General features: G+C 73.1%; 51 protein-coding genes. 24 read left to right on the top strand and 27 right to left on the bottom strand.

Features of this window, described 5'->3' with window-relative positions:
- Positions 1 to 26 precede the first annotated feature (26 nt).
- The gene (locus AC1VWI_RS24915; protein ID WP_499513241.1) at positions 27 to 878 is read left to right on the top strand and encodes a DUF3109 family protein; all 852 of its coding nucleotides are present in this window, start codon (positions 27 to 29) and stop codon (positions 876 to 878) included.
- On the opposite strand, the gene AC1VWI_RS24910 is transcribed toward AC1VWI_RS24915, so the two are convergent.
- On the bottom strand, positions 875 to 2,554 hold the full coding sequence (locus AC1VWI_RS24910) for a BACON domain-containing protein (RefSeq protein WP_499513240.1): 1,680 nt from the start codon (positions 2,552 to 2,554) through the stop codon (positions 875 to 877). The two genes, AC1VWI_RS24915 and AC1VWI_RS24910, sit on opposite strands and share 4 nt — an antisense overlap.
- A gap of 215 nt (positions 2,555 to 2,769) precedes the next feature.
- Here AC1VWI_RS24910 and radA point away from each other — a divergent pair, with 215 nt between their 5' ends.
- Positions 2,770 to 4,158 carry a DNA repair protein RadA gene (gene radA, locus AC1VWI_RS24905; RefSeq protein WP_499513239.1) on the top strand — a complete coding sequence of 463 codons (1,389 nt, stop codon included), beginning with the start codon at positions 2,770 to 2,772 and terminating at the stop codon, positions 4,156 to 4,158.
- A 66-nt stretch (positions 4,159 to 4,224) separates the two neighbouring features.
- Entirely contained in the window at positions 4,225 to 5,355 is a 1,131-nt protein-coding gene (gene disA, locus AC1VWI_RS24900) for a DNA integrity scanning diadenylate cyclase DisA (protein ID WP_499513238.1), read from the top strand.
- Between the two features lie 66 nt (positions 5,356 to 5,421).
- On the opposite strand, the gene AC1VWI_RS24895 is transcribed toward disA, so the two are convergent.
- Complete coding sequence (locus AC1VWI_RS24895) at positions 5,422 to 6,261, bottom strand: hypothetical protein (protein WP_499513237.1); 840 nt, start codon at positions 6,259 to 6,261, stop codon at positions 5,422 to 5,424.
- A 171-nt stretch (positions 6,262 to 6,432) separates the two neighbouring features.
- Here AC1VWI_RS24895 and AC1VWI_RS24890 point away from each other — a divergent pair, with 171 nt between their 5' ends.
- The 5 genes from AC1VWI_RS24890 to AC1VWI_RS24870 all read left to right on the top strand — a co-directional run bounded on the left by AC1VWI_RS24890 (position 6,433) and on the right by AC1VWI_RS24870 (position 10,680).
- Positions 6,433 to 7,320 (top strand): HhH-GPD family protein, encoded by an 888-nt coding sequence (locus AC1VWI_RS24890; RefSeq protein WP_499513236.1) that lies wholly within the window; start codon positions 6,433 to 6,435, stop codon positions 7,318 to 7,320.
- Positions 7,321 to 7,463: 143 nt separating this feature from the next.
- Positions 7,464 to 8,033 (top strand): SigE family RNA polymerase sigma factor, encoded by a 570-nt coding sequence (locus AC1VWI_RS24885; RefSeq protein ID WP_499513235.1) that lies wholly within the window; start codon positions 7,464 to 7,466, stop codon positions 8,031 to 8,033.
- 5 nt (positions 8,034 to 8,038) lie between these two features.
- The gene (locus AC1VWI_RS24880) at positions 8,039 to 8,722 is read left to right on the top strand and encodes a hypothetical protein (protein WP_499513234.1); all 684 of its coding nucleotides are present in this window, start codon (positions 8,039 to 8,041) and stop codon (positions 8,720 to 8,722) included.
- Positions 8,715 to 9,398 carry a two-component system response regulator CseB gene (gene cseB / locus AC1VWI_RS24875; protein WP_499513233.1) on the top strand — a complete coding sequence of 228 codons (684 nt, stop codon included), beginning with the start codon at positions 8,715 to 8,717 and terminating at the stop codon, positions 9,396 to 9,398. The genes AC1VWI_RS24880 and cseB overlap by 8 nt, the downstream gene beginning before the upstream one ends.
- A complete protein-coding gene (locus AC1VWI_RS24870) occupies positions 9,319 to 10,680 on the top strand; it encodes a sensor histidine kinase (protein WP_499513232.1) in 1,362 nt (453 codons plus the stop codon). The genes cseB and AC1VWI_RS24870 overlap by 80 nt, the downstream gene beginning before the upstream one ends.
- 132 nt (positions 10,681 to 10,812) lie before the next feature.
- Here the strand turns inward: AC1VWI_RS24870 and AC1VWI_RS24865 are convergent, their stop codons facing one another.
- The gene (locus AC1VWI_RS24865; protein WP_499513231.1) at positions 10,813 to 12,357 is read right to left on the bottom strand and encodes an MDR family MFS transporter; all 1,545 of its coding nucleotides are present in this window, start codon (positions 12,355 to 12,357) and stop codon (positions 10,813 to 10,815) included.
- 125 nt (positions 12,358 to 12,482) lie between these two features.
- On the opposite strand from AC1VWI_RS24865, the gene AC1VWI_RS24860 reads away from it, so the two are divergent.
- Positions 12,483 to 13,067, top strand: a complete 585-nt coding sequence (locus tag AC1VWI_RS24860; RefSeq protein ID WP_499513230.1) for a TetR/AcrR family transcriptional regulator — start codon at positions 12,483 to 12,485, stop codon at positions 13,065 to 13,067.
- Here the strand turns inward: AC1VWI_RS24860 and AC1VWI_RS24855 are convergent.
- Complete coding sequence (locus tag AC1VWI_RS24855; protein WP_499513229.1) at positions 13,049 to 13,762, bottom strand: M23 family metallopeptidase; 714 nt, start codon at positions 13,760 to 13,762, stop codon at positions 13,049 to 13,051. The genes AC1VWI_RS24860 and AC1VWI_RS24855 overlap by 19 nt on opposite strands.
- A 347-nt stretch (positions 13,763 to 14,109) precedes the next feature.
- Here AC1VWI_RS24855 and AC1VWI_RS24850 point away from each other — a divergent pair, with 347 nt between their 5' ends.
- Positions 14,110 to 16,872, top strand: a complete 2,763-nt coding sequence (locus AC1VWI_RS24850) for an NACHT domain-containing protein (RefSeq protein WP_499513228.1) — start codon at positions 14,110 to 14,112, stop codon at positions 16,870 to 16,872.
- Here AC1VWI_RS24850 and AC1VWI_RS24845 read toward each other — a convergent pair.
- Both AC1VWI_RS24845 and AC1VWI_RS24840 read right to left on the bottom strand, forming a co-directional pair.
- Positions 16,860 to 18,617 carry a ricin-type beta-trefoil lectin domain protein gene (locus AC1VWI_RS24845; RefSeq protein WP_499513227.1) on the bottom strand — a complete coding sequence of 586 codons (1,758 nt, stop codon included), beginning with the start codon at positions 18,615 to 18,617 and terminating at the stop codon, positions 16,860 to 16,862. The genes AC1VWI_RS24850 and AC1VWI_RS24845 overlap by 13 nt on opposite strands.
- Before the next feature lie 333 nt (positions 18,618 to 18,950).
- Positions 18,951 to 21,467 (bottom strand): ATP-dependent Clp protease ATP-binding subunit, encoded by a 2,517-nt coding sequence (locus AC1VWI_RS24840; RefSeq protein ID WP_499513226.1) that lies wholly within the window; start codon positions 21,465 to 21,467, stop codon positions 18,951 to 18,953.
- A gap of 432 nt (positions 21,468 to 21,899) precedes the next feature.
- Between AC1VWI_RS24840 and AC1VWI_RS24835 the strand changes: the two genes are divergently transcribed.
- The gene (locus AC1VWI_RS24835; RefSeq protein ID WP_499513225.1) at positions 21,900 to 22,427 is read left to right on the top strand and encodes an SCO3374 family protein; all 528 of its coding nucleotides are present in this window, start codon (positions 21,900 to 21,902) and stop codon (positions 22,425 to 22,427) included.
- Here AC1VWI_RS24835 and AC1VWI_RS24830 read toward each other — a convergent pair.
- The 11 genes from AC1VWI_RS24830 to AC1VWI_RS24780 form a co-directional block, all read right to left on the bottom strand.
- Positions 22,358 to 22,699 (bottom strand): histone-like nucleoid-structuring protein Lsr2, encoded by a 342-nt coding sequence (locus AC1VWI_RS24830; protein WP_499513224.1) that lies wholly within the window; start codon positions 22,697 to 22,699, stop codon positions 22,358 to 22,360. The two genes, AC1VWI_RS24835 and AC1VWI_RS24830, sit on opposite strands and share 70 nt — an antisense overlap.
- 165 nt (positions 22,700 to 22,864) lie before the next feature.
- Positions 22,865 to 23,383: an amino-acid N-acetyltransferase gene (locus AC1VWI_RS24825; protein WP_431962047.1), complete on the bottom strand. Its 519-nt coding sequence runs from the start codon at positions 23,381 to 23,383 to the stop codon at positions 22,865 to 22,867.
- A gap of 9 nt (positions 23,384 to 23,392) precedes the next feature.
- Positions 23,393 to 23,797 (bottom strand): BlaI/MecI/CopY family transcriptional regulator, encoded by a 405-nt coding sequence (locus AC1VWI_RS24820; RefSeq protein WP_499513223.1) that lies wholly within the window; start codon positions 23,795 to 23,797, stop codon positions 23,393 to 23,395.
- A 55-nt stretch (positions 23,798 to 23,852) separates the two neighbouring features.
- Positions 23,853 to 24,041, bottom strand: coding sequence for a hypothetical protein (locus AC1VWI_RS24815; RefSeq protein ID WP_499513222.1), 189 nt, complete (start codon positions 24,039 to 24,041; stop codon positions 23,853 to 23,855).
- A gap of 137 nt (positions 24,042 to 24,178) precedes the next feature.
- Positions 24,179 to 25,894 (bottom strand): hypothetical protein, encoded by a 1,716-nt coding sequence (locus tag AC1VWI_RS24810; RefSeq protein WP_499513221.1) that lies wholly within the window; start codon positions 25,892 to 25,894, stop codon positions 24,179 to 24,181.
- Positions 25,895 to 26,005: 111 nt separating this feature from the next.
- Entirely contained in the window at positions 26,006 to 26,680 is a 675-nt protein-coding gene (locus AC1VWI_RS24805) for a hypothetical protein (RefSeq protein ID WP_499513220.1), read from the bottom strand.
- A 113-nt stretch (positions 26,681 to 26,793) separates the two neighbouring features.
- Positions 26,794 to 27,591, bottom strand: a complete 798-nt coding sequence (locus AC1VWI_RS24800; RefSeq protein WP_499513219.1) for a type III pantothenate kinase — start codon at positions 27,589 to 27,591, stop codon at positions 26,794 to 26,796.
- Complete coding sequence (nadC, locus tag AC1VWI_RS24795) at positions 27,591 to 28,601, bottom strand: carboxylating nicotinate-nucleotide diphosphorylase (protein WP_499513218.1); 1,011 nt, start codon at positions 28,599 to 28,601, stop codon at positions 27,591 to 27,593. The genes AC1VWI_RS24800 and nadC overlap by 1 nt, the downstream gene beginning before the upstream one ends.
- A complete protein-coding gene (locus AC1VWI_RS24790; RefSeq protein ID WP_499513217.1) occupies positions 28,598 to 30,328 on the bottom strand; it encodes an L-aspartate oxidase in 1,731 nt (576 codons plus the stop codon). The genes nadC and AC1VWI_RS24790 overlap by 4 nt, the downstream gene beginning before the upstream one ends.
- Positions 30,325 to 31,179 carry a pantoate--beta-alanine ligase gene (gene panC, locus AC1VWI_RS24785; protein WP_499513216.1) on the bottom strand — a complete coding sequence of 285 codons (855 nt, stop codon included), beginning with the start codon at positions 31,177 to 31,179 and terminating at the stop codon, positions 30,325 to 30,327. The genes AC1VWI_RS24790 and panC overlap by 4 nt, the downstream gene beginning before the upstream one ends.
- On the bottom strand, positions 31,176 to 32,111 hold the full coding sequence (locus AC1VWI_RS24780; protein ID WP_499513215.1) for a Rossmann-like and DUF2520 domain-containing protein: 936 nt from the start codon (positions 32,109 to 32,111) through the stop codon (positions 31,176 to 31,178). The genes panC and AC1VWI_RS24780 overlap by 4 nt, the downstream gene beginning before the upstream one ends.
- A gap of 102 nt (positions 32,112 to 32,213) precedes the next feature.
- Between AC1VWI_RS24780 and AC1VWI_RS24775 the strand changes: the two genes are divergently transcribed.
- Positions 32,214 to 33,347, top strand: coding sequence for a threonine aldolase family protein (locus AC1VWI_RS24775; RefSeq protein ID WP_499513214.1), 1,134 nt, complete (start codon positions 32,214 to 32,216; stop codon positions 33,345 to 33,347).
- Positions 33,348 to 33,455: 108 nt separating this feature from the next.
- Here AC1VWI_RS24775 and AC1VWI_RS24770 read toward each other — a convergent pair whose 3' ends face one another.
- The 3 genes from AC1VWI_RS24770 to cdgB all read right to left on the bottom strand — a co-directional run bounded on the left by AC1VWI_RS24770 (position 33,456) and on the right by cdgB (position 37,171).
- Entirely contained in the window at positions 33,456 to 34,154 is a 699-nt protein-coding gene (locus AC1VWI_RS24770; RefSeq protein WP_499513213.1) for a response regulator, read from the bottom strand.
- A gap of 42 nt (positions 34,155 to 34,196) precedes the next feature.
- Complete coding sequence (locus tag AC1VWI_RS24765) at positions 34,197 to 35,390, bottom strand: sensor histidine kinase (RefSeq protein WP_499513212.1); 1,194 nt, start codon at positions 35,388 to 35,390, stop codon at positions 34,197 to 34,199.
- Between the two features lie 134 nt (positions 35,391 to 35,524).
- Positions 35,525 to 37,171, bottom strand: coding sequence for a diguanylate cyclase CdgB (gene cdgB, locus AC1VWI_RS24760; RefSeq protein ID WP_499513211.1), 1,647 nt, complete (start codon positions 37,169 to 37,171; stop codon positions 35,525 to 35,527).
- A gap of 436 nt (positions 37,172 to 37,607) precedes the next feature.
- Between cdgB and AC1VWI_RS24755 the strand changes: the two genes are divergently transcribed.
- Positions 37,608 to 38,081 (top strand): flavin reductase family protein, encoded by a 474-nt coding sequence (locus AC1VWI_RS24755; protein ID WP_499516902.1) that lies wholly within the window; start codon positions 37,608 to 37,610, stop codon positions 38,079 to 38,081.
- A gap of 40 nt (positions 38,082 to 38,121) precedes the next feature.
- Here the strand turns inward: AC1VWI_RS24755 and arfB are convergent, their stop codons facing one another.
- On the bottom strand, positions 38,122 to 38,565 hold the full coding sequence (arfB, locus tag AC1VWI_RS24750; protein ID WP_499516901.1) for an alternative ribosome rescue aminoacyl-tRNA hydrolase ArfB: 444 nt from the start codon (positions 38,563 to 38,565) through the stop codon (positions 38,122 to 38,124).
- Between the two features lie 159 nt (positions 38,566 to 38,724).
- On the opposite strand from arfB, the gene AC1VWI_RS24745 reads away from it, so the two are divergent.
- The 6 genes from AC1VWI_RS24745 to AC1VWI_RS24720 all read left to right on the top strand — a co-directional run bounded on the left by AC1VWI_RS24745 (position 38,725) and on the right by AC1VWI_RS24720 (position 43,270).
- On the top strand, positions 38,725 to 39,300 hold the full coding sequence (locus AC1VWI_RS24745; RefSeq protein WP_499513210.1) for a TerD family protein: 576 nt from the start codon (positions 38,725 to 38,727) through the stop codon (positions 39,298 to 39,300).
- A gap of 70 nt (positions 39,301 to 39,370) precedes the next feature.
- Positions 39,371 to 39,919: a GNAT family N-acetyltransferase gene (locus AC1VWI_RS24740; RefSeq protein ID WP_499513209.1), complete on the top strand. Its 549-nt coding sequence runs from the start codon at positions 39,371 to 39,373 to the stop codon at positions 39,917 to 39,919.
- A complete protein-coding gene (locus AC1VWI_RS24735; protein WP_499513208.1) occupies positions 39,916 to 40,410 on the top strand; it encodes a hypothetical protein in 495 nt (164 codons plus the stop codon). The genes AC1VWI_RS24740 and AC1VWI_RS24735 overlap by 4 nt, the downstream gene beginning before the upstream one ends.
- Positions 40,411 to 40,465: 55 nt before the next feature.
- Positions 40,466 to 40,867, top strand: coding sequence for an SHOCT domain-containing protein (locus AC1VWI_RS24730; protein ID WP_499513207.1), 402 nt, complete (start codon positions 40,466 to 40,468; stop codon positions 40,865 to 40,867).
- Between the two features lie 82 nt (positions 40,868 to 40,949).
- On the top strand, positions 40,950 to 41,924 hold the full coding sequence (locus tag AC1VWI_RS24725; protein ID WP_499513206.1) for a zinc-binding dehydrogenase: 975 nt from the start codon (positions 40,950 to 40,952) through the stop codon (positions 41,922 to 41,924).
- A 131-nt stretch (positions 41,925 to 42,055) separates the two neighbouring features.
- Positions 42,056 to 43,270, top strand: a complete 1,215-nt coding sequence (locus AC1VWI_RS24720) for a GDSL-type esterase/lipase family protein (RefSeq protein ID WP_499513205.1) — start codon at positions 42,056 to 42,058, stop codon at positions 43,268 to 43,270.
- On the opposite strand, the gene AC1VWI_RS24715 is transcribed toward AC1VWI_RS24720, so the two are convergent.
- Positions 43,257 to 44,600, bottom strand: coding sequence for an FAD-binding oxidoreductase (locus AC1VWI_RS24715; RefSeq protein ID WP_499513204.1), 1,344 nt, complete (start codon positions 44,598 to 44,600; stop codon positions 43,257 to 43,259). The genes AC1VWI_RS24720 and AC1VWI_RS24715 overlap by 14 nt on opposite strands.
- Positions 44,597 to 45,484, bottom strand: coding sequence for an LLM class flavin-dependent oxidoreductase (locus AC1VWI_RS24710; RefSeq protein WP_499513203.1), 888 nt, complete (start codon positions 45,482 to 45,484; stop codon positions 44,597 to 44,599). Before AC1VWI_RS24710 ends, AC1VWI_RS24715 begins: the two co-directional genes overlap by 4 nt.
- A 64-nt stretch (positions 45,485 to 45,548) precedes the next feature.
- Between AC1VWI_RS24710 and AC1VWI_RS24705 the strand changes: the two genes are divergently transcribed.
- The 4 genes from AC1VWI_RS24705 to AC1VWI_RS24690 all read left to right on the top strand — a co-directional run bounded on the left by AC1VWI_RS24705 (position 45,549) and on the right by AC1VWI_RS24690 (position 52,479).
- Positions 45,549 to 45,917 (top strand): winged helix-turn-helix transcriptional regulator, encoded by a 369-nt coding sequence (locus AC1VWI_RS24705; protein ID WP_499513202.1) that lies wholly within the window; start codon positions 45,549 to 45,551, stop codon positions 45,915 to 45,917.
- Positions 45,918 to 45,999: 82 nt separating this feature from the next.
- A complete protein-coding gene (locus AC1VWI_RS24700) occupies positions 46,000 to 46,470 on the top strand; it encodes a hypothetical protein (protein ID WP_499513201.1) in 471 nt (156 codons plus the stop codon).
- Positions 46,471 to 46,715: 245 nt separating this feature from the next.
- Positions 46,716 to 48,761: a glycosyl hydrolase family 28-related protein gene (locus AC1VWI_RS24695; protein WP_499513200.1), complete on the top strand. Its 2,046-nt coding sequence runs from the start codon at positions 46,716 to 46,718 to the stop codon at positions 48,759 to 48,761.
- 265 nt (positions 48,762 to 49,026) lie between these two features.
- On the top strand, positions 49,027 to 52,479 hold the full coding sequence (locus tag AC1VWI_RS24690) for a phosphodiester glycosidase family protein (protein WP_499513199.1): 3,453 nt from the start codon (positions 49,027 to 49,029) through the stop codon (positions 52,477 to 52,479).
- A gap of 99 nt (positions 52,480 to 52,578) precedes the next feature.
- On the opposite strand, the gene AC1VWI_RS24685 is transcribed toward AC1VWI_RS24690, so the two are convergent.
- Positions 52,579 to 53,316, bottom strand: a complete 738-nt coding sequence (locus AC1VWI_RS24685; RefSeq protein WP_499513198.1) for a MerR family transcriptional regulator — start codon at positions 53,314 to 53,316, stop codon at positions 52,579 to 52,581.
- 54 nt (positions 53,317 to 53,370) lie between these two features.
- Here AC1VWI_RS24685 and AC1VWI_RS24680 point away from each other — a divergent pair, with 54 nt between their 5' ends.
- On the top strand, positions 53,371 to 53,637 hold the full coding sequence (locus AC1VWI_RS24680; RefSeq protein WP_499513197.1) for a hypothetical protein: 267 nt from the start codon (positions 53,371 to 53,373) through the stop codon (positions 53,635 to 53,637).
- Positions 53,638 to 53,686: 49 nt separating this feature from the next.
- Here AC1VWI_RS24680 and AC1VWI_RS24675 read toward each other — a convergent pair whose 3' ends face one another.
- The 3 genes from AC1VWI_RS24675 to AC1VWI_RS24665 all read right to left on the bottom strand — a co-directional run bounded on the left by AC1VWI_RS24675 (position 53,687) and on the right by AC1VWI_RS24665 (position 56,249).
- Positions 53,687 to 54,382 (bottom strand): hypothetical protein, encoded by a 696-nt coding sequence (locus AC1VWI_RS24675; protein WP_499513196.1) that lies wholly within the window; start codon positions 54,380 to 54,382, stop codon positions 53,687 to 53,689.
- 101 nt (positions 54,383 to 54,483) lie between these two features.
- Positions 54,484 to 55,686, bottom strand: coding sequence for a WD40 repeat domain-containing protein (locus AC1VWI_RS24670; RefSeq protein ID WP_499513195.1), 1,203 nt, complete (start codon positions 55,684 to 55,686; stop codon positions 54,484 to 54,486).
- Entirely contained in the window at positions 55,683 to 56,249 is a 567-nt protein-coding gene (locus AC1VWI_RS24665) for a SigE family RNA polymerase sigma factor (protein WP_499513194.1), read from the bottom strand. Before AC1VWI_RS24665 ends, AC1VWI_RS24670 begins: the two co-directional genes overlap by 4 nt.
- Positions 56,250 to 56,285 lie beyond the last annotated feature (36 nt).

The raw sequence follows: 56,285 nt of genomic DNA, 5'->3' as shown, positions 1-56,285 counted from the left end.
GAGCTTCACATGCTTACCCTGACATCGTGGCGAAGGTGAAAAAGGCGACGAAGCGGCAGCATCACCCGGACGTGTCGGACGAGGTCGGGCTCGATTTCCCCCGCGCGTGGGTCGAGTTCCCCGATCCGGCCGACGAGGAACAGGTCTTCCGGTGCGACCTGACGTGGCTCACCTCACGGTGGAACTGCGTCTTCGGCCGCGGCTGCGAGGGCATCCAGGCGGGCCGGGCCGACGACGGCTGCTGCACCCTCGGCGCGCACTTCTCGGACGACGACGACGAGAAGCGCGTCGCGCGGCACGTGGAGCGGCTCACCCCGGAGCTGTGGCAGTTCCACGGGGCCGGCGAGGAGGACGGCTGGGCCGAGGTCAACGAGGACGGCGACCGGCAGACCCGGCGGCACCAGGGCGCCTGCATCTTCCTCAACCGCCCCGGCTTCCCCGCGGGCGCCGGCTGCGCCCTGCACACGCTCGCGCTCAAGGAGGGCCGCGAGCCGCTGGAGACCAAGCCGGACGTGTGCTGGCAGCTGCCGATCCGGCGGACGTACGACTGGGTGGACCGGCCCGACGACACGCGCGTGCTGATGATCTCGATCGGCGAGTACGACCGGCGCGGCTGGGGCCCCGGCGGTCACGACCTGCACTGGTGGTGCACGGGCGCGCGGTCCGCGCACGGCGCGGGCGAACCGGTGTACGTCTCGTACCGGGCGGAGCTCACCGAGCTGATGGGGCCGCGGGGCTACGACCGGCTCGTCGAGCTGTGCGAGCAGCGGCTCGCCTCCCTGCTGCCGATGGCTCCGCACCCCGCGGACCCGGTGCCGGGCTCCCGCGGCGGGGATCAGGGGCAGGACGAGGACGAGGACGCCCAGTCGTCGTCCTAGTCGTCGCCCTGGTCGTCCCTCTGGGCGGAGGACGGGGAGGCCGAGGGGGTCTGGCTCGGCGGGTCGCTCGGTGACGGGTCGGGGGCGGACGGGGTCGGAGAGGGGTCGGGGGAAGGCGACGGCCTCCCCCTTCCCTCGATCGTGACGACCGCGCCCGACGGGTCGAACCAGATCCGTGCCGTCCACGGCCCCACGGGCTCCCGCGAGCGGTCCACGGAGACCGTCAGCGTCATGCTCTCCCCGGGCCGCAGCCTGCCGTGGCTCCGGCTCAGCCGCAGCCACGGCTCGGAGGTGGCCGCCCGCCAGCGGACCGGCGCCGCGCCCTCGGCGGTGAGGGTGACGACGGTGACGTGACCGCGCGAGCGGGCCTCGACGAGCAGCCGGCCCGGGCGGGGCACCGAGCGGTCGTCGCCGTCCGTGGCGTCGCCCGGCGGCGAGGCGGAGCCCCGGGCACCGGCCGAGGCGGAGGCGGCGGCGGACGCCGAGGGGGCGGCGGACACGACGGAGACCGACAGACGGCCCGGGCCCCCGCGCGTGGAACGCCCGCGCGCGTCGGCCGCGCCCGCGACACCGGCCTTCTCGAACTGCACGCCGTCGAGGCCCTCGCCGGCGCTGAAGGAACCTTCCCCCTTGTGCTCGGGCGCCAGCGGCGCCCCGTGGTACGCCGCCCACAGCGCCAGCACCGGTGCCGCGACGACGGCCGCGACCACCGTGGAGGTCACCGCGCGGTGCCGCATCCGGGCCCGCCGCGCCATCCGCTCCTTCAGGTCCATCGGGAAGCCGTGCCGGTCGAAGCGCGGGGTGCCCTGGCGGGCGCGCCCGACGCCGCCCCGCATGGCGTGCAGCAAGGCGGCGTACGCGGCGGAGCGGGGCGCCTCGACCGTCGACAGCACGGCCGTCGCGGCGGTGGTGGCCAGGCCCGGCCAGGGTCCCGTCGCCACGGCGCGCTCGGCCGTGACCCGGCAGTGCGCGCACACGTCGACGTGGGTCACCAGCTCGCGGCGGAGCGCCGAGCCCAGCAGCACCCGGGCGTCACCGGCGAGGCGGGCGACCGCCGCGCAGTTGCCGAGCTCGACCACGGCGAGCGCCGCCCGGGTGCGCTCCACCTCGCAGGCCGCCTGGGCGAGCAGCGCGCGCGTCGCGTCCGGCTCCCGCCCGACGACCAGGGCCACCTCGTGCGGCGCCAGCTGGTGGCGGACGGCGAGCTCCAGCGCCTCGCGCTGCTCGGGGGTGGTGCCGGCCGCCTCGGGCCAGGCCAGCGCCGCCAGTTCGCCGCGTCTGCGGGCGGCCACGTCCGCCGAGGCCTGCACCGATACCGGCCGCCCCTCGGCCAGGGTGCGCAGGCAGGCCCAGCGGGCCAGCGCGTACAGCCAGGGCCTGCGCAGCTCGGGGTCGCGCAGCCGGGCGCGCTGGCGCTCGGCCACGGCCAGCACGTCGCCGAGGGCGGCGGCGGCGGAGTCGTGCTCGCACAGCACGGAGAGGCAGTAGGTGAACAGCCCGTCCAGGTACGGCTCGTAGTGCGCCGGGGGCTGTGCGGGCAGGGTCCCCTGCGGGCGTGGCCGCCGCCGCGCCGGGGACCCCGTGGTCCCCGGCGCGGTGCGGCCACGCTGGACCGGCGCGCGGTGTCGGCGGTGCGCGCCGGTTGTCTGGGAGGGTGTGTCAGACCTGCTGCTCATCACTCCGTGACGGTAGGACCACGACCCGTACACCCTCAGGCATCACGGCGGGCTTTAATCCAAATGGGTGGTGATCCCGCCCGAAAGAGCACACGCCGCTCACCCCGTCGGGTGACCCTCCGGCCACGTGCGCGAGCCTTTTCCGGAGCGGGACGGCAGGGACCCGCGCCGCGGGCGGTGCGGCGTTGTCGGTGGCACCCGATAGCGTGCGGCACATGGCTGCCCGCACCCGCCCCGCTTCCAAGGACCGTCCGTCGTACCGCTGCACGGAGTGCGGCTGGACGACCGTGAAGTGGCTCGGCCGTTGCGGCGAGTGCCAGGCGTGGGGCACGGTCGAGGAGTACGGCGGCGCGTCGCCGGTGCGCACGACCGCGGCCGGCCGGGTGACGACGCCGGCCAAGCCGATCGGGCAGGTGGACGGCCGCCAGGCCACCGCGCGCGGCACGGGCGTGCCGGAGCTGGACCGGGTCCTGGGCGGCGGGCTGGTGCCCGGGGCCGTGGTGCTGCTCGCGGGGGAGCCGGGCGTCGGCAAGTCGACGCTGCTGCTGGACGTCGCCGCGAAGGCGGCCGGGCCCCAGGCGCGCACGCTCTACGTGACCGGTGAGGAGTCCGCGTCGCAGGTACGGCTGCGGGCCGACCGCATCGGCGCCCTGTCCGACCACCTCTACCTCGCCGCCGAGACCGACCTGTCGGCGGTGCTGGGGCATCTGGACGACGTCAAGCCCTCGCTGCTGATCCTGGACTCGGTGCAGACGGTCGCCTCCCCAGAGATCGACGGAGCCCCCGGCGGCATGGCCCAGGTCCGTGAGGTGGCGGGCGCGCTCATCCGCGCCTCGAAGGAGCGCGGCATGTCGACGCTGCTCGTCGGCCACGTCACCAAGGACGGCGCGATCGCGGGCCCCCGGCTGCTGGAGCACCTGGTGGACGTGGTGCTGTCCTTCGAGGGCGACCGCCACGCCCGCCTGCGGCTGATCCGGGGCATCAAGAACCGCTACGGCGCCACCGACGAGGTCGGCTGCTTCGAGCTGCACGACGAGGGCATCACGGGCCTGGCCGACCCGTCCGGCCTCTTCCTGACCCGGCGCGACGAACCGGTCCCCGGCACGTGCCTGACCGTCACCCTGGAGGGCAAGCGCCCGCTGGTCGCCGAGGTGCAGGCGCTGACCGTCGACACCCAGATCCCCTCCCCGCGCCGTACGACCTCCGGCCTGGAGAACTCCCGGGTGTCGATGATGCTGGCGGTGCTGGAGCAGCGCGGCCGGATCAAGTCGATCGGCAAGCAGGACATCTACACGGCGACCGTCGGCGGCGTGAAGCTCGGGGAGCCTGCCGCCGACCTGGCGGTGGCGCTCGCCCTGGCCAGCGCCGCGATCGACACGCCGCTGCCGAAGAACCTGGTCGCGGTGGGTGAGGTGGGCCTGGCGGGCGAGGTCAGGAGGGTCACCGGGGTGCAGCGCAGGCTCGCCGAGGCGGCCCGGCTGGGCTTCACCCACGCCCTTGTGCCGCCGGACCCGGGGAAGATCCCGTCGGGGATGAAGGTGACGGAGGTGGCGGACATAGGGGACGCCTTGCGCGTCCTGCCCAAGAGGGCCCCACGCCCCTGACCCTTCCGACGGTAAACTTTGCCCTGGTCTCGCCCATCCGGGCATCCGTACGACCGGAGGAGAGCAGTGGCAGCCAACGACCGGGCGTCAGCTCCCGGCAAGGCCTGGAGTCGCGAGGGCTCGGGCGGTGAGGGTCTGATGCGCGCCTCCCTGAGCGCCGTGGCCCCCGGCACGGGCCTTCGGGACGGCCTCGAGCGGGTCCTGCGCGGCAACACCGGCGGCCTCATCGTGCTGGGCATGGACAAGACCGTCGAATCACTGTGCACCGGCGGTTTCGTGCTGGACGTCGAGTTCAGCGCCACCAGGCTGCGCGAGCTGTGCAAGCTCGACGGCGCCCTCATCCTCGACCGGGACATCACCAAGATCGTGCGGGCCGGGGTCCAGCTGGTGCCGGACGCGTCGATCCCCACCGAGGAGACCGGCACCCGGCACCGCACCGCCCAGCGGGTCTCCATCCAGACCGGCTTCCCGGTCGTCTCCGTCAGCCAGTCGATGCGGCTGATCGCCCTGTACGTGGCCGGTCAGCGCCGCGTCCTGGAGGACTCGGCGGCCATCCTCTCCCGCGCCAACCAGGCGCTGGCCACCCTGGAGCGCTACAAGCTGCGCCTGGACGAGGTCGCGGGCACCCTCTCCGCCCTGGAGATCGAGGACCTGGTCACCGTCCGGGACGTCACGGCGGTCGCGCAGCGCCTGGAGATGGTGCGCAGGATCGCCACGGAGATCGCGGAGTACGTGGTCGAGCTGGGCACCGACGGCCGGCTGCTCTCCCTGCAGCTGGACGAGCTGATCGCGGGCGTCGAGCCCGAGCGCGAGCTGGTCGTCCGCGACTACGTGCCGGAGCCGACCGCCAAGCGCAGCCGCACGGTCGCCGAGGCGCTCACCGAACTGGACTCGCTGCCCCAGGGCGAGCTGCTCGAACTCCCCACCGTGGCGAGGGCGCTGGGCTATGCCGGCTCCCCCGAGGCGCTGGACTCCGCGGTCTCGCCGCGCGGTTACCGGCTGCTGGCGAAGGTGCCCCGGCTGCCGAACACGATCGTGGAGCGGCTGGTCGAGCACTTCGGCGGGCTGCAGAAGCTGCTCGCCGCGAGCGTGGACGACCTGCAGACAGTCGACGGCGTCGGTGAGGCCCGGGCCCGCTCCGTCCGCGAGGGGCTGTCGCGCCTCGCGGAGTCCTCCATCCTGGAACGCTACGTCTGAGGGCCGGGGGTCCCGGGGGTCCCGCCCCGCGCCGGACGTCCGGGCGTCCTGGCCGCCCCGGACGTCCTAGACGTTCTTCAGGACGAAGGACGTCTGCTTCGCGGAACGGCCCGGGAGCTTCACCTCGAGCAGGTAGGTGCCGTACGGGGCCGCCCCGCCCTTGGGCGTGGCGCACCGCGGGGAGCTCGTCCGGCGGTCCCACTCGACGTCGTACGAGGTCGAGCCGCCCGCCGGGACCTGCAGCAGGTACGGGGCACGGCTCTTGGGGCAGTCGTCGCTGGCCCACACGTGGTGGTCGTTGACGTCGCTGATGGAGAAGACCGCCGAGTCCGGGCCGAAGTCCAGCTTGCAAGCGGTGGCAGAGGGGTTGGTCGCGGTCAGCGTGAACCGGGGCCGCTCGCCGGGCTCGTAGGCGTTGTCGGTGCTGCGCACGCTCAGCGAGACGCCCGGCCCGCAGTCCGGCAGCGAGGAGCCCGCGGGCAACTGCGCACCGCCGCTGCCGCTCCCACCGCCACTGCCGCCGGAACCACCCGCGTCCGCGGCGCCCGAGGCACCGGCGTCCGTGCCTCCGTCGCCGCCACCGGAGTCGGCGCCCTGCGAACTGCCGTCCGTGGCACCGGAGTCGCCGGTGCCGCCGTCCGTGGCGTCACCGCCGTCGTCGCCGCCGGAACCACCGCCGACCGAGCCGCCCGGGCGGGAGCTGTTGAGCGGACCGCTCGCGGACGGGCCGGGAGTGATGGACGGCGCGGGTGAACGGCCGTCCGGCCCGTTGGCGCTGTTCCCCCCGCCGTCACGGGAGTTGACGGCCCATACGACCAGGACGGTGAGCAGCCCGACCAGGAGCAGCACAACCGCCCGTCGCCGCCAGTAGATGGAGGACGGGAGAGGTCCCACGGGATTGCGCATTGAGCCCACGCGCAAACCTTATGCGGTTTCCCTTGAATCGGACCAAGGCACGCGCGGCACGCTGGCAACTTGTGTGATTGATCAGCAGATCTCCCTTCCGTTCCGGGGAGCTCCCCCAGCCGTTCGCGCTGCCCGCCACGGCGGCCCCGGGGACGTAGGATCGGAGGCGCTATGAACGACGACCGCGACCACCAGCAGCTGCACTCCCCCGTGATCGACTGGTTCGACGACAACGCCCGGGACCTGCCGTGGCGCCGTCCCGAAGCGGGCGCCTGGGGCGTCATGGTCAGCGAGTTCATGCTGCAGCAGACCCCGGTCAGCCGGGTCCTGCCGGTGTACGGGACGTGGCTGGAGCGCTGGCCCACGCCGGGCGCCCTCGCGGCGGAGCCCGCCGGCGAGGCGGTCCGCGCCTGGGGCCGGCTCGGCTATCCGCGCCGGGCACTGCGACTGCACGCCGCGGCGACCGCGATCGCCCAGCTGCACGCCGGCGAAGTGCCCACGGAGCACGCCGAGTTGCTGGCCCTCCCGGGGGTCGGCGAGTACACGGCCGCCGCGGTGGCCTCCTTCGCGTACGGGCAGCGGCACGCGGTGCTGGACACCAATGTGCGCCGGGTCTTCGCGCGCGCCGTGACCGGTGTGGAGTACCCGCCGAACGCGACGACCGCCGCCGAGCGCCGGATCGCCCACCGGATGCTCCCCGCCGACGAGGCCACCGCCGCCCGCTGGGCCGCGGCCACGATGGAACTGGGCGCCCTGATCTGCACCGCCCGCGGCCCCGAGTGCGTGCGCTGCCCGATCGCCGGGCAGTGCGCCTGGCGGCTGGCCGGCTCCCCCGCGCACGAGGGACCGCCCCGCCGCGGCCAGACGTACGCCGGTACCGACCGCCAGGTCCGGGGCAGGCTGCTGGCCGTGCTGCGCGAGGCCACGGAGCCGGTGGCGCAGGCCGAGCTGGACGCCGTGTGGCACGAGCCCGTCCAGCGCGCCCGGGCCCTGGACGGCCTGGTCGCCGACGGCCTGGTGGAACCCCTCGCGGACGGTCTGTACCGGCTGCCCGGCTGAGCTCCGCACACCCCGGACGGCCCTGTCGTTACACAACCGATGGGTGGCTGTGGGTCCGCTGTGCGGCGGTGGTCGCGAAAGCCGTACATCCGCTCCGTAGCGTCGACCTGGTCGTAATCAAGCGCGCCGGACGGAGGGACGCCATGGCGGCGAACGCCCAGGGGACAGCCCAGGTCATGGACTTCGAGGAGTACGTGCGGAACCGGCAGGAGGCCCTGCTGCGCAGCGCGCGCCGGCTCGTCCCCGACCCGATCGACGCCCAGGACCTGGTGCAGACGGCGCTGGCCCGCACCTACCCGCGCTGGGGCGACATCGCCGACAAGAACCTGGCCGACGCGTACATGCGCCGGGTGATGATCAACACCCGTACCGAGTGGTGGCGCGCCCGCCGGCTGGAGGAGGTGCCGACCCCCGAGCTGCCGGAGGGTTCCGTGGACGACGGCGCCGACCAGCGGGCCGACCGGGCGATGCTGCTGGACGCGCTCGGCATGCTGGCCCCCAAGCAGCGCCAGGTGGTGCTGCTGCGCCACTACCGGCAGCTCAGCACGGAGGAGACGGCGCACGCGCTGGGCATGTCGGTGGGTACCGTGAAGAGCACGCTGCACCGGGCGCTGGCGCGGCTGCGCGCCGAGCTCGAACGGCAGAGCAACGGATACGGAAGGCCCGTGGAGCCCGCCACGGGCAGGACGGAGGGCGTGTGCGCCGCAGCGTAGTCCCGGTGGGTACCGCTGCCGCCGCCGTCGCGGTGTGCGGGGCACTCGTCGCCGTGACCAGCTGCCGCGACGCCGGCGGGGTGCGCGAGGAGGGCACCGCCGCGGTCGCCTCCCCGGCCCTGCCGTCCCCCTCGGTGTCGGCGCCGGTCCCGGACGCCCGCACGCTGGACGGCGGGCGGTCGGCGGACCCGCGGGCGGTGGACGCCAAGGCCGCCGCGGACGTGGTGCGCCTGGTGAAGCACGACCCGAAGGTGGCCCGGGACATCCGGGACAGCCTGGTGGCCTGCGCCGCGCCGTCCACGGGTGTGGGGACCCGCCCGAAGGCCGCGGAGCAGCCGTACCCGGTGGACCGCCGCTCGGGCCGGCTGACCGGCGGGGACGGCACGGACCTGGTGGTCAACGTCTCGACCTGCGCGGACAGCGTGGGCATCGGGAGCTACGTCTACCGCCGGGTGGACGGCGCGTACGTCAACGTCTTCGCCGACGAGCAGCCCCCCGTCTTCGCCGAGATCGGCGACGGCACCTTGAAGGTGACCCACCAGGTGTACGAGCCGCAGGACGCGGTCTCCAACCCCTCGGGCGAGGACGTGACCACGTACCGGTGGAACGGCTCCCGCTTCGAGGAGGTCTCGTTCTCCCACCGCGACTACGAGACGGACGACGGCACCGGGAGCGGTCCGCATGGCTGACACCCACGTCCTGTTCGTCGAGGACGACGACGTCATCCGCGAGGCGACGACCCTGGCGCTGGAGCGCGACGGCTTCGACGTGACCGCCGTACCGGACGGCCTGGCCGGGCTGGAGGCGTTCCGGGCCCGGCAGCCCGACCTGGCGCTGCTGGACGTGATGGTGCCGGGCCTGGACGGGGTGAGCCTGTGCCGGCGCATCCGGGACGAGTCGACGGTGCCGGTGATCATGCTCTCGGCGCGGGCCGACGCGATCGACGTCGTCCTGGGCCTGGAGGCGGGTGCCGACGACTACGTCACCAAGCCCTTCGACGGGGCCGTGCTGACCGCCCGCATGCGGGCGGTGCTGCGGCGCTTCCGGGTGGCCGCGGCGGACGAGCCCCCGGCCGGGACCGGGGCGCTGACCTTCGGGGACCTGGAGGTGGACCCGGAGGGGATGGAGGTGCGGCGCGCCGGCGACCGCCTGGCGCTGACGCCCACGGAGATGCGGCTGCTGCTGGAGTTCTCGGCGGCGCCGGGGACGGTGCTGTCCCGGGACCGGCTGCTGGAGCGGGTCTGGGACTACGAGTGGGGCGGCGACACCCGGGTGGTGGACGTCCATGTGCAGCGACTGCGGGCGAAGATCGGGCAGGAGCGCATCGAGACGGTGCGCGGCTTCGGCTACAAGCTCAGGGGTTGACGCGGTGACCGCGCGTCCCGGGGGCCCCGTGGCGAGGAGGGCCCGTCCGCTGCCGAAGATCGGGCTGCGCTGGAAGGTCTGCGTGGCGATCGCCGTGGTGTCGGCGCTGGTCGCGCTGGTGCTGAGCCTGGTGGTGCACAACGCGGCCCGGGCCAGCATGATCGACAACTCCCGTGACGTGCAGAACGAGCGGGTGCAGTTCGCCCAGCGGATCTACGAGTCCACCGGCCGGCTCACCTTCGACGCCCGGCTGGACGACCCGGACCTGCCCGCGCCGCTGAAGCGGCTGGCCCGGGAGGGCAAACGGGCCACCTACGTCTCCGACACCGGCGGCGCGCCCGTGGTGTGGGCGGAGACCCCGCTGGCGGACGGCAAGGTCCTGTCCCTCAATTCGGCGTTCACCGACCGCTTCTCGGTCCTGGAGGACCTGGACCAGGCGCTGGTCATCGGCTCGTCGGCGGTCGTCGTGGGCGGCACGGCGCTGGGCGTGCTCATCGGCGGGCAGCTGTCCCGGCGGCTGCGCAAGGCGGCCGAGGCGGCCGGCCGGGTGGCCGACGGGGAGACGAACGTACGGGTGCGCGACGCGATCGGCGGCCGGGTCCGGGACGAGACGGACGAGCTGGCGCGCGCGGTGGACGCCATGGCGGACGTCCTGGCCGGCCGGCTGGAGGCGGAGCGCCGGGTCACCGCGGACATCGCCCACGAGCTGCGCACCCCGGTGACGGGGCTGGTCACCGCGGCCGAGCTGCTGCCGCCGGGCCGCCCCTCCGAGCTGGTCAGGGACCGCTCGCAGGCGCTGCGCACGCTCGTCGAGGACGTCCTGGAGGTCGCCCGGCTGGACGGCGCCGCCGAGCAGGCCGACCTCCAGGACGTGGCGCTCGGCGACTTCGTACGGCGCAGGGTCGCGGCCGCGGCTCCCGAGGCGACCGTGACCGTCCGCGACGACGCAGTGGTCCGCACCGACCCGCGCCGGCTGGAGCGCGTCCTGGGCAACCTGCTGGCGAACGCCGGGCGGCACGGCCGGCCGCCCGTCGAGGTCACCGTCGACGGCCCGTACGTGGAGGTCCGCGACCACGGCCCGGGCTTCCCCCGCGACCTGCTCCGCGACGGCCCGAGCCGCTTCCGCACGGGCAGCAGCGACCGGGCCGGCAGCGGCCACGGTCTGGGGCTCACCATCGCCACCGGTCAGACCCGCGTCCTCGGCGCCCGTCTCACCTTCCGCAACGTGCCCGAGGAGGAGGGCGGCGGCGCGGTCGCCCGCTTGCTGCTGCCCCGCGAGTGACGGCGGATCCGACGCAGCGGTCCCACGCCGCAGGCCGCAGGTTCCCCGCCGAACGGACGATGCTCGCACGTGGGTCGGACGACGACCCCCGTGCGAGCATCGGCAGCGGGTGGGGCGGGGTGGGCCGCAGGCTCAGACGACCTCGACCGCGGCGACCGCTTCCTCGGTGCTGGGCGCGGTCGGCGCCGAGCGCAGCGGGATCTCCTTGACGAAGAAGGCCAGCAGGAAGCCGATGACGCTGACCGCCGCGCCCCACAGGAAGACGTGGTGCGTGCCGCCGGCGACGGCGTGCAGGTAGGCGTCCTTGACGGCCGGGGGCAGCTTGGCCAGGCCCGCCGGGTCCAGCTGGGCGGAGCCGGACGCGGCGCCCTCGGCGGCGCCGCCGAGGCGGTCCGTCATGGTGTTCTGCACCTGGTGGGTGAAGATCGCGCCGAAGAGGGCGACGCCGAAGGAGCCACCGATCGTCCGGAAGAGCGTGGAGGACGAGGAGCCGACGCCCATGTCCTTCATCTCGACGCTGTTCTGCGCTATCAGCATCGTGATCTGCATCAGGAAGCCCATGCCCGCGCCGAGCACGGCCATCCACACGCCGGAGACGAAGCGGGTGGTGCCGGTGTCCATCGTGGACAGCAGGTAGAGGCCGACGGTCATCAGGCCGCCGCCGACGATCGGGAAGATCTTGTACTTGCCGGTCTGGGTGGTGATCCGGCCGGCGATCAGCGAGACGACCATCATCGCCAGCAGCAGCGGCAGCAGCAGGAGGCCGGAGTTGGTCGCGGAGGCGCCCTGCACGGTCTGCTGGTACAGCGGCAGGAAGGTCATCGCGCCGAACATCACGAAGCCGACCAGGAAGCCGATCACCGAGATCAGCGAGAAGTTGCGGCTGTGGAAGATGTGCAGCGGGATGACCGGCTCCGCGACGCGGTTCTCCACGAAGAGGAAGGCGGCCAGCGCGGCCAGGCCGAGCACCAGCAGGCCCAGGATCTGCGGCGAGCCCCACGCGTACTGGTTGCCGCCCCAGGTGGTGAGCAGGACCAGCGAGGTGATGCTGACGGTGAGCAGCACCGTGCCGAGGTAGTCGATGCTGGTCTTGATCTGCTTCTTCGGCAGGTGCAGCACCGCCGAGATCATGAACAGGGCGACCACGCCGAGGGGGAGGTTGATGTAGAAGCTCCAACGCCAGCCCCAGTTGTCGGTGATGCTGCCACCGACGAGCGGTCCGCCGATCATGGCGACCGCCATGACGCCGGCCATCATGCCCTGGTACTTGCCGCGCTCGCGCGGCGGGATCAGGTCACCGATGATCGCCATCACACCGACGATCAGGCCGCCGGCGCCCAGGCCCTGCACGGCGCGGAAGGCGATCAGCTGGCCCATGTCCTGCGCCATGCCGGACAGCGCCGATCCGATCAGGAAGATCACGATCGACGACATGAAGATGCCCTTGCGGCCGTACAGGTCGCCGAGCTTGCCCCAGACGGGCGTCGATGCGGCGGTGGCCAGCGTGTACGCGGTGACCACCCAGGACAGGTGCTCCAGGCCGCCCAGCTCGCCCACGATGGTGGGCATCGCGGTGCCGATGATCATGTTGTCCAGCATCGCGAGCAACATCGCGATCATGAGCCCGAACAACACCACGCGCACGCTGCGCTGCGGGGTGTCGGCGGTGTCCGCCATCACAAGCTCCCCTACTTGTTTCTTGCTTGTCTTCGGTTGCTTACCTGCCGCCCGGCTAGTTGCCTGGGGCACCCTGACAGTATGCGGCTTACTAGCCGGGCGTCAAGTAAGTTAAAGTTCGCCCCATGGCAACGCCCCACGCACGCAGAGGCGATACGCGACGCCGCATCCAGGACGTCGCGCTGGAACTCTTCGCCGAGCAGGGATACGAGAAGACGTCCCTGCGCGAGATCGCCGAGCACCTGGACGTGACCAAAGCGGCGTTGTACTACCACTTCAGGACCAAGGAGGACATCCTCAACAGCATCGTCGAGGACCTCGCCTCACCGGTCGACGAGCTGATCGCCTGGGCCACGGAGCAGCCGCGCACCCTGGAGACCAAGTGCGAGGTGCTGCGCCGCTACGCGGACGCGCTGTGGAGCGCCGGACCGCTGTTCCGCTTCATCCAGGAGAACCAGGCCACCGTCCGCGACCTGAGCATCGGCGAGACCTTCAAGACCAAGCTGCTCGCCGTCCACTCCCTGCTCAAGGACCCGGACGCGCCGCTGACCGACCAGGTGCGCTCGATCACCGCGGTCTTCGCGATGCACGCGGGGATGTTCGCCATGCAGAACCTCGAGGGCGACCCCGAGGAGAAGCGTGCCGCCGTCCTCGAGGTCGCCCAGGAGCTGATCGCCCAGACCTACCGGGGTCAGACCGACACGCCGTGAGCCCGCAGGTAGGGCAGCGGGTTCACCGACGAGCCGTAGTACGGGGTCTTGCGGATCTCGAAGTGCAGGTGGGGGCCGGTGCTGTTGCCGGTGTTGCCGGACAGCGCGATCTGCTGGCCCTGGCCGACGTGCTGGCCGATGCGCACCTGCATCTTCGACAGGTGGCCGTACTGCGAGTACATGCCGTTGGCGTGGCGGATCACGATGTTGTTGCCGTAGGCGCCGCCCCAGCCCGCCTCGACCACGGTGCCGGCGCTCACGGCGTGGACGTTGGTGCCGATCGGCACGGCGAAGTCCTGGCCGGAGTGCTTGTGCGCCCAGCGGGCGCCGTTCTGCATGTAACCGGCGGACAGCGCGTACTTCTTGACCGGGACCGACCAGCCGCTGTTGCTGCGGCTCTGCTGCTGCGGGGCGCTCTTGGCGGACTGCGCCACGTGGTTCTGGTGCTTCCAGTGCAGCTTGGCGTGCGCGTGGCGGTCGGCCTTCACGGCCTGGGCGGCACGCTGCTGCACGTCGGCCTGCGCCCGGGTGACGTCCGCCAGCTTCCCGGCCGCGCCGAGGCCCAGCAGGCTCCCGTCCTGCGTCTCCGCCACGGCCGTCCCTGCCGCACCGAGTGCCAGCGAGGCGCAGACGCCGGCGGTGACGACGGTGCGACGGCCGCGGAAGACGGAGTTCGAGATCTTGGGCATACGCATTCGGAATTACCTCGCGGAAATAGCCGGACAAGTACATTGCGACGTGTTCGCCGCGATCCCTTGGTAACCCGACATTCCGGCCCCACACAAACCCCCCCGATTACTACCGTCTTTCGTAGGTTTCACCGCCCGCGCCCCGCTTCCCCGCCTGCCGCACGGGTGCTGTCCCCTATGGTGTTTCGTACGTGGCCCAGGTCACGTGGGTCACGTCACCGGCCCCGGGACCAAAGGGAATTGCCCTTCGGGACCTAGGTCCCGTGGCCCGGGTCACACGGAATGGGAAATCCGGGAGCACGCGGAGCGCGGAAAGGGAAAACCGCGCGAACCGCGCGACGGGGGGCGGGAACGTGGATCCTTCTGCCGTGGGCGTACGGCTGGCGTCGGCCGTCGCGGGGCCACTGGTCAAGAGGCTCTTCGTGGCCGAGGGCCCCGGCGCGGGGCTCGTGGACCGGCCGGTGCGCATCTCCTCCCGCGTCTCCTTCAGGGGCGAGAAGCGCACCCTCACCGACGCGGACCTGCGCGCCCTGGCCGCCAAGCTGGTGCGCCAGGCCCTGCGCACCGGGGAACGCCCCGTCGGCGCCGACGAGGAGACCGCCGTCGCGGACGCCCTCGCGGCCTCCCTGCGGGCCCTGGGTGACCTCGACCTCACCGACCTGCAGGCCGTGGGCCTCGGGCACACCGCGTTCGCCCGCGCCCTGCGCCGCGCGGCCGGGTCCCCGGAGCGGGAGCTCAGCGCCGACGGGGCGCACTTCCACGAACGGCTGCTCGACACGGCCTGCCTGCACATCCTGCACTTCTTCACCCAGCGCTCGACCTTCGTCGCCGCCACCCTGGTCGAGCAGAGCCGGACGCTGGGCGACCTGACCGCCCGCGTCGACGAGCTCATCGCCCGCACCCCGCTGCCGGGCGGCGAGGACGCGGCCTTCGAGCGGCGCTACCTGGCGTACGTCGCGAAGAAGCACGGGCGGCTCACGATCCACGGCCTCGACCTGGCGGACACCCCGGACCGCTGGCCGCTGGACACCGCCTACCTCAGCCTGGAGGCGGCACCGTCCGCCGGGCCCCCGGCCGGCGGGCCTCCGCACGGGGGGCCTCCGCAGGGTGCGACGGAGGGGCCCGGGGGACCCCGCGCCGCCGACCGCGCGCTCGCCGCGCACGAGCGGGTCCTGCTGCGCGGCGAGGCCGGGTCGGGGAAGACCACGCTCGTGCAGTGGCTGGCGATCGCCTGCGCGCGCCAGGACCCGGACGAGGGCATGGCGTACCTGGAGGACCGGATCCCGTTCGTCCTCCCGCTGCGCACCCTCACCCGCCACGGCGAACGCCTGCCCGCGCCCCCCGGCTTCCTCGCCGCCGCCGGCTGCCCTCTCGCCGGGACGCAGCCCGCGGGCTGGGAAACCCGGGTCCTGACCGAGGGCCGCGGGCTGCTGCTGGTCGACGGCATCGACGAGATCCCGGACGCCGAACGCCGCCGCGCCCGGGCCTGGCTCCGCGACCTGCTCGACGCCCATCCCGGCAACCGCTGGCTGGTCACCTCCCGCCCCTCCGCCGTTCGGGAGGACTGGCTGGCCGGGGAGGGCTTCACCGAGCTGGCCCTGACCCCCATGGGCCCCGCCGACGTCACCGCCTTCGTCCGCCGCTGGCACGCCGCCGCCGGGCCGGAGGCGGCCGGGTACGCCGACGGCCTGCTGAGCGCCGTGCGGGCAGAGCCGGACCTCGGCCGGCTCGCCACCAACCCCCTGATGTGCGGCCTGATCTGCGCCCTGCACCACGACCGCCGCGGCTACCTCCCGCGGGCGAGGAAGGACCTGTACGCCGCCGCCCTGTCGATGCTGCTGGTCCGCCGGGACCGCGAACGGGAGGCGGCGGTCGTGCCGCTGCGCGAGGAGGCGCAGATCGAGCTGCTGCAGCGGCTGGCGCACTGGCTGGTCCGCAACGGCCGCACCGAGATGGACCTCGACCGGGCCGAAGCCGTCGTCGCGCGGGCGCTGCCCGCCGTACCCGAGGCCGCCGCGCTCGGCGACGCCGCCGCCGTCCTCACCCACCTCCTCGACCGGGGCGGCGTGCTGCGCCGGCCCGCACCCGGCACGGTCGACTTCGTGCACCGCACCTTCCAGGACTACCTGGGCGCCCGCGCCGCCGTCGAGGAGGGCGACTTCGGCCTGCTCGCCGCCCACGCCGCCGACGACCGGTGGGAGGACGTCCTGCGCATGGCCGTCGCGCTCGCCCGCCCGGGCGAGAGGGTCGCGATCCTCCAGGACCTCCTCGACCGCGGTGACCTCGCCGCGGACCGGCGCACCCGGGCACGGCTCCATCTGCTCGCCGCCGCCTGCCTGGAGCACGCCACCGCCCTCGACCCGGCCGTGCGCGCGGCCGTGGAACGGCGCGCCGCCGCGCTCGTCCCGCCCGCCGACGCGGCCGAGGCCCGCGCCCTGGCGGAGGCCGGACCGCTCGTCCTGGACCTGCTCCCCGGCCCCGACGGGCTCTGCGACGAGGACGCCCTCCACGTCGTGGTCACGGCCTGCCACCTGCCCTCGGACCGGGCCGCCGGCTATCTGGGCCGCTTCGCCGCGCACCCGTCCGTGCGCGTCCGCGCCCAGCTGATGTGGTCCTGGCACCGCTTCGACTGCGCCGTGTACGCGCAGGAGGTCGTCGCCCGGCTCGACCCGGACGGCCTGGACTTCACCGTCCGCTCCGCCGACCAGCTGCGCGAACTGCGCGCGCTCGCTCTGCGGCCCACCCGCCTCGACCTGCGGGGCGACCTGCCCGTGGACGAGCTGACCGGGTACGTGGCCGGGCTCGCCCTCACCGAGGTCAGGCTGAAGGACTGCGCGCTGCCCGACCTGCGCTTCCTGGCGGGCCAGCGGGGCCTGCGCAGGCTCGCGCTGCTCGGTCCGGGCACGCCCGCCGACTGGGGGTCGATCGGCGGGCTGCCCGCACTGCGGGAGCTGGAGTTGGCCGCCCCGGCCGACGGCCGGTTCGACCTGTCACCGCTCGCGGCCCACCCCGGGCCGCTGACCGTGCGCATCCCGCTGCCGGCCGACCGTCTCGCCGGGGCCGACCGGCTGCCCGCGCACGTGACCGTCGTCGCAGGACCGGGTCAGGGACGGTAGCCGCCGTCCCGGTCCCCCCAGCCGTCCCAGCCGCCGTGGCCCCAGCCGTCGCCGTCCCCGTCGCAGTCCCCCTCGCAGGGCTCCCCGCCGGGGGGCGGGGAAGCGGCGGCCGTGGGCGTCTGGCTCGGCGGCGCCGAGGGCAGCGCGGCCACCCGGGTGGAGCCGGCGAGCAACTGCGAGCCGGTGGTGTAGGCCACCGACTGGAAGCGGGGCGGGGCGACGGAGGTGTCGAAGGTCCAGCGCTGGACGGGCCGGCCGTCGCGGGGCCGCAGGACGACCCGCGCACCCGGCTCGCGGCCCTCGGGGGCGACCGCGAGCTGCTGGTTCCAGCGGGGGATGAGGTCCCCGGTCAGGGTGAGGTCGTAGCGCACGTCCTCGGCGCCGGTGACGAAGGACGCCGTGCACAGACCCAGTTCCAGCGCGGGGCCGCGGTGGGAGTTGAGGCAGTACGCGGGCTGGGCGACGCTCCGCATGAGCCCGTCCGGCTCGTACGACCAGAACTGCGTGGCACCGGAGTCGCAGCGCGCGGTGGCCGCCCCGGTGCCGATCACGGTGCGGCGGCCGGACAGGTCGATGCACAGGTCGTCGCCGTTGTTCCGGAGCCGGCCGCGGAGCCCGTCGGTGGGGGCGGGGTCGGCGGTGACCGTGCCCGGCGCGGTGTCCGAGGTGGTGACCGATGCCGAGGCGGTGGGGGACGCCGTGGCCGCGGTGGGCGCCGTACCGGAGGCACGGTCGTCGCTGCCGCCGTCGCCGGTGGTGAGGCCGACCACCAGGGCGGTCACCAGGGCGCAGCCGCCGATGCCCAGCAGGGTCGCGGCGAGCCCCCGGCGGCCGCCGCTCGCCGCACGGCGCCTGCGGCCGCCGTGGCGCCGCCCGGGAGAACCGCCGGAGCCCTTCCCGGCATCGTTGTCACGGGCCGCCCGACGGGTGGGGCGGGAGTCGAAGTACCCCCGCGCCTCCCAGACCAGCACCGCCTCGGCGATCAGCACGCCCAGCCGGTCCCCGGAGTGGTCGAGCTGATCGGCCGCGTACCGGCAGTGGTCGCACCGGGCGATGTGCCGCTGCAGGTCGGGGACGAGACCGGCGCCCCCGCGGTGGATGGAGATGTCCAGCAGACGGCTGAACTGCAGGCAGGCCTCGTACGGCGCGAGGTCCCGGTGCGCCTGGACGCAGGCCTCGCGGAAGCGGGTACGGGCGAGCTCCAGCTGGGCCGCCGCCCGCTCCGGGTCGATGCCCAGCAGCCCGGCCGGCACGTCGAGCGGTTCGGCGTCGACCTCGGCGTGCCAGAGCAGGCAGCGGGCGGGCTCGGGCAGCCGCATGAAGGCCCGGTTCGCCAGCCGGCGGTTCTCCGGTACCGCCAGGCGGGTGTCGGTCTGGTCGGGGCGGGGCCGCAGCCGCCGGTGGAGCCAGGCGCGACGGCGGTCGACGGCCCACTCCTCGGCGATCTTGTGGACGGTGATCAGGAGTTCGGGGCGCCAGGCCGCCGAGGGCCCGGTCAGCCTCAGGGTGTCGACGAAGACCCGGGTGAACGCGGCCGCCGCGAGGATACCGGCGGCGTGCCCGGAGACCGTGCACAACTCCGCGTACTCGGAGACCGGCCGCCAATGGCGGGCCAGCAACTCCTCGAACGGCTGGTGCGCGCCTTCCTTTCCCAGGGACTTTCCGATCTCTCCGGACAACGTCTCGTCCGGTACGCCGAACAGTCGGCCGGGGTGCGCGGAATTCGGATGCGGGGATTCCTTCAACGAGAGTTTCCTTCCGCGTTCGCCCCGCCGGGAAAAGTACGAACCAATGCGCCGGCGCGGGACGCAGCTACGTGGGGGGAGGTGAGGCCGGGGCGCCGGTGAAGGGGCAAGGTGGCCTCTCCTCACTCTCGGCTGATCTTTTCGAATGCCTGCCGGAATGACGGCACGACACCGGCCGGAGCACGGAGAAGGAGGGGTCCGTGCTGAACATCGCTCACCTTTCCACAAATGCAACCGGCGCAACAAGGGTGGGTTCATGGGGAACACAAAACACGACGACCCCGCCCGCACTAATGTGCGGACGGGGTCGGATCGCTGTGCGATTACTTGCGGTTACGCTTCCTTGCTGAGGTTCGGCCCGCCGGCCGCCTCGACCGGAGGCGCGTCGGCGACGGCGACCTTCTCCTCACCCCGGAAGGTGAACTTGATGTTCTCGCCCTCGCCCTCGGTGCCCACGACCACGATGTGACCGGTGCGCAGCTCGCCGAAGAGGATCTTCTCGGAGAGCACGTCCTCGATCTCGCGCTGGATCGTCCGGCGCAGCGGCCGGGCACCCAGCACGGGGTCGTAGCCGCGCTTGGCGAGCAGCGACTTGGCCTCGGGGCTGAGCTCGATGCCCATGTCCTTGTCCCTGAGGCGCTCGTCCACCCGGGCGATCATGAGGTCGACGATCTGGATGATGTCTTCCTCGCTGAGCTGGTGGAAGACCACGATGTCGTCGACACGGTTCAGGAACTCGGGACGGAAGTGCTGCTTGAGCTCCTCGCCGACCTTGGCCTTCATCCGCTCGTACCCGGTCTTGACGTCACCCGCGGCCGCGAAGCCGAGGTTGAAGCCCTTGGAGATGTCCCGGGTGCCGAGGTTGGTGGTCATGATGATGACCGTGTTCTTGAAGTCCACGACCCGGCCCTGGGAGTCGGTCAGGCGACCGTCCTCCAGGATCTGCAGCAGGCTGTTGAAGATGTCCGGGTGGGCCTTCTCGACCTCGTCGAAGAGGACGACCGAGAACGGCTTGCGGCGCACCTTCTCGGTGAGCTGGCCGCCCTCCTCGTAGCCGACGTATCCGGGCGGGGAGCCAAACAGCCGCGAGACGGTGTGCTTCTCGCTGAACTCGGACATGTCGAGCTGGATCAGCGCGTCCTCGTCGCCGAAGAGGAACTCGGCGAGCGTCTTGGAGAGCTCGGTCTTACCGACACCGGACGGGCCGGCGAAGATGAACGAGCCACCGGGGCGCTTGGGGTCCTTCAGACCGGCCCGCGTACGGCGGATGGCCTGCGAGAGGGCCTTGATCGCGTCCTTCTGGCCGATGACGCGCTTGTGCAGCTCGTCCTCCATGCGCAGCAGACGCGAGGACTCCTCCTCGGTGAGCTTGAAGACCGGGATGCCCGTGGCGGTGGCCAGGACCTCGGCGATCAGCTCCTCGTCGACCTCGGCGACGACGTCCATGTCGCCGGCCTTCCACTCCTTCTCCCGCTTGGTCTTCGCGGAGAGCAGCTGCTTCTCCTTGTCGCGGAGGGAAGCGGCCTTCTCGAAGTCCTGCGAGTCGATCGCGGACTCCTTCTCCCGGCGCACGTCGGCGATCTTCTCGTCGAACTCGCGCAGGTCCGGCGGAGCGGTCATCCGGCGGATGCGCATCCGGGAACCGGCCTCGTCGATCAGGTCGATCGCCTTGTCCGGCAGGAAGCGGTCCGAGATGTAGCGGTCGGCGAGGGTCGCCGCGGCCACCAGGGCGGCGTCCGTGATGGACACGCGGTGGTGGGCCTCGTAGCGGTCCCGCAGGCCCTTGAGGATCTCGATGGTGTGCGGCAGCGACGGCTCCGCGACCTGGATGGGCTGGAAGCGGCGCTCCAGGGCCGCGTCCTTCTCCAGGTGCTTGCGGTACTCGTCGAGCGTGGTGGCGCCGATGGTCTGCAGCTCACCGCGGGCGAGCATCGGCTTGAGGATCGAGGCGGCGTCGATCGCGCCCTCGGCGGCGCCCGCACCCACCAGGGTGTGGAGCTCGTCGATGAACAGGATGATGTCGCCGCGGGTGCGGATCTCCTTGAGCACCTTCTTCAGGCGCTCCTCGAAGTCACCGCGGTACCGGGAGCCGGCCACCAGGGCGCCGAGGTCCAGGGTGTAGAGCTGCTTGTCCTTCAGCGTCTCCGGGACCTCGCCCTTGACGATGGCCTGGGCCAGGCCCTCGACGACGGCGGTCTTGCCGACGCCGGGCTCGCCGATGAGGACGGGGTTGTTCTTGGTGCGGCGCGACAGCACCTGCATCACGCGCTCGATCTCCTTCTCGCGCCCGATGACGGGGTCGAGCTTGGTCTCACGAGCGGCCTGCGTGAGGTTGCGGCCGAACTGGTCCAGGACGAGCGAGGTCGAGGGGGTGCCCTCGGCCGGACCGCCGGCGGTGGCGGCCTCCTTGCCCTGGTAGCCGGAGAGCAGCTGGATGACCTGCTGCCGCACCCGGTTGAGATCGGCGCCCAGCTTCACGAGGACCTGGGCGGCGACGCCCTCGCCCTCGCGGATCAGGCCGAGCAGGATGTGCTCGGTGCCGATGTAGTTGTGGCCGAGCTGGAGGGCCTCGCGGAGCGACAGCTCCAGGACCTTCTTGGCCCGGGGGGTGAAGGGGATGTGGCCGGACGGGGCCTGCTGCCCCTGTCCGATGATCTCCTCAACCTGCTGGCGGACCGCCTCGAGCGAAATCCCGAGGCTCTCCAGGGCCTTAGCGGCGACACCCTCACCCTCGTGGATAAGGCCCAGGAGGATGTGCTCGGTGCCGATGTAGTTGTGGTTGAGCATCCGGGCTTCTTCCTGAGCCAGGACGACAACCCGCCGCGCGCGGTCGGTGAACCTCTCGAACATCGTTAATCGCTCCTCAGAGCGGTCGGGCAGTTAGGGGCGTGTCCCCTCCCTGTCCTTCCGCATGCTAGTCCCGCACAGCGGGGCAGCTCACTTCAACCGTCGACACCTTGCGAGGTCGTTAACCCCCGCGCCGTCGACAACAGCCTCAACCCGATGGTGCGAGACGATGTTCCCGCAGGCCAGGCGGATAGCCCTTTATCCAGTACGCCGAGGGCGAACGCCCCGCCTGTCCGACATGGCCGTCGTCCGTTCCCACTAGGTATTTCTTACCCGCCCGCACGGACAGTCCATGCCGGGAGCACGCCCGCTGTCTGCTATAGGCGAACAGACTTGCGTCCTGGGGATTCACGGAGGGTGACGGGAACCGGCCGGCCGGGCACTCCCGGTGACCCGCCTCGTAACCCGGGACCCCCGGGGAGCGTTGCGCAGGGCATGCAGGCCTCACGGGTCCCGGCGACCCTGGAACACGCGGACGCCCTCGACGTCCCCGCGGAGGCGGGGCACGAGGTGCTCGGCCGCTTCCCGGCGCCCCGTACGGGACCGGTCGCCCTGGCGGGGTACCGGATGCGCTTCTTCGTCGCCCCGGGCAGCGCCGAGGAACTGCCCGGCCTGCTGGACTGGCTGGAGTGGAGCGGCATCCCGCTCGACCTCGTACCGCTGTGCGGGCGGGAGGCCGCCTACGACGACGGCGCGCAGGCCTGGCTCCGGCCGCCCGTTCCGGACGGCGGGCGCCACGCCGGCGCGCCGTTCTCCCTGCCCGCCATGACGCTCGGCACGCAGCCCAACCCCGCGGCGGACGGACGCTCCGGAGGGACCGTGGGCCTGACGGCCCTGGTCTCCGCGCTCGCGACCGCCTGCCACCGGGTCCGGCTGCGTGTCGCCCGGACCGATCAGCCGTGCGCCTTCTCGTACGCCTCGCGGATCTGCGCGGGGACACGGCCGCGGTCGTTGACCTCGTAACCCTCTTCCTTGGCCCACGCGCGGATCTTCGCGGTGTCCTGGCTCGCGGCGCCCCCGCGGGAGGCGCCCTTCGCGGCGCGGCCCCGGCCGGCGCGGCCACCGGTACGGCGGCCGTTGTCCACGTACGGGCCGAGGAGACCACGCAGCTTGTCGGCGTTGTCGGTGGTGAGGTCGATCTCGTACGTCACTCCGTCGAGTGCGAACGTCACGGTCTCATCCGCCTCGCCGCCGTCGAGGTCGTCAACAAGAAGGACCTGAACCTTCTGTGCCACCGGCTTCCCTTTCATCGAATACGGATAACCGGTAAAAGCAAACCGCCTTTTCCCGGAAAACTCAAACCCCTTGCCCGAACTGCTCCCGGCCGGCCACCATCCCCGCGGTCTTCCGCGGGAACGTTTCGGACATACTGTTGTGCCGGACGGACGCCGTGGGCAGCCTCACAGATGCAACAGCATCCGGCTGTTGCCCAAGGTGTTCGGTTTCACTCGTTCGAGGTCGAGGAACTCGGCCACGCCCTCGTCCTTTGACCGCAGCAGCTCACCGAAGACATCACCGTCGACCGGTGTCTCGCCGATCTCCACGAAGCCGTGCTTCGCGAAGAAGTCCACTTCGAAGGTGAGGCAGAAAATTCGCCGCACTCCCAGCCACCGCGCGGTCTGCAGCAGCTTCTCCAGCACGAGATGCCCGACGCCCTTGCCGTGCTGCGCCGGATCGACCGCGAGGGTGCGCACCTCGGCGAGGTCCTCCCACATCACGTGCAATGCGCCGCAGGCCACCACCTCTGCGTCCTGGTCGTGTTCGGCCACCCAGAACTCCTGGATGTCCTCGTAAAGCGTCACCGTCGGCTTGTCGAGCAGGATGCGGTCGCGGACATAGGCGTCGAGCAAGCGCCGGACAGCCGGCACGTCGGCCGTCCTGGCCCGGCGGATGGTGACGTCATTTGATGCGGCGCGCATGTGCGGACGCTATCGCCCGTCCGATCCGCCCGTCTCCCCGGGGTCACCCGGATCAGCGGATTGCACCACCCGCATTGCGTCACGGAGGGCTTCTCGCTGTTCCGCCGACATCATGCCGAAGAAGGCGACAAGGGCCGCCGCGGGGTTGTCGCTGGCGGCCCACGCCTCGTGCATGAGTGCCGCCGAGTAAGCGGCCCGAGTGGAAACCGCCTCATAGCGATAGGCGCGTCCTTCGGCTTCCCGCCGGAGCCAGCCCTTCTGATGAAGGTTGTCCATTACGGTCATGACCGTCGTGTACGCGATCGAGCGCTCCCGGCGGAGATCCTCCAGCACCTCGCGCACCGTCACCGGGCGGTTCCAGCGCCACACCCGGCTCATCACGGCGTCTTCGAGGTCTCCCAATGGACGGGGCACACCCGAATACTAGTTGCTTACGGGCACAATGCCCGGAATGCCGGAAATTCCGAGGTCACACCCGGGGCTTCTCGACGCCGCCCGACCGCTGGGCCGGGGGCTGCGCGCCGGACAGCGCGGCGTCGACCACCGCGTCCTCCTTGGCCTTGTTGACCCCGCCCTGGCTCCTGATCAGCGTCCGGATGAGGAAGGTGAACGCGATGGCCATCACGGTGGGGGGCACGAGCGCGGAGACGTAGTCCATGGCACCAGGGTAGCCACGCCCCCTGGCGCGCCCCGCGGCGGACCACCACCGGGGGACGCTTCCCCCGGTCGGGCGAAGCCGTGGCCCCGGTCCGCGTCGTCGCGGGCCGGGGCCACGGCTTCGTCACCGAAGGGCGGCTACGCGCCCGTACGCGGCCTGCGGCGCACCGCGGCCACCAGGAGGGCGCCCAGGACGGCGCAGGCCGCAGAGCCGGCCACCAGGGGACGTACGGGCCCCGCGCCGGTGGCGGCGAGGGAGCCCGTCCCGCCGGCCGGAACCACGCCGGAACCGCCGGAGGTGCTCCCGCCGGAACCGGACGACGCCTTGGCCGTGACCGTGAGGACGCCCGCGTTGTTCTTCTGGCCCTTGCGGTCGACGCCGTAGTCCGAGGCCGCGAAGACCAGACCGGTGGCCTCGTCCAGAGCCTGGTCCGCGACCAGGGTGAAGGAGAAGGTCTGGGAGGTGCCGGGCTCGATCGAGTGCCGGGTGTAGCAGTAGTAGATCGTCCCGGTCGGCACGGGCGCGACGTCCTGCGGGTCGTCGCCGAAGGTGACGCCGCCCGGGTAGTCGTCCCAGTCCGCGTTCGTGGTCGGCTTGCAGGCACCGTCGCGCGCCGTGACCCGCACCCCGCGGGGGATCTCCACCGCGACCCAGGTGGCCGGCCCGGTCTCGCTGGTGCCGCGTGCCCGCGCGGCCTCGTCGCCCTCGTTGCGCAGGCCCACGACGGCCTTCGCCCGGTCGCCGACCGTCGCCCTGACCGTGTCCCCGATCGCGACCAGGTCCGCCCCGCGGTGGCCGGGGGCCGGGCCCTCGGGGTCGTACATCGTGATGTTCAGGCCGCCGAGGTTGTCGGTGTAGTCGACGTCCCAGCCCTCCTGCGTGGCGGGCTTCCGGGCCGCCGTCCCGGGGCCGCGCGTGTCCTTCGCCGCCGGGGCGGACGTCTTGCGGACGAGGGTGAGCGGGGCCCCGGTGCCGGGGGTGCCGAGCTGTGCGTCGTCGTCGAGGTTTCCGCCGATCAGGTCGGCCTGGTAGCCCACCCTGCCGTCGGTGTCGCCGGACTCGACCTCGATCTTCAGCGGCTTCGCGAGTTCCCACACCTCGCCCGGGGCGATGTCGGTGGCGAAGTGGCAGACGAAGGCGTCCTCCGGCTGGCCCACCGGGGCGTGGCGGCAGTTGCCGAAGTCGTCCGCCATCACCAGGCCCGTGCCGAAGGAGCTGGTGAGGTTGGTCCGCACCAGGACGGAGACGCCGCCGCGGGTGGGCCGGTCACCGACGTTGGCGATGACGACCGGCAGGTCGAGGGTGTCGCCGGGCCGTACGTCGGAGACGGTGGACGACTTCGGCACGACGAGGTCCGGGCCGCTGCCGACCGTGATCCGGGTGGCGGTCATGCTGTCGGGATCCGGCCTGGCGTCCTTGGCGCTCACCGAATAGCGCAGCGTCGCGGCGTCGTCGGTCCTGGAGCCGGAGGCGGCCCGCATCCTCACGGGTATCGCGGTGCCGGTGTGGTCGACCGTGCCCAGGGAGCAGGTGGCCGTGGTGCCGGAGGTGGCGCACAGGTTCGCGGGGAGCGCCACGTCCACGACGCCGGCCAGGGCGGCGAGGTCCATGGTGACGACGACCTCGTGGGCGGGCTCCGGCACCTGCCCGTCGTCGAAGCGCTGGACCAGGGCGGTGATCTCGAACGTCTTGTACGCGGTGCTCGTCGCCGCCACCCCGACGTCGCCGGGTGCGGTCAGGTGCAGTTCGGCTCTGAGGGGCGCGGCCGATGCCGCGCCCGCGATGACGGCGGATCCCGCCGTCGCGGTCATGACGACGGCCGCGGTGCACACCGCGAGCCGGGTGAGTCTCATGCCGGGTTCCCCCTGAGGAAGTCGACGGTCAGGTGGCGCACCCGTGAACGCACGGGAGACGTCACGGGAAGGACCCGTGACGTCTCCGGAAGGTTGTGCGGTGACTCGGCGTCAACCCGTGGCCCGCTCCTCGGGGGGCGGTGGCGTGCGGCGGCGCGGCGGGAAGATCTCGGCCGGCGTGGGCACCTTGCGCTTCTCCTCACCGGGGTCCGGCGCGGCCGGCTCGGCGGGGGGCGTCTTCGGCTCGGGCTTGGGGCCCGGCTTGGGATCGTCGGAGGCGGCCCGCCCGCCGGGCAGCGCACGCAGCCGGGCCCTGCCGGTGGAGGGCGTGCCGCAGGGCTGCGAGGGAGCGGGGATGCGCGCCTCCAGGCGGGCGCGCACGTCGAGCTCCGCCAGGTGCTCGCAGCGGCGCAGCACGGCCCGCCTGCGGTGCGCCTCGGCGTCCGTGCACGGCGCGTCGTGCAGGCGGCGCAGCGCGGCGAGGTCGTCCGGCAGGGGCACGTAACCGGTGTCGAGCGCGCCCGTCAGCCGCTCGAGGTAGCCGGCGGCGCTGCCCGGCAGCGCCGCCCGGTACCGGGCGAGCTCCGCGAGCTGGAAGGTCCGCAGCCGCCCGCCCTCGCGGGCCGCCTCGTCGATGTCCTCGGCGAGGCGCAGATAGTCCCTGACCTCGTCGGGGGTGGGGATCATGGTGCTGGACTGGAGGGCCGCTGAGAGGGCGCGCCGGAGCACGCGCAGTTCATCCGCGCTGAACGCCATTCCGCCTCGGGACCCGTGTGGCGTGGGCATGGTCTGACTTTACGTACTAAGCGAACAAAATACGCGTAACCAGATATGGCCGGGCGCGCCGCGTGCCTCCCCCGTGCGCCTGCCGGACCGTCGGCTGCCGGGCCGTCAGGTCGTCAGGTCGTCGATACGTTCCGCTCGTAGACCAGCCGGAGGCCTATCAGGGTCAGCCAGGGCTCGTGGACGTCGATGACCGCCGACTCGCCCAGCACCAGCGGCGCCAGCCCGCCGGTGGCGATGACCGTGACGTCGTCCGGGTCGTCGGCGAGCTCCCGTGCCATCCGCTCGGCCACGCCGTCCACCTGGCCGGCGAAGCCGTACAGGATGCCGGACTGCATGGCCTCGATGGTGTTCTTGCCGATGACGCTGCGCGGGCGGGTCAGCTCCACCTTGCGCAACTGGGCGCCGCGGGCGCCCAGGGCGTCCACGGAGATCTCGATGCCGGGGGCGATGGCGCCGCCGGCGTACTCGCCGCGCGTCGTGACCGCGTCGAAGGTGGTGGCCGTGCCGAAGTCCACCACGATGCACGGCCCGCCGTAGAGGTGGACGGCGGCGAGGGAGTTGATGATCCGGTCGGAGCCGACTTCCTTGGGGTTGTCGGTGAGCACCGGGACGCCGGTCTTGACGCCGGGCTCGACGAGGACCGCGGGCACATCGCCGTAGTAACGGCGCGTCACCTCGCGCAGCTCGTGCAGCACCGAGGGGACGGTGGAGCAGATGGCGATCCCGTGGATGTTGTCGCCCAGCTCCTCGCCGAGCAGCGGGTGCATGCCCATCAGGCCCTGCATCAGGACGGCCATCTCGTCCGCCGTGCGGCGCGCGTCGGTGGAGACCCGCCAGTGCTCGACGATCTCGTCCCCGTCGAACAGCCCCAGGACGGTGTGGGTGTTGCCGACGTCGATGGTGAGAAGCATCAGTCCCGCTCCGACCCCTCGGACCGCAGGTCCAGCCCGATGTCGAGGATCGGCGAGGAGTGCGTCAGGGCGCCCACGGCGAGGTAGTCGACGCCGGTCGCGGCGTAGGCCCGGGCGTTGTCCAGGGAGAGCCGGCCGGAGGACTCCAGCAGGGCGCGGCCCGCGACGATGGCGACCGCCTCCTCCGTCTCGGAGGGGGTGAAGTTGTCCAGCAGGATCAGGTCCGCGCCCGCCTCCAGGACCTCACGGACCTGGTGCAGGGTGTCGACCTCGACCTCGATCGCCAGCTCGGGGAACTCCTCGCGGACGGCCTTGAAGGCGGCCGCCACGCCGCCCGCCGCGACCACGTGGTTGTCCTTGACCAGGGCCGCGTCCGACAGCGACATGCGGTGGTTGACGCCGCCCCCGCAGCGGACCGCGTACTTCTCCAGCGCGCGCAGGCCCGGGGTCGTCTTCCGGGTGTCGCGGACCTGCGCCTTGGTGCCCTCCAGCGCGTCGGCCCAGCGGCGCGTGGTGGTGGCGATCCCGGACAGCCGGCACATCAGGTTGAGCGCGCTGCGCTCGGCGGTCAGCAGGTCCCTCGTACGGGTGCGCACGGAGAGCAGCACTTGACCCGCCTCGACCCGGTCGCCGTCCTCGACGTGCCGCTCGACCTCGAACTCGTCGGTGCACACGATGGACAGGACCGCCTCGGCGACCCGCAGCCCGGCGACCACGCCGGCCTCGCGCGCGGTGAAGTCACCGGTGGCCAGGGCGTCCTCGGGGATGGTGGCCACGGTGGTGACGTCCACCCCGCCGTCCAGGTCCTCCTCGATGGCCATGTGCGCGACGTCCTCGACCAGCACCGGGTCCAGCCCGGCGTCGACGAGCAGCTGCGCGAGGTCGGGGTCGAGACCGCACTCGCTCGGGTCGTGCGCGTACTCGTCGCCGGAACCGCAGCCGCAGCCGTCGCCGCAGCCACCGCCGCCGGCGCCGCCGATCTGCAGGAGGGGGAGGTCGGGCGTGCTCATCGCAGGTGCTCCGTTCCAGGACGGGTCGAGGGGAAGTCCGCTGTGGGGGTGGTGCGGATGGTGAGACTAGTGGGTGCCGCGGGCAGCCCCGCACCACCGGCGGGGAGCCGGACGACGATGTGCCGGCGCCAGTTCTCGTCGTCGCGGCCGGGCCGGTCCTCGCGCCAGTGGCAGCCGCGGGTCTCCTCACGGCGGCGGGCCGCCTCGACCAGGACCCGCGCGACCAGGCAGAGGTTGGTCGCCTCCCAGGTCTCCACGCAGGGCTCGGCCGTCTTGCCGTCGCGCTCCAGCAGTTCCTCGGCGTCGGCGTACATCCGGCTCAGCGCGGCCGCCGCGCCCTCCAGGCTGTCCGCGCTGCGGAGCACTCCCGCGCCGCGCGTCATGATCCGCTGGATCGCGAAGCGGGCCTCGGAGGGCAGCAGCGGGGAGCGGCCGGGCTCGGGGACAACCGGGGCGCCGGGGGCCGCGGGGTGCTCGGCGATGTCGGCGGCGATGCGTTCGGCGAAGACCAGCCCCTCCAGGAGGGAGTTGGACGCCAGCCGGTTGGCGCCGTGCACGCCCGTGCAGGCGACCTCGCCGCACGCGTACAGGCCGGGCACCGTGGTGCGGCCGTGCAGGTCGGTGCGGACGCCGCCGGAGGCGTAGTGCGCGGCGGGGGCCACCGGGATCGGCGTGGTGACCGGGTCGATGCCGTTGGCGCGGCAGGCGGCCAGGATCGTCGGGAACCGCTGCTCCCACATCCGCGCGCCGAAGTGCCGGCCGTCGAGGTACATGTGCTCGGTGCCGGTCTCCTGCATGCGGCGCATGATGCCCTTGGCGACGATGTCGCGCGGCGCCAGCTCGGCAAGCTCGTGCTGCCCCTGCATGAAGCGCACCCCGTCGGCGTCCACGAGGTACGCGCCCTCCCCGCGCACGGCCTCGGAGACCAGCGGCTGCTGGCCCTCCGCGTCCGAGCCGAGGAAGAGCACCGTCGGGTGGAACTGCACGAACTCCAGGTCCGAGACCTCCGCGCCGGCGCGCAGCGCGAGCGCCACCCCGTCGCCCGTGGACACCGCCGGGTTGGTCGTGGCCGAGAAGACCTGCCCCATGCCGCCGGTGGCCAGCACCACGGCGCGGGCCCGCACGGCGCCGACGCCGTCACGCTGCCCCTCGCCCATGACGTGCAGGGTGACGCCCGCGGTACGGCCCTCGGCGTCGGTCAGCAGGTCGAGCACGAGCGCGTTCTCGATGAACTCGATCCTGGCCTCGCGCACGGCCTCGATCAGCGCCCGGGAGATCTCCAGGCCCGTCGCGTCGCCGCCCGCGTGGGCGATCCGGCGGCGGTGGTGACCGCCCTCCCGGGTCAGCAGGATCTCGCCGGTGGCCTCACTGGTGTCGAAGTGCGCGCCCGTCGCGATCAGCCGGCGGACGGCGTCGGGGCCCTCGGTGACCAGGGTGCGCACCGCCTCCTCGTCGCACAGGCCTGCGCCCGCCACAAGGGTGTCGTCCAGGTGCTGCTCCGGGGTGTCGCCCTCGCCGAGGGCGGCGGCGATGCCGCCTTGCGCCCAGCGCGTGGAGCCGTCGTCGAGCCGGGCCTTGGTGACGACGGTGACCTTGGCGCCCTGCGCGGCGCAGCGCAGCGCCACCGTCAGCCCGGCGACGCCTGAGCCGACCACCACCACGTCCGCCTCGTGCGCCCAGCCGGGTGCCGGGGAGTGCAGCCGTATGCCTGTACCTGTGCCGCTCATCGGCGGGCTCCGAACTCCAGGGGGATGTTGTCGATCAGCCGGGTCGTGCCGACCCTGGCGGCGACCGCGAGCACCGCCGGCCCGGTGTGGCCGGGGGCGGCCTCGGTGAAGTCGCGCGGGTCGATCAGGGCGAGGTAGTCCACCGCGAGGCCGTCGCCCTTCTCCAGCACCGTCCGCGCCGCGGCCCGTACGGCCTCCGGCCCGTCGTCCAGCGCGTCGCGCCCGGCGAACAGGGCGCGGGAGAGGGTGAGGGCGGTCCCGCGGTCGCCGTCGGAGAGGTACCGGTTGCGGCTGGACAGGGCCAGGCCGTCCGGCTCGCGGACCGTGGGCACGCCGACGATCTCGGCCGGGAAGTTCAGGTCCGTCACCATGCGGCGGATGAGGGCCAGTTGCTGGGCGTCCTTCTGGCCGTAGAAGGCGACGTCCGGCCGGGTCAGGTGGAGCAGCTTGGCGACGACGGTCAGCATGCCGTCGAAGTGGCCGGGGCGCACGGCGCCCTCGTAGCCCTCGCCCATCGGCCCGGCGCTGATCCGCACCTGCGGCGGCCCGCCGGGGTAGACCTCGTCGGCGGCGGGCGCGAAGACGAGGTCGGCGCCGGCCCGCCCGGCGGTCTCGACGTCGGCGTCGAGGGTGCGCGGGTAGCGGTCGAAGTCCTCGCCCGGCCCGAACTGCAGCGGGTTGACGAAGACGGTGACGACGACGGTGCCGTCCCCCACCCGCTCGCGGGCGGTGCGCACGAGGGTCGCGTGCCCCTCGTGCAGCGCGCCCATGGTCATGACGACCCCGACCTCGCCGGGCCGGCCCTCGACGGCCGCCCGCAGCTCGCGCGCGGTGTGCACCAGCCCGGTCATCGCTTTCCCCCTTCGGCGCCGTCCGCCAGGACGCCCAGCAGCGCCTCCGCGAACTCCGGCTTCAGCATCCCGCCCGCCAGGGCGCGGTCCGCCGTGGCGCGGGCCATCGCGACGTACGGGGCGACCATCTCCGGCGCGTGCCGGCGCAGCTCCGCCAGGTGCGCCGCGACCGTGCCCGCGTCACCGCGGGCGACCGGGCCGGTGAGGGCGGCGTCACCGGAGCGCAGGGCGTTGTCCAGGGCCGCGCCGAGCAGCGGGCCCAGCATGCGGCCGGGTTCGGCGACGCCGGAGGCGCGCAGCAGCTCCATGGACTGGGCGACCAGGGTGACCAGGTGGTTCGCGCCGATCGCCAGGCCCGCGTGGTAGAGCGGGCGCGCCGACTCCTCGATCCACTCGGGTTCGCCGCCCATCTCGATCACCAGGGCCTCGGCCGCCATCCGCAGCTCCGCCGGTGCCGTGACGCCGAAGGAGCAGCCGGCCAGCCGCTGCACGTCGACGGAGGTGCCGGTGAAGGTCATCGCCGGGTGCAGGGCCAGCGGCAGCGCGCCCGCGCGCAGCGCCGGCTGCAGCACGCCGGTGCCGTACCGGCCCGAGGTGTGCACCAGCAGCTGGCCCGGCCGTACGGCCCCGGTCTCGGCGAGGCCGGCCACCAGCTCCGGCAGCGCGTCGTCCGGCACGGTCAGCAGGACGAGTTCGGAGCGGGCCAGCACCTCGGCCGGCTCCACGAGCGGCACGTCGGGCAGCAGGGCGGCGGCACGGCGGCGTGAGGCGTCGGACACACCCGACGCCGCGACCGGGTGGTGCCCGGCGAGCTTCAGCGCGGCCGCGAGCGCGGTACCGACCCGCCCCGCGCCGACGACGCCGACCGTGAGCCGCGCGGGGCGGGCCTCCACGTCGGGGGGCAGGGGCCCCGGGGTGTGCGATGCGTTCACGCTGCGCTGGCCTTCCGTTCCAGTCCTCACGGGGGTACCGGACGTTCTCGTCAATGCTACGCGAATGTTTCCCGGCGCCCTCCGGGGCGGCAGGATCGGTCCATGACCTCTGCCGATGACGAGAAGGCGCGGCGCATCGCCGCCGTACGCGCCTGCGACCGCGTGCTGTCCCACGGGAAGCCCGCCACGATGCGGGAACGGCTGGCCGCACTGGCCGGACGGGACGGCCTGGAGCGCCCCGTGGACATGTACGGCGACGGGATCGTCGCCGAACTGGAGCACCGGGTGGCCGGCTTGCTCGGCACGGAGGAGGCCGTCTGGTTCCCCACCGGGACGATGGCCCAGCAGGTCGCCCTGCGCTGCTGGGCGGGACGCACCGGCAACCCGGTCGTCGCCCTGCACCCGCTGGCCCACCCCGAGGTGCACGAGCGCGGCGCGCTGTCCGCGCTGAGCGGGCTGCGGACCGTCCACCCCACCACGGCCCGCCGCATACCGGACGCGGACGAGGTCCGCGGCATGGACGAGCCCTTCGGCACGCTCATGCTGGAGCTGCCGCTCCGGGACGCCGGCTTCGTCCTCCCCACCTGGGACGAACTCACCGCCACCGTGGCCGCGGCACGCGAGCGCGACGCCGTCGTCCACTTCGACGGCGCCCGCCTGTGGGAGTGCCCGCCGCACTTCGGGCAGCCCCTGGACGAGATCGCGGGGCTCGCCGACAGCGTGTACGTCTCCTTCTACAAGTCCCTCGGCGGCATCTCCGGCGCCGCCTTGGCCGGCCCCGCCGACCTCGCCGCCGAGGCGCGCACCTGGCGGCACCGCTACGGCGGGCTGGTCTTCCAGCAGTGGCCGGCGGTGCTGGCGGCGCTCGACGGGCTCGACCACGAACTGCCGCGCCTTCCGGAGTACGTGGCGCACGCGAAGGTCGTCGCGGCGGCCCTGCGGGACGCACTCGCGGCGGGGGCGGGCTGGGTCCGGGTGCACCCGGAAGTGCCGCACACGCACCAGTTCCAGGTGTGGCTCGCGGAGTCCGCGGACGTCCTCAACGGGGCCGCGGTGCGGCAGGCCGAGGAGACCAAGACGGCGCTCTTCGGCCGCTGGGCGGAGGCGGAAGTGCCGGGGGTCGCCATGACGGAGGTCACGGTGGGCGCGTCCGCGCTCGAGTGGGACCCCGCCGCCGTGGGGGACGCCGTCGCGGACTTCCTCCGTCTCGTGGACGTCGCCCGCGGCACCGCCTGACCGGCTACGCCGGGCTGCCCGGGTTTTTGTGTGCGGGTGCGTTGTGCCTGCGGCGGGCGTCCACCCGCCCGCCGCAGGAACAACGCACCCGCACACGAGGGTCACGGGTCAGGCGGCGCCGCCGCTGCCGCTGCCCGCGCGGACGAGCCCCGTCTCGTACGCGAGGACGACCGCCTGCACGCGGTCCCGCAGATCCAGCTTCGTGAGGATGCGCCCGACGTGCGTCTTCACCGTCGCCTCGCTGAGCACCAGCTTCGCCGCGATCTCCCCGTTGGACAGCCCCTGGGCGACCAGCAGCAGCACCTCCCGCTCGCGGTCCGTCAGCCGGTCCACCTCCTTGTGCGTCGGCTGGCTCGTGCTCGGCAGCAGCGGCGTGAAGCGGTCGAGCAGGCGCCGCGTGGTGCTGGGGGCGACGACCGCGTCGCCGCTGTGGACGGCGCGGATCGCCGTGAGCAGCTCGTCCGGGGGCACGTCCTTGAGCATGAAGCCGCTCGCGCCGGCCTTGAGCGCGGAGAAGGCGTACTCGTCGAGGTCGAAGGTGGTCAGGATGAGCACGCGGGGCCCGCCGTCGTCGGGGGTGCGGTCGGGGGCGCCGCAGATCTGGCGGGTGGCCTCGACGCCGTCCAGGCGGGGCATGCGGACGTCCATGAGGACCACGTCCACCGGGGTGGTGCGCAGGGTCGCGACGGCTTCCGCGCCGTCCCCGGCCTCGGCGACGACCTCCATGTCGGGCTGGGCCTGCAGCACCATGCGGAAGCCGGTGCGCAGCAGCACCTGGTCGTCGACGAGCATCACGCGGATCGCCATGGGTCCGGTCCTCTTTCCCTCTTGTGTGGTCTTCGCTTCCCGCTAGCGGGAAGCCTTCACCGGGAGCACCGCGCTGATCCGGAAGCCTCCGCCGGGGCGCGGCCCGGCGTCCAGGGTGCCGCTGACCATGCCGACGCGTTCGCGCATGCCGATGAGGCCCTGGCCCTGGCCGTCCTCGCCGCCGCCTTCGTAGAGCTCCTGCTGGGCGCCGCGGCCGTCGTCCTCGATGAGGAGGCTGAGGTCGCCGTCGCCGAAGGTGAGCCGGACCTTGGCGCGCGCCTCGGGCCCGCCGTGCTTGCGGGTGTTGGTGAGCGCCTCCTGCACGATGCGGTACGCGGTGAGCTCGACGCCGCTGGCGAGCGGCCGGGACTCCCCCTCGACCTCGAAGGCGACCGGCAGGCCGGCGCCCCGGACCTGCTCTATGAGGTCGGTCAGCTGGTCGACGCCGGGCTGCGGCACGTACTCGCCGCCCCCGTCGTCGCCGGCGCGCAGCACCCCGAGCAGGCGGCGCATCTCGGTGAGCGCCTGGCGGCCGGTCGTGGAGATGGTCTCCAGGGCCTGCTTGGCCTGCTCCGGGGAGGCGTCCAGCACATAGGCCGCGCCGTCGGCCTGGACGACCATGACGGAGACGTTGTGGGCGACGACGTCGTGCAGTTCGCGCGCGATCCGGGCGCGTTCGGCGGCGACCGCGGCCTTGGACTGGGCCTCGCGCTCGCGCTGCAGGCGGGCGGCGCGCTCCTCCAGCTCGGCGTAGTAGGCGCGGCGGGTGCGGAGGCTGTCGCCGATCACCCAGGCGAGCAGGAAGGGGACGGCGAGGAAGACGGCGGAGACGGCGTCGGCCCATTGGCCTTCGGTCTCGTTGGGCCAGCGCAGCGTGGAGATGGTGGAGGCGACCAGGCCGCCGGCGAGGGCGAGCCGGGACGCCCAGCGGGCGCCGTTGGCCGCGACGGTGTAGATGATCACCAGCATGGCGAAGTCGCCGGGGTTGACCTGGACGTCCAGCAGCAGCTGGAGCGCCCCGACGAGGACGGCGAGCAGCAGCATCTTCTCCGGCATGCGGCGGCGCAGCGCGACCACGGCGGACAGCGCGAGCGCCAGCGGCACGGCGGCGACCCGGGAGTGCGCGTGCAGCTCGTCGGCGACGATCCACAGGGAGGAGAACCCGAGCAGGACGAGGGCCCAGAAGCCGTCGACCCAGGTCGGGTGCCTGCGGAGGAAATCGTAGAGGCGCTGCACGTAACCCAGCGTAGGCATCCCGGATGCGTGCGGGAGTCAACCGGAGGAGCGATCCGGGGTACTCCCCAGGGTGGACGCGTGCCCTCCGCCGGGGATGAGGCCACCGGGCCGCCAGGGGTGCGTCCCCCGTGCGGTCAGCCCGCGGCGCGGCGGTGGCTGCGGGTGCCGTTGCGGGAGCGCTTCTCGATGTACATGCGCTGGTCCGCGGATTGCAGCACCTCGTCCGCGGTCATGCCGCAGCCGGCCCAGCCGATGCCGAAGCTCGCCCCGACCCGGACCGCGCGGCCCTCGAAGCGGATCGGCGGGATGATCGCGTTGCGCAGGCGGACGGCGAGGTCCTCGGCGTCCTCCCGGCCGAGGCCGTCGGCGAGGACGACGAACTCGTCGCCGCCCAGCCGGGCCACGGTGTCGCCGTCCCGTACCGCGCTGGTGAGGCGGCGGGCGACCTCGATGAGCACGGCGTCGCCGGTGTGGTGGCCGAAGCGGTCGTTGATCGACTTGAAGCCGTCCAGGTCGCAGAAGAGCACGGCCAGGCCCTTGCCGCCGTCCGCGTCGTCGGAGGGCGCGACGGTGTGGGTGTGGTGGTCGAAGCCGGACAGCCGGGCGGCGCTTTCGATCGGGTCGTAGTCGTAGGTGTAGGCGAACTCGTCGGTGCCCGCGTGGGCGGCGGTGTGTCCGTCGGCGTCCGGGGCCTGCGGACGGGCGCAGATCCTGCCGGACAGCCGGGCGCGCAGTTCGGCGCTGTTGGGCAGGCCGGTGAGCGAGTCGTGGCTGGCGCGGTGGGCGAGGGCGATCTCGCGGCCCTTGCGCTCCTCGATGTCCTCGACGTGGGTGAGCAGGAAGCGCGGCCCGTCGGCGGTGTCGGCGACGACGGAGTTGCGCAGGTTGACCCACACGTAACTGCCGTCGCGGCGCTGCAGCCGCAGTTCGGCGCGGCCGCCCTCGGCGCTGGTGCGCAGCAGGACGCCGACGTCCTCGGGGTGGACGAGGTCGGAGAAGGAGTGGCGGCGCAGCACCGCGGCCGGGCGACCGAGCAGCCGGCACAGCGCGTCGTTGGTGCGGACCAGCTTGCCGTGCTGGTCTCCGCCCATCTCGGCGATGGCCATGCCGCTGGGCGCGTACTCGAAGGCCTGCCGGAAGCTCTCCTCGCTGGCCCGCAACGCCTGCTGCTCGCGCTCCAGACGGACCAGGGCACGTTGCATATTTGCACGTAGACGCGCGTTGCTGATGGCGATGGCGGACTGGAAGGCGTACATCTGCAACGCCTCGCGGCCCCAGGGGCCGGGCCGGCGGCCGCCCACGGGACGGTCGACGGAGATGACACCGATCAGCTCGCCCCCGCCGGCCGGGTTGGCGTACATGGGGGCGAGGAGGCGGTCCTCGGGGTGCCACTCGTCGGGGAAGCGGGGCGGCGGGCCGTCACCGGGCCAGCTGGGGACGTCGTCGCCGTCCAGGACCCAGCCCTCGTGGTGGGGTATGAAGCGCAGGGTGCCCCAGCGCTCCCCCATGGTGAGCCGGCGCTCCCAGGAGGCGCGTGAGCCGACCCGGCCGGCCATCAGGGCCTCCGCGGCGGCACTCCCGGCGACGGCGGCGACGACCAGGTCACCGTCGGGGCGGACGAGGTTGACCACGGCCAGTTCGAAGCCGAGGCCCTTGACGACGCCGTCGGCCACGGCCTGCAGGGTGTCGGCGAGGCTGCGCGCGCAGTTGAGGTCGGCCACGACCTGGTGCACCTGGCGCAGGGTCGCGAGACGGACATACGGCTCCGACTCGGTGTCCATGCGCTCTCCCCGGGCCCTCGACGACAACTCCTGAGACTGCTTGTGGTCCGTTGTGGTCCAATTCCCACCGCAACTGAATCACAGCGAGCAGTTCGACCGGTACACAGGGTCAACAATTCATGCCCCTTGTGACTCAAGTCACATCCGATTGTCGTGTTCCGATCACGCAGCGTAGAGCAGGCCGGTGTTCCGCCTTCACCCATTGAACACAATCGAGCAGGTGAGCGGGGGTCGTACGACCGGAAGCGGGGGTGGCCGCGAGGTCCTAGGACCTGGCTCGATCCGAAGTCCGATGCGGGTGGTGCGGCAGTCCGGCTAGCGTCGGGGCGTGTCACAGTCAATCACCTCCGCGCCCCGCATCCCGCATCCTGGGACCGTGCCCGACGGTTCCGAGCCACCCCTGACGGGCGTGGACAGCGATGCCTTCCGCGCCGCCATGACCCGCCTTGCCGCGGGGGTGGTCCTGGTGACCGCCCACGACCCCGAGGACGGTCCGCGGGGCGAGGACGTCGGCATGACCGCTACCGCCTTCGTCTCGGTCTCCCTGGAGCCGCCCATGGTGCTCGTGAGCCTGCGCGAGGGGTCCCGCATGGACGAACTGCTGGAGCGCCGGCGGCGCTGGGCGGTGTCCGTGCTGAGCGAGAGCCAGCGGCACATCGCGGGCCGCTTCGCCATGCGCGGCCGCATCAGCGACCGGCTGCTCTTCGAGGACGTCGCCTACTACCGCGGCGAGGTCTCGGGGGCTCCGATACTCGGCGGCGGCCTGGCCGTGCTGGAGTGCGAGACCGAGCAGCGCGTCCCGGCGGGTGACCACACCCTGGTGATCGCCCGCGTGCTGACCGCGCGCACCCCCAGCGCCGACGGCGCGCCGCTGATGTACTTCCGGGGCCGCTACCGGCACCTCGGCTGAGGAGCCCGGCCGGGCCGGGCACGCAGGACGCCGCCAGGGCTCAGGACCAGCCCCGCGGGTCCCGGCCGCGCTTGGTGTCGCCACGGCGCTTCTTCTCCCGCAGCCGCCGCTCGTTGATGCCGCGCGGGATCTTCGTGGGCCTGCGCACCTTCGGCGGCGGCGCCGTCGCCTCGGCGAGCAGCGCCGCCAGGCGCGTCATCGCCGCCTCCCGGTTGCGCCACTGCGAGCGGTGCTCGGAGGCCCGTACGACCAGGACGCCACCCACCAGGCGGGAGGCGAGCCGCTCCAGGGCACGCTTCTTCCACACCGGTGGCAACGACTCGGAATTGGCGAGATCGAATCGCAGCTCGACCTGGCTGTCGGAGGTGTTCACGTGCTGGCCGCCCGGTCCGGACGACCGGGAGAAACGCCACATCAGCTCGGCCTCCGGAACGGAGACCGAGCCGCGGACGACGAGAGGGGGCGGCCCGGACATGTCCCCCATGATCCCGCCGACGGCCGCCGCAGTCACAGGATTTTCCGGGACATGGCCCGGGAGGCGTTTTTCGCCGTAAAGGAACCATGCCGGCCTCTCACGACGTTCCCCCCTGTGAAGGTAGCGTCGTCGTCGGCACGAATGACCGACATCACGGAGGGGACTCCCATGGCTGTAAGCCTGTCGAAGGGCGGCAACGTCTCGCTCACCAAGGAAGCACCGGGCCTGGCGGCCATCACGGTGGGTCTTGGCTGGGACGTGCGCACCACCACCGGCACCGACTTCGACCTCGACGCGAGCGCCATCGCGCTCAACCCGAGCGGCAAGGTCTACGCGGACGCCTACTTCGTCTTCTTCAACAACAAGCAGACGCCGGACCAGAGCATCGTCCACACCGGCGACAACCGCACCGGCGAGGGCGCGGGCGACGACGAGGCGATCAACGTCAACCTGGCGGGGCTGCCCGCCGACATCGAGCGCATCGTCTTCCCCGTCTCGATCTACGACGCCGAGACCCGCAGCCAGAACTTCGGCCAGGTCCGCAACGCCTACATCCGCATCGTCAACCAGGCCGGCGGCGCCGAGATCGCCCGCTACGACCTCAGCGAGGACGCCGCCACCGAGACCGCCATGGTCTTCGGCGAGCTCTACCGCAACGGTGCCGAGTGGAAGTTCCGCGCGGTCGGCCAGGGCTACGCCTCCGGCCTCGCCGGCATCGCCACCGACTTCGGCGTCGGCCTCTGACACCCGTCGGGTCCCACGAGCCTCACTTAATGCGGCGCCCGGTGCCCCGCACGCGACTAGCGTGCGGGGCATGCTGGTGCTCGAACCCCTCGTACCGGTGGACGGCTCCCTCCCGCCCGGCGTCCTCGCCGGGCTGACGGAGCTGTACGCCTCCAACCCCGCCTTCCACCGCGCCACCGGTGACTTCCCCGACCCCGGGTCCGTCACGGCGGAGCAGGTCGCGGGCAGTGTCAACGCCGAACTGGCCCACCCGGCCACGGAAGTGCTGCTCGCCCACGACGACGATGACGGGAGCCTGGCAGGCCTCGCCGTCACCCTCGCCGAGCACCCGGATCCTCTCGACCCCTACCCCTGGATCGGCCTGCTGATGGTGCACGGCGGCCGGCACCGCTCGGGGCTGGGACGCGAACTCGCCGGGCTGGTCGAGGAACGGCTGCGCGCGCGGGGACGGGACGGCGTGCGCCTTGCGGTGCTCGACGGCAACCCCGGCGCGCTGGCGTTCTGGCGGACGCTCGGCTACCGGGTGATCGACCACCGCGAGGACCGGCAGATGGGCCGCCCGTGCTCCGTCCTCCACAAGGACCTGCCGCCGGGGCCGCCGCGTACCATCGGCGGGTGATCGACCTCGGCTACTCGCTCTCCCGCCGCTTCCCCGACCCCCCGCAGACCGACTACCGCACCGCCGACGCACGGGCGCTGCGCCACGACCTGTTCTGCGGGGACGTCTACCTGGCGGACGTGACGGCCGACCGCGAACTGTCCACAGCCTGGGGATGGGTGCCGGTCCTTGACTTCGCGTGGGCGCTGTGCGACATCGTCGAGCAGCTGGACCGCGACCCGCTCGGCAGCCGTGCGGCCCGCCCCCAGTACGCCGAGCTGGACTTCACCGAGTCCACCGACCGGCTCCGTTTCCAGCGCCGCTTCGGCTTCGTCGACGTCGGCGCCGACTGGGCGCCGGACGACCGGCCGCTCTCCTTCCCCCACGCCGAGCTGCGCCGCGAGGCCCGCGACTTCCTGCACGACCTGGTCGCCGACCTGACGGACATGCACGACGGCCTGGACGCCAACCCCGTGATCTGGGACCTGGCGGCGCGTTTCCCCCGCCTGTAGCCCGAACGGCGCAATCCCAGGTGCGGGACCCGTTCGGCCGCCGTCCACTTGGGGCATGGACGACTACCCTCTGCTGAACCTCTTCTGGACGATGCTCCTGATCTTCTGCTGGGTGCTGTGGTTCTTCCTGCTCTTCAGGATCATCGGTGACCTCTTCCGCGACCACACGGTCGGCGGCTGGGCCAAGGCCGGCTGGATCATCCTGCTGATCTTCCTGCCCTTCATCGGCGTGCTGATCTACGTCATCGCCCGGGGCAAGGGCATGGCCGAGCGGGACCAGAAGCAGGCGAAGGAAATGGACGCGGCCTTCAAGCAGTACGTGCGGCAGGCCGCCGCGGGCGAGGGCGGGACGGCGGGCGGCAACGTCGACCAGCTGTCCAAGCTCGCCGAGCTCAAGAACCAGGGCCACATCACCGACGAGGAGTACACCAAGGCGAAGGCGAAGCTCCTCGCTTGACCTCAACCGCGGTTGAGGTCGGACAGTGGGCGGTGCGGATCATCCGACCGCCCACTGTCGTCGTGTCCAGGGGGAAAGCACCGTGCACGCCATCCGTCTCCACGCGTTCGGCCCGGCCGGGAACCTGAGCTACGAGAGGACCGCGGACCCGGAGCCCGGCCCCGGCGAGGTGCGCATCGCCGTCGCCGCTGCCGGCGTCCACGTGATCGACACCGCCATCCGCTCCGGCGACCCCAAGGGCCCCTACCCGCTGCCCGAACTGCCCACGGTCCCGGGCCGCGAGGTGGCCGGCACCGTGGAGGCCGCCGGGGAGGGCGTCGGCCCCGAGTGGCTCGGCCGGCGCGTCGTGGCCCATCTGGGCATGGCGCCGGGCGGCTACGCCGAACTCGCCGTCACCGCCGTCGAGAAGCTCCACGTGCTGCCCGACGGCAAGGACGCCGCCGAGGCCGTCGCCATGATCGGCACCGGCCGCACGGCCCTGGGCATCCTGCGCCAGACACCGCTCGGCCCCGCCGGCACGGTCCTGGTCACCGCGGCGGCGGGCGGGCTGGGCAGCCTGCTGGTACAGGCCGCGCGCACCGCTGGGGCCGTCGTCCTCGGGCTCGCGGGCGGGCCGGCCAAGACCGCGCGCGTGCTGGAGCTGGGCGCGGACGCCGCCGTCGACTACTCCGCCGAGGGCTGGACTGGCGCGGCCCGGGCCGCCCTCGGCGGCCGGCCGGGCACGGTCGTGCTCGACGCGGTCGGCGGCGACCTCGGCCGCGGGGCGGTGGACCTGCTGGGCCCGGGCGGACGGCACGTGGTCTACGGCTGGGCGTCCGGCGGCCCGCTGGAGTTCGCGCCCGGCGAACTGGCCGCGCGCGGCATCACCTCCCAGGTCGTCCTCGGTCCGGCGATGCTGCGCTCCGGCCTGCGGACGCTGGAGGAGGAGGCCCTCGCCGAGTGGGCGGCCGGGGGGCTCACCCCCGCCGTGCAGCGCTTCCCGCTCGCCGAGGCCGCCGCGGCGCACACGGCCCTGGAAGGCCGCGGCACGATGGGCAAGGTCGTCCTGGTTCCGTAGGGGCCGCCGGGGACCGGGATCCGCTCGCGCCCCCCTGCACGTCCCGCGCCCATCGGCGCGGGCACGGCACCGGATGCCGGATCCGATGGCGCGGCCGTGTGCCGACGGCCGGTCCCGGGCAGGGAGAAAACGTGACAACAGCGACGCACGCCCTGCACGCGGTCCCGCTGACCGGGGGCCCGGTGGAGATCCGCGGCGCGCTCGACCTGGAACGGACGAGGGCCGGGCTGCTGCCGCGGCGTCTCCCGGCGTGGACGCGGGCGCAGTACCCGGACGTCCTGATGGACGAGATGACCGCCCTGCCCTCCGGCGTACGGCTGGCGTTCCGGACCGCCGCCCGGGTGGTCGAGCTGGAACTGCTGACCTCGGTCTGGCAGCTGGCGGGGACCTCGGAGCCGCTGCCCGCCGGGGTCGTCGACCTGGTCGTCGACGGCAGGCGCGCCGGCAGCGCCCCCGCGCCGCCCGGGGACGTCCTCCACAAGCCGGACCTGTTCGCCGAGCCCTCCCGGCGCGAGCCGGGGGCGCCGGGGCGGGTCCGGTTCGACGACCTGCCCCGGGGCGAGAAGGACGTCGAGCTGTGGCTGCCGCAGCAGACCCGCACCGAGCTGGTCGGGCTGTGGGCGGACGCCGAGGTGCTGCCGCCGCGCCCGACCGGCCGGCGGCGCTGGATCCACCACGGCAGCTCCATCAGCCACTGCGCCGCGGCGGAGTCCCCGACCGCCACCTGGCCGGCGCTCGCCGCGGCCCTGGCCGGGGCCGAGCTGCTCAACCTGGGGCTCGGCGGCAACGCGATGCTCGACCCGTACGTCGCCCGGACCATCCGGGACCTGCCGGCCGACCTGATCAGCCTCAAGCTGGGCATCAACATCGTGAACCGGGACGCCTTCCGGCTGCGCTCCTTCGGCCCGGCGGTGCACGGCTTCCTCGACACCGTCCGCGACGGGCACCCGGACACCCCGCTGCTGGTCGTGTCGCCCATCAGCTGCCCGGTCGTGGAGACCACCCCCGGCCCGACCGCGCCCGACCTGTCGGCCCCCGTCCCGCGGGTGGTGGCCATGGGTTCTGCCGCGGACGTCCCCGGCGGCGCGCTCACGCTCACCGTCATCCGGGCCGAGCTGGCCCGGATCGTGGCCGCCCGGGCCGCCTCCGGCGACCGCAACCTGCACTACCTGGACGGTCGCCGGCTCTTCGGGCCCGGCGACGTCGCCGACCTGCCCGACGACCTGCACCCCAACGCCGCGGGCTACCGGCGGATGGGCCGGCGCTTCGCGGCGCTGGCCTTCGGGCCGGGCGGGCCCTTCGCGGAGCGCCGCAGGTCCGGCCCGGGCCCGGTCAGCCGGGGGTGAGCGGGCGCAGGACGCCGTCCGGGTCGTGGCGCCGCCACAGCTCGCGCACCCGCGCGCCGGTGGCGCCCGGGTAGGCCCGGTCGAAGACGCCGGGGCCGGTGCCGCTCTCGAAGTTCACGTAACTGCCGGTGCCGAGCTCACGGACCGGCGTCCACAGGCGGTGCAGGTCGTCCGGCCCGTGCGGCGGGAAGAGGTTGCCCTGCGCCAGGACCTGCTGGGTGCGGTGGGCGTAGGCGGTGGCGTCGGCCGGTACGTCGTTGATCGCGCCCCCGAGCGAGCGCAGCTGGACGAAGGCCGGCCGGCGCCGGTCGCCCGCGGTCGCCATGACGGCGCGTGCGGCGTCCCGGGTCATCGCGGGCAGCAGCGAGTTGGTGCTCACCACGGGCTGCTGACCGGTGTTGGCGTGCTGGTGGGCGGCGGAGACCAGCGCGGTGTACGGGGCCAGCTGGGCGGTGGCCTGGAGCGGGCGGTAGCGCCCCGCCACCAGGGGGCCGAGTGCCTCACGGACGCGGTCGGGGTCGTCGTCGGCCACGGCGACGGTGACGGAGAGCGCCAGGGCCGGGCCGTTGGACAGCAGGTGGGCGGCGGAGGTGAGCGTGCGCGGCGCGGCGGCCGTCGCGGCCGCCCACTGCGCGAGGGCGCCGCCCGCGCGGTCGGCCTCGAAGACCAGCTGGGCCACGCCGATGTCCCCCAGGTCCATCGCCTCGATCTCGAAGGCGGTCACGATCCCCACGCCCGCGCCCGCCCCGCGCACCGCCCAGAACAGGTCCGGGTGGTGTGTGGCGTCGGCGCGCAGCGCGGTCCCGTCGGCCAGGACGAGCTCGACGGCGCGGACCCGGTCGACGGTCAGCCCGTACGTACGGGCGAGCCAGCCGATGCCGCCCGCGGTGGCCAGGCCACCGGCCGCCACGTTGCCGTGGTCGCCCGAGCTGACGGCCAGCCCGTGCGCCGCGAGCGTGGACGCCACCCGGCCCCAGCGGGCGCCCGCACCGACCCGCACCAGACGGGCCGCCCGGTCCAGGACCCGGACCTCGTCGAGCCCGGAGAGGTCGATGACGACCCCGCCGTCGTTGGACGACCGGCCGGACAGCCCGTGGCCGCCGGAGCGCACGGCGACGGGCAGTCCCTGCGTACGGGCCGCGGCGAGGGCGGCGGCGATGTCGCCGGGCCCGCGGACGAGGACCACGGCGGCGGGGCGGGCGACGGTGGTGTAGGTGGAGCGCAGCAGCGGGTAGCGGGGGTCGCCGGGGAGCACGGTCCGCTCCGCCAGGGCGGCGGGCACCGCGAAGGCGGCGGCCGGGGCAGGGCCGAGGCCGGGGCCGGGCGTCACCGGGCCACCCGCTCGCGGACGGCCGGCACGACCTCGCCGGCGAAGACCTCCAGTTGCTGCCGGTGCGCGGTGACGGGCCAGAAGACGAAGGTGTCGAAGCGCAGCACGGTCGCCCACTCGGCGAGGGTGTCGGCCCACCGGCCGACGTCCCCGTTGAGGCCGGGGGCACCGGAGCCGCCGATGACACCGATCACGTTGTAGATGCGGCGGACGCGCGCGGGATCGCGCCCGGCGGCGCGGGCCGCCTCGTCGACGACGCGCTGGCGCTCGGGCACCTCCTGCGGCGGCACGTAGATGTTCAGCGGCGAGATCCAGCCGTCCGCCGCCCGGCCCGCGACCGCCAGCATCCGCGGCCGCTGCCCGCCGAGCCACAGCTCGACCCGGCGCGGCGGCACCGGGCCGGCCTGGTAGCCGGGCACCGTGAGCACGTCGCCGCGGTGCCGCACGGGCCCGCCGTCCAGCGCGGCCCGCATGATCCGCAGCGACTCCTCCGTGTACGCCACGACCTCGCGGGGCGGCATCGGCGCCGCCCCCATCGAGCCGATCGCCTCCGGTATGCCGCCGCCGCCCACGCCGAGCTGGAAGCGGCCGCCGGACGCCGCGGACAGGCTCGCGGCGGTCTTGGCCAGCATGACCGGGGGCCGCAGCCGCAGGTCCGCGACGTCGGTGAAGACGGAGATGCGCGAGGTGCGGGCCGCGACCAGGGCGGACAGCGTGAGCGCGTCGAGGTGCCCGGGCTGGTACGGGTGGTCCTGCAGGGCGAGCAGGTCCAGCCCCGCGGCGTCCGCGGCGGCCGCCAGCTCCAGCGTCTCCGGCAGACGGCCGGCGTCCGGGTCGAGGCTCAGCCCGAAGCGGAGCCGCTGTGCACGGTCGGTGGTGTCCATGGCTTCAGCGTCGGGGGGCCGGGACCTTCGGCAAAAGCGAGGGTTAGCCGCTAATCTTGGGTAAGTGACTTCCCGCGAGACCACCGAGCCCGACATCGACGCCGAGGCCTGCACCGCCTTCCAGGCCGTCCTCGAAGAGGTCGGCCGCCGCTGGACCGGCGCCGTCCTGCTGGCCGCCGCCCGCGGCGCCCGGCGCTTCACCGACTACCGCCGCATGGTGCCGGGCATCTCCGACCGGCTGCTCTCACAACGCCTCAAGGAGATGGAGCACCTCGGCCTCATCGGCCGCGAGGTCATCCCGAGCACCCCCGTGCAGATCCTCTACCACCCCTCCGCCCGGGGCACCGAACTCCTCGCCGCCCTCGAACCCCTCATCGCCTACGGGCTGCGCCACGCGCCCGGACCGCCCCCCGCGGCCGCCCCGGCGGGCTGACCCTCCCGCCGGGGTGGACAGCGGCGCCGCGCTCGGCCAGGCTGCGTCGGCGATCATGCGCCGACAAGGGGTGGGGAGTTCGATGGAGCACGTCCGTTTCCGGCTGACCTGGTACCAGAGGGTGATGCCGATGGTGCCCGCCGCCGTCCTCGTCACGGCCCTCGCGATCGCCGAACCGCTGTTCTTCCCCGTCTCTACCAGCGCCGGTTTCACGTTCCCGACTGGTGTGTGGCTCGCGCTGCCGGCGGGTCTGCTCGGTTCCGCGCGGTTCGGCGTCACACTCACCCCGTCGGCCGCGGTGGTGCACAACCTGCGGCGTAGGACGGTCCGCTGGGCGGACGTCCAGGGCATCTGGGTCGAGTCGAACATGGGCGTACGGCGGGTGGTGATCTGCGAGGCGGACGGCCGCCTCACCCGCCTGCGGGCGCCCATCACCGGTTTCATGAGCCAGGACGCCGCCTTCGAGGAGAAGTTCCGGACCATCGGCGAGTGGTGGCTGCACCACCGCGGACCGGAGTGGGTCCCTCTGCCCCGGCCCTGGCCGGGCCGGTGAGCCGCCCGCACCAGCCCCTGACCGCGCGCGGCCCGGGGGCGCTTCACGTTGTCCGCTTTCGCAACGAGTGACGCAAGCAGCGCAAAAAACAAGCAGACAAACGCACTTGACCATCATCAGGCCGAAAACATCACGCATGAGCCTTGTGGAGCGGCCTGACGGGTCCTTACTGTCGCCTCACCTCACGACGTCCGCTCCGCCTCGAACGTCCCGGGCGGTCGCGCCTTACGAGAGAAGAGCTGGGGATGACACGGAGCAGCAGGAGTGCCTGGCGAAGAGCCGTGGCGGTGGTCGCGGTGGCGGCCGGCCTCGGCGTCGGCATCGGCCCGGTCGGCGCCACGGCCCAGGCCGGTACCGCGACGGCGAAGGACGCGGCCCGGCCGGTCGTGACGCGGGCGGCACTGGATCCGGCGCTGGTCAAGGGCCGTGGCGCGGACCTCGGGTTCATGGAGCAGGAGGCCGAGAACGCCGTCACGGACGGCGAGGTCATCGGCCCGGACCGGACCGCCTACACGCTCCCCGCGGAGGCGTCCGGGCGCAAGGCGGTGACCCTGCGGCGCGGCCAGTACGTGGAGTTCACGCTGCCGAGCGCCGCCAACGCGATCACCGTGCGGTACAGCGTCCCGGACGCGCACGGCGGGGGCGGCATCACCGCGCCGCTCGACGTGACGGTCAATGGCCGCGCCCGCACGACGATGACCCTGACCTCGCAGTACGCCTGGCTCTACAACCAGTACCCGTTCTCCAACGACCCGCAGGCCGGGCTGCTCCACGACGACTGGTGGATCACCGAGTGCGGCTGCGTGCCCAACGCGACCACCCCGGCGCCGGTGATCTCCAAGCCCTTCCGGCCGAACCACTTCTACGACGAGCAGCGCCTCCTGCTGGGCCGGACGTACAAGGCGGGCGACAGGATCCGGCTCACCGTCCCGGCACGCTCCGGGGCCGTCCCGACGACCGTCGACCTCCTCGACTCCCACCTGGTCGCCCCGCCCCGCGTCGCGCTCCTCGCGGCGAACGTCCTCGCCTTCGGAGCCGACCCGACAGGCCGACGGGACTCCGCCAAGGCCCTGGACAAGGCGATCGCCTTCGCCCGCCGCGCCCACCTGAAGGTCTACATCCCGCCGGGCACCTACCAGGTCAACCGGCACATCGTCGTGGACGACGTGACGATCGAGGGCGCCGGCAGCTGGTACACGGTCATCAAGGGCAAGGAGGTCGCGCTCGACTCCCCGGCGCCGGACAGCTCCGTGCACACCGGCGTCGGCTTCTACGGCAAGGACGCGGCGGACGGCGGCAGCCGCGACGTCCACCTGTCGGGCTTCGCGATCGAGGGCGACGTCCGCGAACGCATCGACACCGACCAGGTGAACGGCGTCGGCGGGGCGATGAGCGACTCCACCATCGAGGGCCTGTACATCCACCACACCAAGGTGGGCATGTGGTTCGACGGCCCGATGTCGAACCTGCGGATCACCGGCAACGTCATCACCGACCAGATCGCCGACGGCCTCAACTTCCACACCGGAGTGACGGATTCGGTCGTCCGCAACAACTTCGTCCGCAACTCCGGCGACGACGGGCTGGCGATGTGGTCGGAGAAGACGGGCAACGCCCGCAACACCTTCGACCACAACACCGTGCAGACGCCCGTGCTCGCCAACGGCATCGCGATCTACGGCGGCACCGACACCACGGTCTCCGGCAACCTGATCGCCGACCCCATCCGCGAGGGCAGCGCCCTCCAGGTGGGCTCCCGCTTCGGCGCCCAGCCGTTCACCGGGCACCTGTGGATCACCGACAACACCACGGTGCGGGCCGGCACGTACGAGCTGAACTGGAACATCGGCCTCGGCGCGATCTGGTTCTACGCCCTGGAGAGGAACATCGACGCCGACATCCGCGTGACCGGCGACCACTTCCTCGACAGCACCTACAACGCGATCATGCTGGTCGCCGACTGGCCGGTGAAGGACACCTACTCGATCACGAACGTGCACTTCAAGGACATCCAGGTGGACGGCACCGGCACCTCGGTCGTCAGCGCCCGGGTCGCCGGCTCGGCGTCCTTCGAGAACGTCGACGCCCGCAACGTCGGCGCGGTCGGCGTCAACAACTGCGGCTCCTTCAACTTCCCCGCCACCGGCTCCGAGTTCTCCCTGACCGACCTCGGCGGCAACGACGGCGGCGGCACCACGGGTCCCTGGCTGGGCGCGTGGGAGCTGCCCAACACCATCACCTGCGACGACCGTCCCCCGGTCGTCGCGCCCCCGGGCCCCGCCCCCTGGTGACGGGCGCCCGTACCTGACCCGAGGACCCACGGAACGCCCCGGCCGATGCTCGGCCGGGGCGTTCCGCACGTCCGCGCGGGTACGGCAGCTGCGCGGTGCGCCGGGCGGACCCCCCTTCAGCTGCGACGACTTGACCGAATCCATAACCCCGCACCCCCTGCGGGTCACCCGCCGATCCGCAACCGGAAACCTGGGCGTCGCCGAACGGGTGTCGGGTGGACGGGGGCCGGCGACCAGCCGGCACATCACCCATAAGGAACACTCCATGACACTTCGCGCGAAGAGGACCCCGGGGACCGGCGCACGCCGGACCGCCGTGGTCACCGCGCTGGCGCTGGCACTGACCGGCGCCGTGGGCGGGGCCGTGGCCACCGCCTCGGCACCGGCGGGCGAGGAGGCCCTCCAGGGCCACGCGCCCTACCGTGACTGGCTGCCGGAGACCCCGCAGAACTGGCCGCTCGTGGTGGACTACACCCGGACCCCCGCCGAGACGGTCACGCGCGGTCTGCAGCACTACAGCGAGACCTACGACACCGTCGGCGGCCGCCAGCACGTCCAGGTGCTCTCCGCCGACCTCGACGACCCGAACCTGCGGGTCGGCATGGTCCAGGCCGGTGACACCATCACCAACCCGGCCGACGAGACGCCGTCGTCGATGGCGCACCGCACCCACGCGGTGGCGGGCGTCAACGGCGACTACTTCGAGATCCACGCCAGCGGCCGTCCGCTCGGCGGCATCATGACCGACGGGCGCCTGCTGAAGAGCCCCAAGCCGGGATTCGCCTCCCAACTGGGCGTCAAGCCCGACGGCACCATGGTCATGGGCCCGGAGACCTTCTCCGGGACGATCACCGACGGCTCCGCGACCCGTGCGCTCACCTCGGTGAACACGGTGAACGACGTGACGTCCGGCGGCATCACCGAGGTCACCCCCGCCCTCGGCGAGACCCCCGGCCTGCCCAAGGCCTCCACCCTGGTGCTCGGCCACGTCACCGACGGCGGCCTCGTCGTCGACGACGTGCGGACCGGCGTCACCACCGTGCCGCGCCTCGCCGACGGCCGGCTCGGTCTGCTCGGCGCCGGCGACGGCGGGCAGTGGCTGACCGACACCCTGCACGCGGGCGACACGGTGGGCATCGCCACCCGACTCTCGCCTGACAACGATGTCACCCAGCTGATCAGCGGCGTCGACACGCTGGTGAAGGACGGCCAGGTCTACAAGGACCCGACCGGCACCCCGCCGAGCGGCGCCAACCCGGAGACCGCGGTCGGCGTCACCAAGGACGGCAAGCACGCCATCGTCATCGCCGTCGACGGCCAGGGCGGCGCCACCACCGCCTTCGGCGTGACCCGTGACCAGGCCGCCGGCTACATGGTCGCCCACGGCGCCTACGACGCCATGCTCTTCGACGGCGGCGGTTCCACCGGCATGGTCAGCCGCGCCCCCGGCGCCGACCGGGCCGAGATCGTCAACACGCCCTCCGACCAGCCCGGCAACACGGAGCGTCCGGTCGCCAACGGCATCTTCTTCTACTCCACCGCCGAGGAGGCCGGCCCGGCCGTCAAGGTCGTGGTGAACGGCGGCGAGCAGGTCACCACCGTCGCCGGCGGCACCATCCCGCTCCCGGTGCACTCCGTCGACCGGCTCGCGAACCCGGCGGCCGGCCAGGTCCACGTCCGCGTCGTGCCCGCGTCGCTGGCCTCGTACGAGGACGGCAAGCTCACCCCGCACCGCACGGGCTCGGGCCGGATCATCGCCTCGAACGGCCGCGCCTCCACCTCGGAGAAGCTCGAGGTCGTCAGCAGGCTCACGACCCTCACGGTCTCGCCCGACAAGGCCGACCTGGACAACGGCGCCACCCGGCAGCTCGCCCTGTCCGGCACCGTCAAGGACGGCGGCGCGGTGCAGATCCCCGCCGAGGCGGCCACCTGGAAGGTCACCCCGGAGAACCTGGGCACCGTCGACGCACACGGCCTGTTCACCGCGAGCACCGACGACGGCGGTCTGGCCGAGGTCAGCGCACAGGTCGCGGGCACCACCGCGACCACGTCGGTCGCCGTGGGCCGGGTCAGCAAGGTCATCGACCCGGTCACCAGCCTGGACGTGTGGCGGCTCAGCAACAACACCACCGGCAAGCCCGCCACCCTGACCGCCGACCCCGGCGTCGTCCCGCCGGGCTCCACCGAGCCGGGGTCCCTGCGGCTCGACTACTCGATGCCGGCCGGTTCCGGTGTCAAGCAGCTGGTGCTCTCGCCGAAGGTCACCCTGAAGACCGACACCGCCAACGGCCAGGTCCCCACCGCCATCGGCGTGTGGATCAAGGGTGACGGCAACGGCATCGAGCTCGCCGAGAAGTACATCGGCGTCAACGGCACCTCGACCACGCTCTACCCGACGTTCGTGACGTGGAAGGACTGGCACCTCGCGGTCGCGCAGTTGCCGGCGGGCATGCAGTTCCCGCTGACCATCAGCTTCATCGACTTCCTGGCGATCAGCCCCAGCACCGCCTACAGCGGTTCGCTCAACGTCGCGGGCCTGCAGGCCCTGTACTCGCCGCGTCCGGTCACGGCGCCCGAGTACCGCGCGATCCCGCAGAACCCGAAGTGGCTGTCCTTCGAGGAGGACTCCGCCGACTTCGCCAAGCGCGGCACCACGATCCTCACCGGTGACGACGCGCACATGCTCGCGAGCGACCCGGGTTCGGTCAGCAGCAACGTGATGGACTCCATCGCCGAACGACTGCCCACCCTGACCCCGCAGGCACGCCCGGACTCCGCCCAGTTCCTCGGCGACATGCCCGACGACGGCAAGCTGGTGGACCTGCAGTACGCGAAGTCCAAGATGGACGCCCTCGGCATCCCCGAGCGCGACATCGTCGGCAACCACGAGATCACGCAGGGCGCCGACTCCGAGAACGGCAACTTCAGCGACACCTTCGGTGAGACCCACTACGCGTACGGCCAGGGCGCCGCGCGGATGATCGTCACCGACAACTCGCACGGCAGCCTGCAGTCCTCGGACCCGTTCCAGAACCCCGAGGGCGTGCAGTACCCGTGGCTCGTCCAGCAGTTGACCGACACCACGGCCAAGGACGTGCTGGTCATCACCCACATGCCCGCGTACGACCCGCACCCGGCGGCGAACAGCCAGTTCACGGACCGCTGGGAGGCGCGGATGTACCTGAGGCTGGTGCAGCGCTACCAGCAGACGCACCCGAAGCAGCACGTGATCATGATGTACGGCCACGCGCGCGGCTTCGCCGAGCAGATCCTCGACCCCGAGGGCCGGAGCGTGACCACCGACGAGGGCGGCATCCCGCAGTTCACCTTCGCGGACCTCGGCATGCCCGCCTACGCCCCGGCCGACCAGGGTGGCATCTACCACTTCGGTCTCGTCCGGATCGGTGACGACGGCAACCTGCAGTACACGGTCGAGCCGGCGCTGGCCTCGATCGAGGTCACGGGACCCAAGGACCCGATCGCCCGCGGCGACCGCGTCACCCTGACCGCGACCGGCGACCAGATCGCCGGCGACAACATCGCACCGCTCACGATCCCGATCGCGGACCCCGCGTCCCACGTCTGGACGTCGGGCAACCCCAAGGTCGCCTCGGTGGACCCGTCCACCGGCGCCCTGACCGCCCACCGCTCCGGCACCGCGACCATCACGGTGACCAGCGGCGGCGTCACGGGCACGACCCAGGTCACCGTCCGCTGACCCGCAGGGGTGCCCGCCCGCGCGGGCGGGCACCCCTGCGCGGGGCTACGGCCACCGCCCCCATCCCGACGCGCAGGGGCTCCGGGCCATGCGAGCGGCTCACGGCGCCGCGCCCAGCCCCGCCCGGATCAGCGAGTCCAGCCGCCGCCACGCCGGGGAGGCGGCGTTGACCGTGCTCTGGATGAGGGCGGGGATGTCCGAGGCCACGTCCACCTCGGGGGGCGCGCTCGATCCGTAGCGGCTCCGGGTCGCCTCGACGATCCGCTGCGCCAGGTCGTCGATGCGGGGGTCGCCGGGATCGAGGCCGTACGCGTGGTCGTACCGCAGGAAGAGCTGCCGCAGCGCGGGCTCGGACAGCATCTCGCCCTGGTCCTGGAAGAGGGCCCCCGCCTGGTCCGGGTGAGTGGCGAAGACGAGGATCCACAGATCCCGCTGGAGGTCCACCCAACGGGGGGTGAATCCCCAGCGCCGCAGGTCCTCCAGATGCGCCCGGACCCGGGCGGGCAGCAGCGTCGGCTCCCCTGAGGCGAGCTCGCGCAGGCGCGCCCGCGTGGCCTGCAGTGCGCGGATCCGCTCGGCCAGCCGGCCGTCGATGTCGTGGAGCGCCCGGCGGAACTCCTCTTCACCGGCCGCCCTCAGTTCCTGGATGCGGGCCAGGGGGACGCCGGCTTCGGCGAGCGTCCGGATCTTGATGAGGGCGACGACGTCGTCCGCCCCGTAACGCCGGTAGCCGGAGGCGTCGCGGCCGGGCTCGGGAAGCAGCCCCTTGGCGTGGTAGACGCGGATGGTCTTGATCGACACTCCGACGTACGCCGCGAGCTGGCCGATGGTGATCACCCGGCAATCGTGGCACTTGACCCTGCCCCATGGGCAGGGTTGCACCCTGGGGCCATGGTGAACACGAACTTCGACCGCGAGACCCTGCGCGAGCTGGCGGACGCCGGGAACGAGAGCGCCCTGGACCGGCTGGCCGACCTCGCCGACGCCGCCGGGGACATCGAGGAGCTGAGCGAGCTGCTGGACGAGGGGTCCCCGCACGCGGGTTTCCTGCTGACCCGCCGCGCCGCCGCCGCGGGCGACCTGCGCGAACTGCAGCGGATCGCCGACGCGGGGTACGAGGAGGCCGGGACGGAGCTCTCGCGACTGCTGGGCGCCTAGCGAGGACGCCATCGCGCGGCCGGCGGGCGAAGGCGGCGAGGCTGCGGGTTCAGTCGTGCAGGAGGCCGAGTCGCTCGGTGGCCCGTTGCCATCCCACCGCATCCGCCTGGGCGCGGGTCCGGAGCTCCGTCACCAGGTGCCGCGGCCAGGCCCCCGCGCCTTCCGTCGCCCGGACCAACGCCAGGTCCTCCGCCTGGCGCCGCGTCTCGGCGCCCGGTCCCGGCAGCCGGGGATCGTGCTGGTCCGTGGCCATGGCGGTGACCTGGAGGCACCGGAGGGCTCCGTCCCAGGGGCCTCCGGCACAGGCCGCAGCCGCCTCGCCTATCGCCGTGAGCGCGTCCATATGCATCATCACCGCGCCCTCGGGTTCCGCCTCCTCAAGGAATTCGTCCAGGTCGGGGACCTCATCGTCGGGATCCTCGTCCGTGTCGGCGGCGAACGGCCCGTACGAGTGGAACAGCTCGGTCATCGAGAGCGTCTGGTAGTCCGTGGAGTGGCCGGCCAGCCGGTCGGCCAGGTCCCGTATCCGGGCCGCCGCAGATCCCTCCCCGCCCTGGGCGCCGGACCAGCACTCCTGCAGCAGGTCCCGCGCCACCCCGGCCGCCGCGGCACCGTGGCGACGGAAGCGCTCGTCGCCCAGGCACCCCGCCATGCGCTCGGCCGCCGCAAGGCCGACCAGGGCGGCCGCCCTTGGGCCGAGGGCGGCCAGGGCTGCTTGCCACTCGCGGAAGTCCCAGTTCTCCATGCCCACCCCTGATTCGACGCGTGCGCGCCATCTTGGCAGCACGACGCGACGTCCCGGGGGCAGGCGGCATGGCGGAAGCGAGCAGCCGACGGGCCGCCTGATCAGCGTTCGGCGAAGACCGGTGTCCAGTACGCGGCCGCACCGTCGCTCCCCGAACGCAAACCGCTCAGCGGTACGACCTCGTCGGTGCCGATCGTGACGAGCGCGAGCCGGTCGCGGCGTTCCTTCGAGCCACGGGTGTAGTCCCAGGCGATCAGCCGCTTGTTGTCGACCCAGGCAAGCAGCCGGTCCCCGCGCACCGTGGTGACCAGCTTGCCGGTGAGGGGGTCGAAGAGAGCGGAGAAGGGCTGCCCGCCTTGGTGGGGGCCCCGGAAGTAGCTGCCCGCGACGAACTTGCCGTCCGGGGACAGCCCCGACGCATTGCGCCAGACCACGTGCGCCTCGTTCGCGGGCGCGGCGACCTGCTGGCCCGCGAAGTCGTAGTACTGCCGGTAAGGAGGCGAAGTGGTGCCGGAGTAGAGCAGCTTGCCGTTACGGCTGAAGGCGAAGTCCTGGGTGCCGAGCGCGTCGACGACGGTGGTCTCGCTCCAGGACCCCTTCCCGGAGGCCACGTCCAGGACGTAGAAGCCGGTGTGGCCCTCCTGGTCGTCTCGCACCACCCAATCCTTTTCGCCGTCTCGGTCGCTGTCCCAGCGCTCCTTGTGCCGCAGCAGGTCGGGGTTCTTGCTGTACGTCGTCGCGACGATTTTGCTGCCGTCGGGCGAGAAGTCGACGTCCGCGACGCCGTGGTCGACCGGGATCCAGCGCTCGACCTCGTCGGTGAGCATGTTGAGCAGGCCGATCCGCTTGGCGGGCAGGTTCCTTTCCAGGACGGCGGCGGTCCGCATGCCGGGGGCGACGGCGACACGGGACCACTTGGTCGTCTTCACGTACGTGCCGGTCTTCCGGTCCAGGAGCCGGTAGGTGCGGACGGCGAATTCACGGCCGTCGGCCTGCTTGGCGGTGTCCCAGGTGTAGTACGCGGCCATTGCGACGTCCCCCGCCGCGATCATGTCGCGCGGCGGCGTCTGGTCCGGGTGGGCGGAGACGTTCGCGAGGCGCGCGTCGTCCTCGCCGGCGTCCAGGAGCGGGACGGCCACCGCGAAGGCGACCACGGCGGCGATGGCCGCCGCGACGGACGCCAGGGCCCGCGTCCGACGACGCCGTCGGACCGCCAGCACCCGCTCGGCGAAGCCCGGCCCCAGCGCCGGCTGTTCGGCGGCCTGTTCGCGCAGCGAGTCGCGCACCAGCTCATCGACGTTCACGGACGCACCTCCACAGGCGAGAAGTCACGGGACGACTGCTGCTCGGCGTCCGCCGGGCCGAGTGCGGCCAGTTCGGGGGCCAGGCCCCGCAACCGGGCCAGGGAGCGGTGCGTGGTGGACCGCACCGTACCGACCGAGCAGCCCAGCAGACCGGCGACCTCGGCCTCGGGCAGGTCCTCGAAGTAGCGCAGGACCAGGACGGTGCGCTGACGGGCGGTGAGCCGGGCCAGTGCGGCACGCATGACGATGCGCAGGTCGGCCGCGCCGGGCCCGTCGTCGGCACCGTGGCGCACCAGGCTCTCCAGCGGCTCGGCCACGCTCAGCTCGCGCCGCGGCCCCTTCAGCCGCCAGCGGCTCACCTGCTGCCGGTAGAGGACCTGCCGTACGTACGCCTCGGGCTCCTCGATGCGGTGCCACCGCCCCGCGGCCTTGATCAGCGCGTTCTGCAGCAGATCCTCGGCCGCGTGCCGGTCACCGCCGCTGAGCAGGACGGCGGTCTTCAGCAGCGCGGACGACCTGCTCTCCACGAACTCCCTGAAGTTTTCGTGGCCCTCGGCATCCATCGTCACCTTCTCTAGACGTTCTGGGATCTTCCTCGG

It is taken from the genome of Streptomyces sp. TOM-9 (assembly GCF_056858595.1).
The sequence above is the reverse complement of the archived record's forward strand: the minus strand, read 5'-3'. Positions and strand labels throughout refer to the sequence as shown.

Bases quoted from the DNA above. Each gene is read 5' to 3' on its own strand.
- AC1VWI_RS24700 (WP_499513201.1), top strand. From the start codon at position 46,000: ATGGAGCACGTCCGTTTCCGGCTGACCTGGTACCAGAGGGTGATGCCG.
- panC (WP_499513216.1), bottom strand. From the start codon at position 31,179: ATGACCGGGCTGGTGCACACCGCGCGCGAGCTGCGGGCGGCCGTCGAG.
- AC1VWI_RS24710 (WP_499513203.1), bottom strand. From the start codon at position 45,484: ATGGACACCACCGACCGTGCACAGCGGCTCCGCTTCGGGCTGAGCCTC.
- AC1VWI_RS24895 (WP_499513237.1), bottom strand. From the start codon at position 6,261: ATGCGCAATCCCGTGGGACCTCTCCCGTCCTCCATCTACTGGCGGCGA.
- AC1VWI_RS24860 (WP_499513230.1), top strand. From the start codon at position 12,483: ATGGCAACGCCCCACGCACGCAGAGGCGATACGCGACGCCGCATCCAG.
- cdgB (WP_499513211.1), bottom strand. From the start codon at position 37,171: ATGGACACCGAGTCGGAGCCGTATGTCCGTCTCGCGACCCTGCGCCAG.
- AC1VWI_RS24815 (WP_499513222.1), bottom strand. From the start codon at position 24,041: ATGGACTACGTCTCCGCGCTCGTGCCCCCCACCGTGATGGCCATCGCG.
- nadC (WP_499513218.1), bottom strand. From the start codon at position 28,601: ATGAGCACGCCCGACCTCCCCCTCCTGCAGATCGGCGGCGCCGGCGGC.
- AC1VWI_RS24695 (WP_499513200.1), top strand. From the start codon at position 46,716: ATGACACGGAGCAGCAGGAGTGCCTGGCGAAGAGCCGTGGCGGTGGTC.
- AC1VWI_RS24865 (WP_499513231.1), bottom strand. From the start codon at position 12,357: ATGGCGGACACCGCCGACACCCCGCAGCGCAGCGTGCGCGTGGTGTTG.
- AC1VWI_RS24890 (WP_499513236.1), top strand. From the start codon at position 6,433: ATGAACGACGACCGCGACCACCAGCAGCTGCACTCCCCCGTGATCGAC.
- AC1VWI_RS24910 (WP_499513240.1), bottom strand. From the start codon at position 2,554: ATGAGCAGCAGGTCTGACACACCCTCCCAGACAACCGGCGCGCACCGC.
- AC1VWI_RS24835 (WP_499513225.1), top strand. From the start codon at position 21,900: ATGCAGGCCTCACGGGTCCCGGCGACCCTGGAACACGCGGACGCCCTC.
- AC1VWI_RS24730 (WP_499513207.1), top strand. From the start codon at position 40,466: ATGGACGACTACCCTCTGCTGAACCTCTTCTGGACGATGCTCCTGATC.
- AC1VWI_RS24745 (WP_499513210.1), top strand. From the start codon at position 38,725: ATGGCTGTAAGCCTGTCGAAGGGCGGCAACGTCTCGCTCACCAAGGAA.
- AC1VWI_RS24855 (WP_499513229.1), bottom strand. From the start codon at position 13,762: ATGCGTATGCCCAAGATCTCGAACTCCGTCTTCCGCGGCCGTCGCACC.
- AC1VWI_RS24825 (WP_431962047.1), bottom strand. From the start codon at position 23,383: ATGCGCGCCGCATCAAATGACGTCACCATCCGCCGGGCCAGGACGGCC.
- AC1VWI_RS24805 (WP_499513220.1), bottom strand. From the start codon at position 26,680: ATGCCCACGCCACACGGGTCCCGAGGCGGAATGGCGTTCAGCGCGGAT.
- AC1VWI_RS24775 (WP_499513214.1), top strand. From the start codon at position 32,214: ATGACCTCTGCCGATGACGAGAAGGCGCGGCGCATCGCCGCCGTACGC.
- AC1VWI_RS24680 (WP_499513197.1), top strand. From the start codon at position 53,371: ATGGTGAACACGAACTTCGACCGCGAGACCCTGCGCGAGCTGGCGGAC.
- AC1VWI_RS24810 (WP_499513221.1), bottom strand. From the start codon at position 25,894: ATGAGACTCACCCGGCTCGCGGTGTGCACCGCGGCCGTCGTCATGACC.
- AC1VWI_RS24665 (WP_499513194.1), bottom strand. From the start codon at position 56,249: ATGGATGCCGAGGGCCACGAAAACTTCAGGGAGTTCGTGGAGAGCAGG.
- cseB (WP_499513233.1), top strand. From the start codon at position 8,715: ATGGCTGACACCCACGTCCTGTTCGTCGAGGACGACGACGTCATCCGC.
- AC1VWI_RS24800 (WP_499513219.1), bottom strand. From the start codon at position 27,591: ATGCTTCTCACCATCGACGTCGGCAACACCCACACCGTCCTGGGGCTG.
- AC1VWI_RS24870 (WP_499513232.1), top strand. From the start codon at position 9,319: ATGTGCAGCGACTGCGGGCGAAGATCGGGCAGGAGCGCATCGAGACGG.
- AC1VWI_RS24885 (WP_499513235.1), top strand. From the start codon at position 7,464: ATGGCGGCGAACGCCCAGGGGACAGCCCAGGTCATGGACTTCGAGGAG.
- AC1VWI_RS24790 (WP_499513217.1), bottom strand. From the start codon at position 30,328: ATGAGCGGCACAGGTACAGGCATACGGCTGCACTCCCCGGCACCCGGC.
- AC1VWI_RS24770 (WP_499513213.1), bottom strand. From the start codon at position 34,154: ATGGCGATCCGCGTGATGCTCGTCGACGACCAGGTGCTGCTGCGCACC.
- AC1VWI_RS24675 (WP_499513196.1), bottom strand. From the start codon at position 54,382: ATGGAGAACTGGGACTTCCGCGAGTGGCAAGCAGCCCTGGCCGCCCTC.
- arfB (WP_499516901.1), bottom strand. From the start codon at position 38,565: ATGGGGGACATGTCCGGGCCGCCCCCTCTCGTCGTCCGCGGCTCGGTC.
- AC1VWI_RS24740 (WP_499513209.1), top strand. From the start codon at position 39,371: ATGCTGGTGCTCGAACCCCTCGTACCGGTGGACGGCTCCCTCCCGCCC.
- radA (WP_499513239.1), top strand. From the start codon at position 2,770: ATGGCTGCCCGCACCCGCCCCGCTTCCAAGGACCGTCCGTCGTACCGC.
- AC1VWI_RS24690 (WP_499513199.1), top strand. From the start codon at position 49,027: ATGACACTTCGCGCGAAGAGGACCCCGGGGACCGGCGCACGCCGGACC.
- AC1VWI_RS24755 (WP_499516902.1), top strand. From the start codon at position 37,608: ATGACCCGCCTTGCCGCGGGGGTGGTCCTGGTGACCGCCCACGACCCC.
- AC1VWI_RS24840 (WP_499513226.1), bottom strand. From the start codon at position 21,467: ATGTTCGAGAGGTTCACCGACCGCGCGCGGCGGGTTGTCGTCCTGGCT.